Below are 41256 nucleotides of genomic sequence, written 5' to 3' on the forward strand. Positions count from 1 at the left end.
TGCCAGGTTTTTACCCACCAGATAGCCGAAGGTCATGGCGGGCCCGAGGGTGATCCCTCCGCTGGGGTAATAGCCGCGCATCACGCTCGACATGTCGTTGCCGATGGCGTACAGACCCGGTATCGGCTGCTGCTGTTCATCCAGCACCCGGGCGTGTTCGTCGGTTTGCAATCCGCTGAAGGTGCCCAGCGAGCCGGGCAGAATGCGCACCGCGTAGAACGGCCCTTCGCGCAGCGGTCCGAGCGTCACCTGATGGTCACCCTGGGCGCGGTTATAGGCTGATGCCCCGCGGTGAAAATCGACGTCTTCGCCAGTGCTGGCGAAGTGGTTAAAGCGTTGAACGGTTTCCGCCAGCGCATTGGCGTCGATAGCGCACTGCTTCGCCAGCTCCGCCAGGGTGTTTCCTCGCTGCAGATAGCCGGTACGCAGCCAGGCGGTGGGGGTGAACGGGAACGGTCTGGCGTGGCCCAGGCCGTAGCGACGCAGCGCGCGACGATCGGCCAGCAGCCAGGCCTGCGGCGTGTCGCCCGCGGGTGTGGCCGCCAGCAGGGCGGCGATAAAGTCATGATAAGAGTCGGCCTCGTTAACAAAACGTTTGCCGTTGGGCAGGACGGCGATCACCCCGGGTTTGGCGCGCTCCACCAGATGAGGAAACATTAGCTGCTGGCCGCTGGCCAGAGTGACGCGGGACACCGGCGCCCAGGCCAGCGGGTGGCGCAGGGAAGTGTCGAACTGGCCGCCGACGGATTCGCCAAGCCTGATCCCCTCGCCCTGATTGTCCGGCGGTGCGGCGGAGAAATGGCCGTAACCCTCCGCAGCGTGAGGCACCACCTGCGCCAGCCGCTGGCGATCGTGGGGAAAACCGCCGCAGGCCAGCACCACGGCGCCAGCTTCGACGTGAATCTCCCCGCCGTCGCTGCGCAACACCGCGCCGGACACGCCCGGCGGACCCTGCAGCAGCCGGACCACCGGGGCATTGAGCTGAAAACGCACGCCGGCGTCGAGGGCGGATCGCAGCAGACGGGCGACCAGCGCATTGCCATTGACCAGATGCTGCCCCCGTCCGGCGCGTAGCCGCTGCCAGCCGTGGCGCAGCAGGCGGCGGGCAGCATACAGCGCGGAGCGCGGCGAGCGGGTGGCATTGAAAAAATGCGCCATATCCGCGCCGCCGGCGATGCCCATCCCGCCCAGGCTAATGGTTTCCAGCGGCGGACGCAGGCGATGGAGCCAGTCGCCGAGCAGGCGGCCATCGTAGGGTTGCGCGGTGACCGACCGCCCACCGTTCGCCGCACCCGGCGACGGGTGAAAGTCCGGCATGGCGCTGCCCGAGAGAAACTGCACCGCCGTCCGCTGATGGAAAAATTCCACCATCTCCGGCCCGTAACGCAGGAAGGTTTGCAGACGAATATCGGCGGCTTCGCCCCCCATCTCATGCTGCAGATAGGTCAGCGGCGCGTCGGCTGCTTCGTCGATGCCCTCCGCCCGCGCCAGCGGGTTGCGGGGGATCCACAGCCAGCCGCCGGACCAGGCGCTGGTTCCGCCGAGCACTGACGCTTTCTCCGCCACCATGACGCTGGCGCCGTGCATCGCCGCAGTCACCGCGGCAGAGAGCCCCGCGGCGCCGGAGCCGACCACCAGCACATCCACCTTCACAGGCCCGCTCATGTTGGACTCCTTACTGCAGAGGTGAAAAAGCGGTGGGGCGCATCAGCACCGACTCGAGGCGTTCCACGGCGGCCAGTTCGCGATTTTTACGCGAGAAGGTCTGCCAGCGTTCGTCCTGGGCCATCCGCGCGCGGCGCACCAGACGATCGTCCAGGCTTTCATAAGCCCAGATGTGCACTACCTGATTGACCACGCCGATCTCGGTAAAAAAGAAGCCGATTAGCTGGCCGAGATGGTCGGTTTGCACCGCCAGGGCATCGCTTTGGTACAGCGCCAGCCAGTCGGCCATTTTCAGCGGATTGATGGTGTACGTGCGTTTTTCGTAGATCATGATGTTTTCCTGATTAGTGGGTGGAGTGTTGTGCCAGATGGCAGGCGGCGAGATAGCCAAACGTCAGCCCCGGGCCGAGGGTGATGCCGGGGCCCGGATAGGTGCCGGCCATCAGCGAATCCATGTCGTTTCCCACCGCGTACAGCCCCGGGATGAGGTGTCCTTCGGTATTGACGACCTGGGCATCGGCGGTGGTGACCAGGCCCCGTGAGGTCCCCAGATCGCCGGTATAAAGTTTGATGGCATAGAACGGCGCGCTGAGCAGGGGGGCATTACAGGCGTCAGGCTGATGGCCCGGATCGCCCATCGCCCGGTTATAGCTGTTGCCGCCTTTAGCAAATTCCCGATCCACGCCCTGCGCGGCGTCGCGGTTGTAGCGGGCTACCGTCTCGCTCAGGGTTTGGGCATCCAGACCAAGCTGTTGCGCCAGCGCGGCCAGGGTATCGGCTTTGTGCAGATAGCCGGCGGCGACCAGGGCGTCATTATTGACCGGCGCCGGGCGTGCCAGCCCGAGGCCATAACGCTTCATCGCCTGGGCGTCGCAGAGTAAAAAACAGGGGGCATTTTCCGCTGCATCCTGCATTGCGCTGGCGAAATGGTGATAGGAGCTGGACTCGTTGACGAAGCGTACCGCCCGCTGATTGACGGCAATCACGCCCGGTTTTGCGCGATCGGTTACCAGATGGGGGAAGCGCTCCTCGCTGCCGTCGGCCCGGGTCAGCACCGATACCGGCGCCCAGAAAAAGTTGGAGGCCCGATCGGCTCCCTCGCGAGCGTTAAGCGCCGCCGCGAGATGCAGCGCGGCGCCATCGTTGGCCGGCGGCGACATGGTGAAGTGTTCGCGGGTATGTGGCCGATAGCGCGCCGCCAGCGCGCCCGCGGCGAAGCCGCCTGCGGCCAGCACCACCCCGCGCCGGGCGTGCAGCGTCTCTTTTTGCCCCTGATACTCAATCTCCACCCCGCGGACCGCGCCTTGCGCTTCGCACAGCGTCAGAACATTGACATTCAGCCGCAGGCTCATGCCTTTACGCAGCGCCGTAGTCGCCATGCGGGCAATCAGCGCATTGCCCATCGCCAGGCGGGTGCCACGAGGGTACTTCACCCGGTCGCGGGCATAGCGCAGCAGCAGCCGGGTGCAATGGGCCAGGGAGCGCAGCGAGCGGCGCATGTCGAGAAAATGTTGAATATCGACGCGGTTGACCATCATCCCGCCAAACAGCAGCATCCCCGGCGGCGGTGAACGCAGGTCGCGAAACGCGTCCCCCAGTTCACGGCCGTCATACTCCATCACCTCCAGCGCACGACCTACGTCGACTGCGCCGGGTTCATCCGGATAGTAATCGGGCGAGAGCGGACGCAGGCTGTACTTTACTGCCCCCTCACGCTCGAGAAAGGCCAGCGCTTCCCGCCCGGCGCTGACAAACGCTTCGGCAAGATCTTCGCGGTACTGGCCCTCGCCGATAATGGTTCGCAGGTAGGTTTTCATCGCCTCGGCGCTACCGCTTTTGCCCTCGGCGCGCGCCTGGTCGGTATCGTGCAGCCACACGGCGCCGCCGGAGATGGCCGAGGTGCCGCCGAACTGGCCGGCTTTCTCCAGCATCAGCACCGACAGCCCTTTACAGCAGGCGGTGACCGCGGCGGCAAAACCGGCCGCGCCGCTGCCGATGACGATCACATCCCAGCTCTTCATGCCGCCGCTCCCTGCGCCTGCGGGATGGCGCCGATAAACTGGCCCATCAGCCTCATCTGCGCCAGCGCCATTTCCGGCCCGGTCTGTACTTTGCAACCACGTGCGGCGGCGAAAGTGAGCAACGGCGTCATCACCGGGGCGGTGACAACGTCGGCCACATGAGTGGTGCTGTCGAGCGTATCCAGAAGCGCCTGCGGTAGAGGCAGCTCATCAAATCCGGCCATGCCGGCCGGTGAGCCATTAACCAGTAGATCGAGGCCGTAAAGGGTGTCTGGCAGCGCGCTCAGTTGCACCGCCGGAAAGGCCTCAGCCAGAAGGTCATGCAGGCGCTGCCGGGTGGCCGGGGTTTGATCGTGCAGGGCCAGCCGACGGATCCCCGCCTCGCACAGTCCCCAGGCGATGGCGCTGCCGACGCCGCCGCAACCGGAGAGCAGCGCCTGCTTACCTGCCGGCTGAAAACCCTGCGCCTCGGCGGCGAGCTGAAAGCCGACGCCGTCCAGCATATCGCCCTGCAGGCGGCCATCCGCCAGCTTGCGGATCACATTGACGGCGTTGAGTCGGCGGGCGCGCGGCGTGAGGTCGTCGACCAGCGCGGCGGCGCGTTGTTTATGCGGCACCGTCACCAGCACGCCGGTCATGTTCTGCCAGCCGCGCAGGGCGTTGAGGTAGGCGGCCACCGCGTCCGGGACGATATCCACCGGGATCATGACGCTGTCCATGTGCTGTTCGGCAAAGTAGCGGTTGAAGTTATCCGGTGATTTCACCTGGGCGATCGGATGACCAATCACGGCGACAACCTGGGTAGTTCCACTGACCATTTCAAACCTCATTTGTTAAATGAATGTTGTGAAAGTATTTCAGTGGAAGCTGGGAGCGACAACGCAGAATTCGGACATGTCGGTTGTTAATCGCACGAACGCTGCGATAATCGCAGGAAATCGATAATGATGTTGCAAAAATGTGAGCGAATATGCAAAACACCATTCATCCACGCGATCTGATCGTCGGTTTACAAAAAGGGCTGGCGCTAATTCAGCTTTTTTCCAAAACCTGCCCAAAGCTCACCGTCGCCCAGACGGCGAAAATGAGCGGCCTGACGCAAAGCGCCGCGCGACGTTTTCTGCTGACGCTCCTGCATGAGCGCTATCTGCAAACCGACGGGCGCTATTACTGGCTTACCCCAAAGACGCTGCGGCTTGGCCAGGCCTATGTCGATTCGGCGCAGTTTCCTCGCATGGTACGGCCGATTGTCGAATACATCGCCAGCCGGACCGAAGAGCACGCCTCGGTGGGGGTGGTGGATGAAGATGAACTGGTCTATATCGCCCGCAGTCGGCATACGCCGTTCAACTCTACGTCGGTGCGGCTTGGGGAGCGGGTGCCCATTTTCTGTACCGCCGGGGGGCGACTGTGGCTGGCTTCGCTGCCGGAAGCAGAGTGTGAGACCGTCCTGCAGCGCATAACCCGGGAACAACGTACCCCCTATACGGTGACCGATATCGCGTCGCTGATGGAGAAAATCGCCCAGGTACGGCGCCAGGGATACGCCACCATTGAGCAGGAGTTTGAGATTGGCATGCTGGTGCTGGCGGTGCCGTTAACCGACAGGGAAGGGACCTGGTGGGGGGCGCTGAGTCTGACCAGTCATCAATCGCGCACTTCGCTGGAAGCGTTATGCCGCGATCACCTCGATCTGCTCTACAGCGCGCAGGCGATGCTGGTGGGTTAAACAGGGCAGCCAGTGGCGCTGCCCTAAGATAGACGTCGCTTAGGCCGACGCTTTGGTCAGAAAGGTGTTCCAGTCGCTGGCCGCGTTATTCACGAAAGTATTCCAGCTGTTGCCGGCGGTGTTAACAAAGCTTCCCCAGTTTTCCTTTCCGGCGGTCACAAAGGTTTCCCAGTTTGACTGTCCGGTCAGGAAGGAACCAAACGCCATCGCGCTGTCGCCGACGAAGGAGGCAAATGCGGTGCCGGAGGTCAGAACAAAAGAGGTGAAGCCGACGCCAGAGTTGGCGACAAAGCTGGCGAAGCCGCTGGCTGCGCTGAACAGATTAAAGCCACCGGAGATATACTCCATTTCGTTCAGTGTTAACTCTTTCATTGCAATTCCTTGTAGTGATTATTTCCCAAAGGGGCAAGAGCCCCGGCGAAAGGTAGCATCGCAGGACCGTGCGGCGCGAGTGATGCCCGATGCGTACTGGCTCAATTTTTCCTCATTTTTTGATATGAAAGATAGTGGGAAAGCGACGGGGGNGGGGAGGGAAGTATGAAATGAGAAAGAAAGCGATGATGAAACAGGAAAGAAAAAGCCCCGTAAATACGGGGCTTTAGATCGTACGGGAGTGCGTAATTATCTCACGTAAGCCAGCAGACTATGTGAATCCGGCACCATAAAGTCAACGGACATCATCACGGACAGCGCGGTGATGGCGACGATAGAAAAGACGAACAGCTTACGCGCCCAGACTTTATCATCGGCCACTTTATAGCCACGCAGCGCCATGCCCAGCCACCAGACGCTGACCGCTGCCGCCACGACCAGGTATTTATACCCGGCGTAGCCGCCCAGCGAGAGCATCAAGGTTGCCACGGCAAAGGCGACGATGTACAGCGTAATATGGTTTTTGGCGACCGAAATGCCTTTCACCACCGGCAGCACCGGAATATTCGCCGCCTGATAATCCTTAAAGCGGAAAATCGCGATGGCGTAGGAGTGAGGCATCTGCCACAGGCTAAAGATAGCCAGCAGGATCGCCGCACCGCTGTCGAAATCACCGGTGACCGCGCAGTAGCCAATCACCGGCGGCGCAGCGCCGGAGAGTGAGCCAATCAGCGTGCCGTAGACGGAGTGGCGTTTCATGTACAGGCTGTAGACGCCGACATAAACCACGAACCCCATCACCCCCAGCCAGCAGGCCAGCGGGTTAGCGCCGAACCACAGCAGCATGAAGCCAGCAATACCCAGCAAGGTGGCGTACACCAGCGAAGCTTCTGGCGAGATCAGCCCTTTGACCAGCACCCGGTTTTTCGTCCGTTCCATCTTACGATCGATGTCCCGGTCGATGTAGTTGTTGAATACACAACCCGAGGCGACCACCAGGGATACTCCAAGGAGCGTCCAGACGAACAGCGGATAGTCGATGTGGCCTTTGGAGGCCAGCAGGAAACCGCCGATCACGGAGATCAGGTTGCCAAAAATAATGCCTGGTTTCGTTACTTGCAGGTATTGCTTAAACATACTCGCCGCTCTTAGTGCATCATCATGTTGTAGTTCAGGTTCCACATAATCCAGATGGAGCCGACAACCACGATCGCAATGATGATTACGGTGAAGATAAATGCGGTCAGGTTCCAACCTTCATCGGACTTGCTGTTCATATGCAGGAAGTACACGAGGTGTACCACGATCTGCACCACAGCGGTCACCAGAATGGTGCCAAGGATAACCGCATGCGAGGCGGAGCCACTCATCACCATGGCGAACGGAATGACCGTCAGGATGATGGACAGGATAAATCCTGTCATGTAGCTCTTCACGCTGCCGTGAGAAGCGCCGCTATGATCGGTAGAATGACTCATTACATCGCCCCCATCAGATAGACAACCGAGAACACGCAGATCCACACGACGTCCAGGAAGTGCCAGAACAGGCTCAGGCACAGGATACGCGTGCGGTTAGTGCTGGTCAGGCCACGACGTGAAACCTGGAACATCAGCACCGCCATCCAGATAAGACCGGAGGTCACGTGCAGACCGTGGGTGCCGACCAGCGCGAAGAACGCGGACAGGAAGCCACTACGATCCGGACCAAAGCCTTCCATGATCAGGTGATGGAATTCATAAATTTCCATCCCGATAAATCCGGCGCCAAACAACCAGGTCAACGCCAGCCAGGAAACCACCTGGCTTTTGTTGTTTTTGTACATGGCGATAGCCGCCATGCCGTAGGTGATGGAGCTGAACAGCAGCAGTGCGGTTTCAACCAGAACGAACGGCAGTTCAAAAATATCTTTGCCCGTCGGTCCGCCGGCCGTGCCGTTCACCAGAACGGCATAGGTAGCAAACAGCGTAGCGAAGATAATGCAGTCGCTCATCAGGTAGATCCAGAAACCGAATACCTTCATCGGTCCTGTATCATGGTGCCCGTGTTCATGCGCGTGGGCAGTATGCGCAAGAGTATCAGTTGCCATTTTTCAGCCCTGCTTTGTTAATCTCATCGAAATGCTGTTTTTCCAGTTTTTCGACTTCTGCAACCGGTACGTAGTAATCCACGTCCTCGTCAAAGCTCTTAATAATCCAGGTCGCTACGATGCCGATGAAGCTGGCGATCGCCATCCACCAGATATGCCAGATCATGGCGAAACCAAATACCGTAGCGAAGGCGGCAATCACGATGCCGGCGCCGCTGTTTTTCGGCATATGAATTTCTTCATAGTGAGCAGGCTGTTTGTACGCTTCACCTTTCTCTTTCATTTCCCAGAAGGCATCACGTTCGTGAACCTGAGGAACGATAGCGAAGTTGTAGAACGGCGGTGGAGAAGAGGTTGCCCACTCCAGCGTACGGCCACCCCACGGGTCACCGGTCAGGTCGCGGTTCTGATCGCGGTCGCGAATAGACACGTAGAACTGAATCAGCTGGCACAGAATACCGCAGGCGATCAGCGCCGCACCGCAAGCTGCAATAACCAGCATCGGGTGGAACTGCGGATCGATCTGCTGGCTCAGACGACGGGTCATACCCATGAAGCCCAGCACGTACAGCGGCATAAACGCCACGAAGAAGCCGATGATCCAGAACCAGAAAGCGCGTTTGCCCCAGGTTTCGTTCAGGGTGAAGCCAAAGGCTTTCGGCCACCAGTAGGTCAGACCTGCGAAGCAACCGAACACTACGCCGCCGATGATAACGTTATGGAAGTGCGCAATCAGGAACAGGCTGTTGTGCAGAACGAAGTCCGCGCCCGGTACCGCCAGCAGCACGCCGGTCATCCCACCTACGGAGAAGGTCACGATAAAGCCGATAGTCCACATCATCGCCGAGTTGAAGACGATGCGACCCTGATACATGGTGAACAGCCAGTTGAAGATCTTAACCCCGGTCGGGATCGCGATAATCATGGTAGTAATACCGAAGAAGGCGTTTACGTTCGCGCCAGCACCCATGGTGAAGAAGTGGTGCAGCCAAACGATGAACGACAGAACGGTAATACAGACGGTTGCCCATACCAGAGAGGTGTAACCGAACAGACGCTTACGCGAGAAGGTCGCGGCGATTTCGGAGAAGACCCCGAACACCGGCAGAACCAGGATGTACACTTCCGGGTGACCCCAGGCCCAAATCAGGTTGATGTACATCATCATGTTGCCACCCATATCGTTGGTAAAGAAATGGGTGCCCAGGTAACGATCCAGGGTCAGCAGCGCGATGGTGACGGTCAGAATTGGGAACGAGGCGATAATCAGGATGTTAGCGCACAGAGATGCCCAGGAGAATACCGGCATCTTGAACATGGTCATGCCCGGGGCGCGCATCTTGATAATGGTCACGAAGAAGTTAATACCGGTCAGGGTAGTACCGATACCGGAGAGCTGCAGCGCCCAAATCCAGTAATCAACCCCTACGCCAGGACTGTACTCAATTCCCGACAGCGGCGGATAGGCCAGCCAACCGGTCTGCGCGAACTCACCAACGCCCAGAGACAGGTTAACCAGAATCACGCCCACAACGGTGAACCAGAAGCTCAGGTTGTTGAGGAACGGGAAGGCTACGTCGCGCGCGCCGAGCTGAAGCGGAACCACCAGGTTCATCAGACCGATAACAAACGGCATCGCCACGAAGAAGATCATGATAACGCCGTGGGCGGTAAAGATCTGATCGTAGTGATGAGGCGGCAGGAAGCCGGCTTCCCCGGCCGAAGCCAGCACCTGCTGGCTACGCATCATGATGGCGTCAGCAAAGCCACGCAGCAGCATGACGATTGCCACGATAACGTACATGATACCGAGACGTTTGTGGTCGACAGAAGTCAGCCACTCGTTCCATAGGTAGGACCACTTACCGAAGTAAGTGATGGCTGCCAGAAGCGCCAGTCCCCCAATGATAATCGCAGCCACCGTTACCACGATAATAGGTTCGTGGTAGGGCACTGCATCCAGTGTAAGTTTTCCGAACATCGTTTTCTTCCTCGGCCCCTTAGTGAGCGGTTTCCGCGTGGCTCATGTCCATGCCTTCCATCCCGTCGTGAGCAGCGTGCTCGCCTTCAGGTTTAGACATGTTCATGCTCTCGTGAGACATGAATTTGTTCACAACATCTTTGAACAGATCCGGTTTCACGTTAGAGAAATATTCCACTTTGTTGTATTCGCTAGGCACAGCCACTTTCTCGAACGCGGCCATGGAGTCCATGGAGTTCGGAGACTGTTTGGCTTTTGCAACCCACTGATCGAAAGTCGCCCGATCCGGGGTGGCAATCGCTTTGAACTTCATACCTGAGAAGCCCGGGCCACTGTAGCTAGCGGAGATACCGTCATAAGTACCAGCTTCGTCAGCAATGAGGTGCAGCTGAGTCTGCATACCGGCCATTGCATAAATCTGGCTACCTAAGCGCGGAATAAAGAACGAGTTCATCACCGAGTTAGAGGTCACTTTGAAGTGTACCGGTACGTTCGCCGGGAAGGCGATTTCGTTAACGGTAGCAATACCCTGTTCCGGATAGATAAAGAACCATTTCCAGTCCATCGATACGACTTCGATGGTGATTGGCTTCTCGTCATGGACAAGCGGTTTGCTTGGCTCCAGTGCGTGAGTGGTTTTCCAGGTCAGAACGGCCAGGAACAGGATGATCAGAATAGGTACCGTCCAGACCACAGCTTCCACTTTGTTGGAGTGTGACCAGTTCGGGCTATACTTCGCATCTTTATTGCTCGCGCGATACTTCCAGGCAAATCCTACTGCCATCAAGACGGCGGGAATAACGACAATCATCATCAGGCCGAAGGCCGTCAGAATCAAAGAGCGTTGCTCCAGTCCAATCTGTCCTTTTGGGTCAAGGAGTGCAGAATCACAACCACTGAGTAATACAGTACCTGCGATTAATGACATCCATCCCAAACTTTTATTGTATTTCCTGAGTCTCATTGAACGACCTCAATTCCACGGGATCTGGTGGCGTTTAAAGTGTATGGGCATTTTACGGTAAGGTTGCATTACTGTAAACATGATTGGATCTCTGTCAGTTCTGTGTTAGCGGCTTCTGCTTGGTTTGTCACATATGTAACGTAGTGTTACTTAATCGCTTGCAAAGCCTGATTTTCGCGGGATTGATAACGAAAGGGATAAGAAAAGGAGTGCTTAGCGGCTAATGGGCATAACCACCCACAAATTAGAACAATTGTTTAACATTTAATTATCAAATAAAAGACATTGTGAAAACGAAAAATAAAATCCCCGGAGCTGAATCGGTTAAATTATTTAAAGAGTCGAACGAAAACTGTCAATAATTTCCAGAAATCAAAAACGCACAAAACAACAAATAGCGCGGCGGACAATATAAAAGCGTTAATAAGCCGTTATAATTACGTTTCGTAATTACAACGGCTAATAATGATGCTGGATCCTTAAATCAGGCGGGTTTTACGCAGCGCCAGATAGTCAAGCAGGCCGCCGAACAAAATCCCGCCGACGGCGGTGAGCGCGGCAACCTCCAGCAGGCCGGACAGGAAGGAGAACGACGTATAATCCAGCGCGTTGAGGATCAGCAGCGCCAGCCACACCGCGAGCAGCAGGCAGCCCAGTGTCAGGATCCCCAGCGCCAGCGCATAGGCCTGCGGGAACTCGCTACGCGGCATAAAGCTTGCGGTGCGTTGGGTATGCTCAAGCGTTTGCCGGCACAGCAGCAATAGGGCAATCCCCGGCACCGCCGCAACGACAGAGAAGAGATAGAAGGTCGACCAGCCGTGAGCCTCGACAAACCAGCCGGCAATCGGCCCAACGTATACGCGACCGACCGCAGAGAGCGCCGAGAGCAGTGCGAACTGGGTGGCGGAGAAAGACTTATTACATAACGTCATCAGCAGCGCGACAAATGCCGCCGTCCCCATTCCCCCGCACAGGTTTTCAAAGAATACCGCGGTCGCCATGGAATAGAGGTGCTTATCGGTAATCGACAGCAGCCAGTAGCCGGCGTTAGAGACCCCCTGCAGCAAACCGAAAATGAGCAGTGCCCGAAACAGCGTCAGCCGCTGCATCAGGACGCCGCCGTACAGGGCGCCGAGAATGGTGGCGAACAGGCCTAAGGTTTTGTTCACCATTCCCACTTCGCCAGCGTCAAATCCCACGCCGCGGATCAGGAAGGTGGTGGTCAGGCTCATGGCAAACGCATCGCCAAGCTTATAAAGGACGATGAGCAGCAGAATCAGCCAGGCGTTGTTGCGGCCGAAAAAATCGCGCAGCGGTTCGGCTACCGCCTGCTCGAGCGATCTGGGAACCGGGATAACGTCGCTCGGTTCGGGCGCCAGCAGCGTGGCGATAATGCAGGGCACCAGCAGCGCCGCCATCAGCCAGTACATCCCCTGCCAGCCGAGATAGCGGTCGGCAAGCCACAGGGCCAGTCCACCGGAGACCAGCATCCCCAGGCGATAGCCCAGCACGCTGATCGCGGCGCCGGCTCCACGCTCTTCTGCTGGCAACACGTCGGTTTTCCAGGCGTCGAACACAATATCCTGCGACGCCGAGCAGAAGGCGATCACCACCGCCAGCGCCGCCATCCAGCGTAATTGGGTGACCGGCTCAAGAAAGCCCATCGCCGCGATCGCCAGCAGGAGTAATACCTGGGTGGTCAACAGCCAACCGCGACGACGCCCAAGAAACGGCGGCGTGTAGCGGTCCATCAGCGGGGACCAGAGGAATTTAAAGACATAGGCCTGGCCGACGAGCGAGAAAAAACCGATCGTTTTCAGATCGATATTTTCCACCGTCATCCAGGCCTGCAGGGTACCGGAGGTGAGAGCCAGCGGCAGACCGGAGGCGAAGCCAAGGATCAGCAAAATGGCTGATTTCGGCTGCTGAAAAATGCGTAAGTAATGACTGGACATAGCATAAAGCACGAACCCGGCGGAGGCCGGGTTCGCGATAGCATTAACGCGCGTTTTGCTTGATGAAATCGTGGATGCTGGTGTCCTGCGCCATATCGGCGATGGTATCGGTCAGGACGCTGTTGACGGCATCAGCGATGTTTTTGTTCGAGGCCTGGAAGGCGCCTTCAACGGAGTAGCTGGCGCGGTAGTTTTTGGTCATTTTCGTGCCGTTTGCCGCGGTGGCGATGATGGCGATATCGGCTTTGGTGGCGATGTTATAGCGCACGTTACCCTGAGAGACGTCAGCATAGAGTTTGTTGACGATGATCTGCAGATCGACCGCGCCGTTCGGGCCAATCATGTAGCCGCGAGACGTCATCTGTTTCTCCAGCACTTCCTGCAGCAGGAAGCGCAGATCGCGGGAGGCGGTGAGAGTGACCAGCTGATTGTCACGCGTCACTTTCGCCAGCGCCTGGTCCGGACGCTGATCGGCGCCGTTGATGCTGACGGTCACGCCCATCAGGCTTGGATCCTGCTGCGGCAGCGTGATTTTCGGCGATACTTCAATGGTGGTCGGCGGCGTGGCGCATCCTGCCAGCATAAACATGGCGACCAACGGGAAAAGAATCTTCTTAAGCATGTTCAGGTCTCAACGCATGGTGTTGTTATAAGGAAAATTACCGCCATCATAGCATTGCCAACGGCAAGGGGAAGTGGCAACGCGTGTAAATCCATCGTGCTGGCGGTTTTCTGAGCGTCCCGCCACGGTTAATGGCTCGTTCCCCGACGGATCTGGCGACCAGAGCCAGTAAACGTGATACTTTTGAATGAAAATATCAGAACAATGCTAATTTTTTGTTGTTTTCTCCTAATGGAAGCGGTAAAAGCGGCTAACATTTAAATGGAGTGGCGGCATCTCAGCGTTGTCGGAGGAGAAAATTCATGATGATACGTGAACAGATCGAAGCAAAACTTAGAGCAGCGTTCGACCCGATGTATCTCGAAGTCGTGGATGAAAGTTATCGTCACAACGTCCCTGCGGGCTCTGAAAGTCATTTTAAAGTGGTGTTAGTGAGCGATCGCTTCACTGGCGAGCGTTTCCTCAATCGCCACCGTATGATCTACGGCACGCTAACCGAGGAGCTGTCGAATACGGTGCATGCCCTGGCGCTGCACACCTACACGATTAAAGAATGGGAAGCATTACAGGATACGGTATTTGCTTCGCCGCCGTGCCGCGGCGCAGGGAGTATCGCTTAGAAATCCCATTTGCAACCGCTGGCGCTTTTCCAGTATGTTGCTTGCAGATTTAGCAAAAACGGCCTACGGGCCGTTTTGTTTTGCCTGGAAAATGCGCAAAGTCAGCGCTTTTGCGGGCAAATTTGAGCGGGAAATGTGAAAAATGCCGCAGCACCAGGCGACAACCGTTCTCGACTCACAAAAGTGATGCCGCTATAATGCCGCGTCTTATATATGAATGTCTTCGGGATGATTCTGACGACAGGGAATGTGTTTCTGATTTGAAGAGGGCATCCCGGTTCTGCGAAGCCACCTACACGCGCTTCCAGAGTTGACCGAGCACTGTGATTTTTTTGAGGTAACAAGATGCAAGTTTCAGTTGAAACCACTCAGGGCCTTGGGCGCCGTGTAACGATTACTATCGCCGCTGACAGCATCGAGAATGCTGTCAAAAGCGAGCTGGTCAACGTAGCGAAAAAAGTTCGCATTGACGGCTTCCGTAAAGGCAAAGTGCCGATGAATATTGTTGCTCAGCGCTATGGCGCTTCCGTTCGCCAGGACGTGCTGGGCGACCTGATGAGCCGTCATTTCGTTGACGCGATCATCAAAGAAAAAATCAATCCGGCCGGCGCGCCGAACTACGTTCCGGGCGAATACAAACTGGGCGAAGACTTCACCTACGCGGTAGAGTTCGAAGTGTATCCGGAAGTTGAACTGCAGGGTCTGGACGCGATCGAAGTTGAAAAACCGGTTGTTGAAGTCACCGACGCTGACGTTGATACCATGCTGGAAACTCTGCGCAAGCAGCAGGCGACCTGGAAAGAAAAAGAAGGCGCGGTTGACGCTGAAGATCGCGTAACCATCGACTTCACCGGTTCTGTTGACGGCGAAGAGTTCGAAGGCGGCAAAGCCTCTGACTTCGTACTGGCGATGGGCCAGGGTCGCATGATCCCGGGCTTCGAAGACGGTATCAAAGGCCACAAAGCGGGTGAAGAGTTCACCATCGACGTGACCTTCCCGGAAGAGTACCACGCAGAAAACCTGAAAGGTAAAGCGGCTAAGTTCGTTATCAACCTGAAGAAAGTCGAAGAGCGTGAACTGCCTGAGCTGACCGAAGAGTTCATCAAACGTTTCGGCGTGGAAGATGGTTCCGTCGCTGGCCTGCGCGCTGAAGTGCGTAAAAATATGGAACGCGAGCTGAAAGGCGCTGTGCGTAACCGCGTGAAGTCTCAGGCTATCGAAGGTCTGGTTAAAGCCAACGAGATCGACGTTCCGGCTGCCCTGATCGACAGCGAAATCGACGTGCTGCGTCGTCAGGCTGCTCAGCGTTTCGGCGGCAACGAGAAACAGGCTCTGGAACTGCCGCGCGAGCTGTTCGAAGAGCAGGCTAAACGTCGCGTCGTTGTTGGTCTGCTGCTGGGCGAAGTGATCCGCACCAACGAGCTGAAAGCTGACGAAGAGCGCGTAAAAGCCCTGATCGAAGAGATGGCTTCTGCGTACGAAGATCCGTCTGAAGTCGTTGAGTTCTACAGCAAGAACAAAGAGCTGATGGATAATATGCGCAACGTGGCGCTGGAAGAGCAGGCTGTTGAAGCCGTGCTGGCGAAAGCCAAAGTGTCTGAAAAAGCCACTTCCTTCAACGAACTGATGAACCAGCAGGCGTAATTTCGCCGCTATCGTTTAAGGTTCGAGCAAAAACCCGTTGCCGAAAGGCGGCGGGTTTTTTTTTAAGATAATGATAGCCACAGGCACGGTGCGAAAACGCATTAACCATGATAGCGTTACAGCAAAAGCTTGTTATGCTTGAAATATGGCAACACCATCCCCATTACCNNNGAGGCAACTGCATCCGCAATCGCACGCGTATTGAAGAGGCGGTGACGCATTCAGCGGATAGAAACTGTGGCTGATAATCCGTCCGTAAGGTTACAATCAGTGCAGCAGGTATTTTAAAATTACTCCAGGAGACGGAAATGTCATACAGTGGCGAACGAGACAACTTTGCACCCCATATGGCCCTGGTGCCGATGGTCATTGAACAGACCTCACGCGGTGAACGTTCTTTTGATATCTACTCCCGTCTGCTTAAGGAACGCGTCATTTTTCTGACCGGCCAGGTCGAAGACCACATGGCAAACCTGATCGTGGCGCAGATGCTGTTTCTGGAAGCGGAAAACCCGGAAAAAGACATTTACCTGTACATTAACTCTCCGGGCGGGGTAATCACCGCCGGGATGTCGATTTATGACACCATGCAGTTCATCAAGCCGGATGTCAGCACCATCTGTATGGGGCAGGCCGCTTCTATGGGCGCGTTCCTGCTGACCGCCGGGGCGAAAGGCAAGCGCTTCTGCCTGCCGAACTCCCGCGTGATGATCCACCAGCCGCTGGGCGGCTATCAGGGACAGGCGACGGATATTGAGATCCACGCCCGTGAAATCCTGAAGGTGAAAGGACGCATGAATGAGCTGATGGCGCATCATACCGGCCAGTCTCTTGAGCAGATTGAGCGTGACACCGAGCGTGACCGCTTCCTGTCTGCTGCGGAAGCCGTGGAGTACGGGCTGGTCGACTCTATTTTGACCCATCGTAATTGATGCCCAAGGCGCAAGGGTGCCGCTTTACGCTTCATCCTTCTCGCCACGTCTGTGCGAGCGGTTGGCTTTTATTCGGCCGCTTGTCTGGCAGGCTTGCGGCCGGTGGCTTCGCTACCGGCTCGATGTAGCGCGAAGGATTTTGTGTATATACTAATGAAGGGCGGCACAACGCTATATGGCGGCTTGCGCCTGAGAATGGCATTTGCGTCGTCGTGTGCGGCACAAAGAACTTAAAAAGAGGTTTGGACTCATGACAGATAAACGCAAAGATGGATCGGGCAAATTGTTGTATTGCTCTTTTTGCGGCAAAAGCCAGCATGAAGTGCGTAAGCTGATCGCCGGGCCATCCGTGTATATCTGCGACGAATGCGTTGATTTATGTAACGACATCATTCGCGAAGAGATTAAAGAAGTGGCGCCGCACCGCGAGCGCAGCGCGCTGCCGACGCCGCACGAGATTCGCCACCACCTTGATGACTACGTCATCGGTCAGGAACAGGCGAAGAAGGTGTTGGCGGTCGCGGTATACAACCACTACAAGCGTCTGCGCAATGGCGATACCAGCAATGGCGTAGAGCTGGGTAAAAGCAACATCCTGCTGATCGGGCCGACCGGTTCCGGTAAAACGCTGCTGGCGGAAACGCTGGCGCGCCTGCTGGATGTGCCGTTTACCATGGCGGACGCCACTACCCTGACCGAAGCCGGTTATGTGGGTGAGGACGTCGAAAATATCATTCAGAAACTGCTGCAGAAGTGCGATTACGACGTGCAGAAAGCGCAGCGCGGCATCGTTTATATCGACGAAATCGACAAAATTTCGCGTAAATCCGATAACCCGTCGATTACGCGCGACGTCTCAGGCGAAGGCGTGCAGCAGGCGCTGCTGAAGCTTATCGAAGGGACCGTTGCCGCCGTTCCGCCGCAGGGCGGGCGTAAACATCCGCAGCAGGAGTTCCTGCAGGTTGATACCTCCAAGATCCTGTTTATCTGCGGCGGCGCGTTCGCTGGCCTGGACAAAGTGATTTCCCACCGTGTGGAAACCGGCTCCGGCATTGGTTTTGGCGCGACGGTAAAAGCGAAGTCCGACAAAGCGAGCGAAGGGGAACTGCTGGCTCAGGTCGAGCCGGAAGATCTGATCAAGTTTGGTCTGATCCCGGAGTTCATCGGCCGTCTGCCGGTAGTGGCGACCCTGAACGAGCTGAGCGAAGAAGCCCTGATCCAGATCCTGAAAGAGCCGAAAAACGCCCTGACCAAGCAGTATCAGGCGCTGTTTAGCCTTGAAGGCGCAGAGCTCGAATTCCGCGACGAAGCGCTGGACGCTATCGCCAAGAAAGCGATGGCGCGTAAAACCGGCGCCCGTGGCCTGCGCTCAATTGTGGAAGCGGCGCTGCTGGATACCATGTATGACCTGCCTTCGATGGAAGATGTCGAAAAAGTGGTCATTGATGAGTCGGTTATCGCCGGTCAGAGCAAACCGCTGCTGATCTACGGCAAACCGGAAGCTCAGCAGGCATCTGGTGAATAATTAACCATTTCACTCAAGCAGTTAACAAAAAGGGGGGATTTTATCTCCCCTTTTATTTTTCCTGCATTCCCGCCGTTGAATGTGGGGAATACATCCCCATATACTGGATTACATATTAACGACGATGCAGTGGAGTGTGGCGTCGTCGGCTACCTGGCGGACTTTAAACTAAGAGAGAGCTCTATGAATCCTGAGCGTTCTGAACGCATTGAAATCCCCGTATTGCCATTGCGCGATGTGGTGGTTTATCCGCACATGGTCATACCCCTGTTCGTAGGGCGGGAAAAATCTATCCGTTGCCTCGAAGCGGCCATGGACCATGATAAAAAAATCATGCTGGTTGCGCAGAAAGAAGCGTCGACGGATGAGCCGGGTGTAAACGATCTTTTCACCGTTGGAACCGTGGCGTCTATTTTGCAGATGCTGAAGCTGCCGGACGGCACCGTGAAGGTGCTGGTCGAAGGGCTGCAGCGTGCTCGCATTTCTGCGCTGTCTGATAATGGCGAGCATTTCTCGGCGAAAGCGGAGTATCTCGACTCGCCGGCGATTGACGAACGCGAGCAGGAAGTGCTGGTTCGCACCGCTATCAGCCAGTTTGAAGGCTATATCAAGCTGAACAAGAAGATCCCACCGGAAGTGCTGACGTCGCTGAACAGCATCGACGATCCGGCGCGCCTGGCGGATACCATCGCGGCGCACATGCCGCTGAAGCTGGCTGACAAGCAGTCTGTGCTTGAGATGTCCGACGTTAACGAACGTCTGGAATATCTGATGGCGATGATGGAATCGGAAATCGATCTGCTGCAGGTTGAGAAGCGCATTCGCAACCGCGTCAAAAAGCAGATGGAGAAATCCCAGCGCGAGTACTATCTGAACGAGCAAATGAAAGCGATTCAGAAAGAACTCGGCGAGATGGACGACGCCCCGGACGAAAACGAAGCGCTGAAGCGTAAGATCGACGCGGCGAAAATGCCGAAAGAGGCGAAAGAAAAAACCGAAGCGGAACTGCAGAAGCTGAAGATGATGTCGCCGATGTCAGCGGAAGCGACAGTCGTGCGTGGCTACATCGACTGGATGGTGCAGGTGCCGTGGAATGCGCGCAGTAAGGTCAAAAAAGACCTGCGTCAGGCCCAGGAGATCCTCGATACCGATCACTATGGCCTGGAGCGCGTGAAGGATCGCATCCTTGAATATCTCGCGGTGCAGAGCCGGGTGAACAAAATCAAGGGGCCAATCCTTTGTCTGGTGGGACCGCCGGGGGTAGGTAAAACCTCGCTGGGTCAATCCATCGCCAAAGCGACCGGACGGAAATACGTTCGTATGGCGCTTGGCGGCGTGCGCGATGAAGCGGAAATCCGCGGTCATCGTCGGACCTACATTGGCTCGATGCCGGGCAAACTGATCCAGAAAATGGCGAAAGTGGGGGTCAAAAACCCGCTGTTCCTGTTGGACGAGATCGACAAAATGTCTTCCGACATGCGCGGTGACCCGGCTTCCGCGTTGCTTGAGGTGCTGGATCCGGAACAGAACGTGGCCTTTAACGACCACTACCTGGAAGTGGATTACGATCTCAGCGACGTGATGTTCGTGGCGACTTCCAACTCCATGAACATTCCGGCGCCGCTGTTGGACCGTATGGAAGTGATTCGTCTCTCCGGCTATACCGAAGATGAAAAACTGAACATCGCCAAACGTCATCTGCTGCCGAAGCAGATCGAACGTAACGCGCTGAAGAAAGGCGAGCTGACCGTCGACGATAGCGCCATTATCGGCATTATTCGTTACTACACGCGGGAAGCGGGGGTACGTAGCCTGGAGCGTGAAATCTCCAAGCTGTGCCGCAAGGCCGTTAAGCAACTGCTGCTGGATAAATCGCTGAAACACATCGAAATTAACGGTGAGAATCTGCATGATTATCTCGGCGTACAGCGCTTCGACTATGGCCGCGCCGATAGTGAGAACCGCGTCGGTCAGGTGACCGGTCTGGCGTGGACGGAAGTGGGCGGCGATCTGCTGACCATCGAAACCGCCTGCGTGCCGGGCAAAGGCAAGCTGACCTACACCGGCTCGCTGGGCGAGGTGATGCAGGAGTCGATTCAGGCTGCGCTGACGGTGGTACGTTCGCGGGCTGACAAGCTGGGCATTAACGCCGACTTCTACGAGAAGCGTGACATTCACGTGCACGTGCCGGAAGGGGCGACGCCTAAGGATGGTCCGAGCGCGGGTATTGCCATGTGCACGGCGCTGGTCTCCTGCCTGACCGGTAACCCGGTACGCGCTGATGTGGCGATGACCGGTGAAATCACTCTGCGTGGTCAGGTGCTGCCGATCGGCGGTCTGAAGGAAAAACTGCTGGCGGCGCATCGCGGCGGCATTAAGACTGTTCTGATTCCTGATGAGAACAAACGCGACCTTGAAGAAATTCCGGATAACGTTATCGCCGATTTGGATATCCATCCGGTGAAACGAATCGAGGAAGTTCTGACACTTGCGCTGCAGAACGAACCGTTCGGCATGCAGGTTGTGACCGCGAAATAGTGATTCTGCGCAAATTGCGCTAATAAAAATAGGGCTGGTAAGTCATTTCGGACTTGCCAGCCTTTTTTTGTGTAGCTAACTTAGATCGCTGGCAGGGGGGTCATCGACAACTGCTGTTGTAAGGGCATGACAGTCCTGATATAACTGCTGCGCGGTCGCACTATGAAGGACTCAGGTGCGATATAAATTATAAAGAGAGGAAGAGAACAGTGAATAAATCTCAACTGATTGACAAAATTGCTGCGGGTGCGGACATTTCTAAAGCTGCAGCTGGACGTGCGTTAGATGCTTTAATCGCTTCTGTTACTGAATCTCTGCAGGCTGGGGATGACGTTGCGCTGGTAGGTTTTGGTACCTTTGCTGTTAAAGAACGTGCCGCCCGTACTGGTCGCAACCCGCAAACAGGTAAAGAAATTACTATCGCTGCCGCAAAAGTGCCGGGCTTCCGTGCTGGTAAAGCGCTGAAAGACGCGGTGAACTGATCGGCTTTCCCGTCAGGGAATGTGACGAAGTACAAGGGCGCATCGTGAGATGTGCCTTTTTTATTGCCTTTTCAGACCACTTTATGTGTGTTTATCGCCACTTGTGGGCTGACAATCACCCTGTTTTCTTGTCAAAATACGTCCTCACGCGCGGCGGCCATCACGTGCTATGCTGCGCGAGCTAAAGTCATCTACAGCGGAGCGTTGTTACACCATGATGGACAACCTACGCACGGCCGCCAACAGCGTCGTGCTCAAGATTATTTTCGGTATCATTATCGTCTCGTTCATTTTGACCGGGGTGAGTGGTTACCTGATTGGCGGTGGCAAAAACTATGCCGCAAAAGTGAATGGCCAGGAGATTGGCCGTGGGCAGTTTGAAAACGCCGTCGCCAGCGAACGTAACCGTATGCAGCAGCAGCTTGGCGATCAATTCTCCGAGCTGGCGGCGAACGAAAACTACATGAAAACCATGCGCCAGCAGGTGCTGAACCGCCTGATCGATGAGTCGCTTCTGGATCAGTATGCCCGCGAGCTGGGCCTCAGCATCAGCGATGAGCAGGTGAAGCAGGCGATCTTCCAGACCCAGGCGTTCCAGACGAACGGTAAGTTCGACAACCAGCGTTTCAGCGGTATTGTCGCCCAGATGGGGATGACCACCGATCAGTACGCCCAGGCGCTGCGTAACCAGCTGACCACGCAGCAGCTGATTAACGCCATTGCGGGTACCGACTTCATGCTGCCGGGCGAGTCCGATCAGCTGGCGGCGCTGGTATCTCAACAGCGGGTGGTCCGCGAAGCGACCATCAACGTAAATGCCCTGGCGGCAAAACAGACCGCCAGCGATGAGGAAATCAACGCCTTCTGGCAGCAGAATCAGGCCCGTTTTATGGCGCCGGAGCAGTTCCGCGTCAGCTACATCAAAATGGATGCCGCCAGCATGCAGGAGAGCGCCTCTGACGAAGAGATTCAGTCATGGTACGACCAGCACAAGGATCAGTTCACTCAGCCGCAGCGCAACCGCTACAGCGTGATTCAGACCAAAACTGAAGCCGATGCGAAAGCGGTACTGGCCGAGCTGCAAAAAGGAGCGGACTTCGCCACGCTGGCGAAAGAAAAATCGACCGATATTATCTCTGCCCGCAACGGTGGCGATATGGGGTGGATGGAAGATGCCTCTACCGTGCCTGAGTTGAAAGATGCCGGGCTGAAAGAGAAAGGCCAGCTGTCTGGCGTGATCAAATCCTCGGTTGGCTTTTTGGTAGCTCGTCTGGACGACGTCCAGCCGGCGCAGGTGAAGCCGCTGGCTGACGTGCGTAATGACATTGCGGCGAAAGTGAAGCAGGAAAAAGCGTTGGATGCTTACTACGCGCTGCAGCAGAAGGTGAGCGATGCGGCCAGCAACGATAATGAATCGCTGGCGAGCGCAGCGCAGGTCGCCGGGATGAAGGTCGTAGAAACCGGCTGGTTTGGCCGCGATAACCTGCCGGAGGAGCTGAACTTTAAACCGGTCGCTGACGCTATTTTTAACGGCGGTCTGGTGGGTGAGAACGGCGCGCCGGGCAGCAACTCCGATATCATTACCGTTGACGGCGATCGCGCTTTTGTTCTGCGCATTAGCGAACACAAAGCCGAGGCGGTGAAGCCGCTTGCCGAAGTGAAGGCACAGGTTAGCGATATCGTTAAGCACAATAAAGCGGAACAGCAGGCGAAACTGGAGGCCGACAAGCTGCTGGCGGCGCTGAAAGACGGCAAAGGCGATGAAGCGATGAAGGCGGCTGGCCTGAGCTTTGGCGCGCCGCAGACGCTTTCTCGTACCGGCCAGGATCCGCTGAGCCAGCTGGCATTTACCCTGCCGCTGCCGCAGCAGGGTAAACCGGTCTACGGCGTGGGCAGCAATATGCAAGGCGATGTGGTGCTGGTAGCGCTGGATGAGGTGAAAGCCGGCAGCATGCCGGAAGAGCAGAAGAAGGCCATGGTTCAGGGGATCACCCAGAACAATGCCCAAATCGCTTTCGAAGCGCTGATGAGCAACCTGCGCAAGGCGGCGAAAATTAAGCTCGGCGACAGCATCGACCAGCAGCAGTAATTTCGCGTCGTCTCGCAAAAATGAGCAACACGATGTAATCCTCAAGGGCCGCTTTCGCGGCCCTTTCCATTTCTGTGATTTGCCTTTTGTCGACCATCCGCACTGACGCTATCGTGACCTTGCTGTCTACACACAAGGAGATATCAGCATGAAATATGGAATAAAAGCACTGATGGCCGCGGGCGTTCTGGTTTTTGCGGTAGGGGTACAGGGGGCGCTGGCGGCACCCGCCAGCGGCAAAGCGGCGGTGAATAAAGAAAATGTGCAGGCTTCCTCTTCGGCGAAGGCGGAAGCGGTGCCCGGCGAGTCTGACATCGGGGCGACAAAGGTCAGCATTAACCGCGCCAGCGCCGAACAGCTGGCGCAGGCGTTGAATGGCGTAGGATTGAAAAAAGCCCAGGCTATTGTCAGCTACCGCGAAGAGTACGGGCCGTTCAAAACCCTCGATGATCTGAAGCAGGTCCCGGGAATGGGGAGCGCGTTGGTGGAGCGCAATTTAGCCCATCTGACGCTGTAAATTTTATGCCAGACCTTGCACAGCGGTGATTTTTTGCCAGGATAAAGAGGTTGCATCAAGTGGTGTGACCTCTTACCTCATAAACAACAATAACAGAAAGGCATTAGTGCTATGCAGACACAAATTAAAGTTCGCGGCTATCATCTGGACGTCTACCAGCATGTGAACAACGCTCGCTACCTGGAGTTCCTTGAGGAAGCCCGCTGGGACGGCCTGGAAAACAGCCCCGCGTTTCAGTGGATGATGGAGAAAAACATCGCCTTCGTGGTGGTGAATATCAATATTAACTATCGTCGTCCGGCGGTACTGGGCGATGTGCTGACGGTGAGCAGCAAACTGGAGCAACTCAACGGCAAAAGCGGCACCCTAAGCCAGGTGGTCACCCTCAACCCCAATGGCGAAGTAGTGGCCGATGCGCTGATTACCTTCGTTTGTATCGATTTGAAAACCCAGAAGGCGCTGCCGCTGGAAGGGGAATTGCGTGCGAAACTTGACCAGATGAACCTGCGCTGACAACCGTCGTGCGAGTGGCTGGCCCACGGCAGGTGATGAACCCGTAGCCCCGGTAAGCATCGCGCCACCGGGGAATTTGAGTCAAAGCTCCGGTAAATCGATCCCCGGAGATTATGCCTGCGCCAGTCCGGTTTTTTGCTGCATAACCGCCATTACCCCGACCTTGTCCGCCAGATACTGGTTGAGTCCGTTTGCGCGCAGGTTACAGGCGGCGCACTGGCCGCAGCCATCGCCCTTAATGCCGTTGTAGCAGGTGAGGGTTTCCCGGCGCACCAGATCCAGCTGACCCCAGTAGTCGGCGAGCGCCCAGGTCTCGGCTTTATTCAGCCACATCAGCGGTGTCTCAAAGCGAATGTCTTTCGCCATCCCCAGGCTGACGGCGTGGTGCAGCGCTTTGACAAACTCATCGCGGCAGTCCGGGTAGCCAGAGAAGTCGGTCTCGCACACGCCGGTGATGATGGCTTCGGCTTTTACCTGATAGGCGTAGATTGCCGTCAGGGTTAAAAACAGAATATTACGCCCGGGGACAAAGGTGTTGGGAATGCCCTCGGCATCAGGCTGATAGTCCGGTACCGGAATGTTATCGCGGGTCAGGCTGCTGACTGCCAGTTCGTTGAGCAGAGTGACGTCCAGCACTTTATGCGCGACGGCGCCCAGTTTCAGGGCGAGTTCGCGCGCAACGTCGATTTCCGCGCGGTGGCGTTGGCCATAATCAAAAGTGACGCAATGCACTTCATCATACTGTTGCAGAGCCTGCACCAGACAGGTGGTTGAATCTTGTCCTCCGCTGAAGACAACTACGGCGCGTTTCATGGCAATTCCTGACTAAATGAATAAAGGCGATATGGTAGCGCCAGACGCCCTCCATCACCAGCTCTCTCACGTCGACGAGGCCGGCAGCCAGGCGCTGGCGAAGTCGAACCAGCCCCGGGCGTTGAGGCGCAGACCATTGACCCCCGGTGGCGCGCTGATCCGATAGTTATACTTGAACAGCGGCGTCATGATGGCGTCTTCCATCAGGCTGTTAAATACGTTGCGCAGCGCATCGTTGCGGCTGCGAGCGTCGGGCTGAGACTGCACCGCGTCTAATGTCGCCTGCAGATGAGCATATTGCGCCCCGGTCAGCAAATTAGGCCACAGCATATCGCAGCGCAGCCACTGTTCCAGGGCGTACTCCGGCGCTTCGCCGATCAGACGGTCGCCCATCATCAGGTCGGCCTGCCCCAGATCCTGGCAGCCTTCCCAGTTTTTAGCGTCGTGGAACAGGAGCGTCAGCTCGCAGCCCAGCAGAGCCAGACGTTGCCTCAGCTGTTCGGCCATCGCATGTAGCTCGACCGGCAGATGATAGAGCAGGGTGAGCCTGGCCGGCAGCGGTACCGCGTTGTTTGCCGGTCCCTGCGGGATGGACCATCCCGGCAGCACCTCATGGCTTGGCGTAATCAGATCCTCCTCCAGCGGCAGCGTATCCAGTAGCGACGAGTGATGGATTATCGACACCAGCCGCTGGGCCTGCGCTTTGCTAAGCCGAGGGCTGTGGCGCAGGGTCAAATAGCAGAAGCCAAGGCTGATACGGTTGCTGACCTGACGCAGATTATGCAGCTCTTCGCGATCGCCGATGGTGATCTGCACCGGATGGCGGCAGCTGGTGCCGAGATCGCGGTCAAAGAGCTGAGGAGTGATCCAGTACTCCACCGCCTGGATCAGCGGATGCTGCAGGTGGTAGCGGGGATGGTTTTCCAGGCGGACGAGTTCCGGACTAAACCGCTTCAGGCGGAACGGTCCGCAGCCAATGGCCGGATCGTCGGGATGCGCCAGCACGCTGCAGTAGCTGGCGAGGCGGAACGGCAGCCAGTAGTCAGGGCGATGCAGGGTTATTGTTAAACACTGGGCATGGGTGACATCGATACGGCTGATGCTGGCGAAGAGGGTCCGCAAGGCGGGCAGCTCAAGCAGCAGCAGTAACCGCTGTCGCAACTGCGCGGTTTCCACCGTATCGCCATTGTGCCAGCACAGCGTGGAGCGGATATAAAAATGCCAGCGCAGGCCGTCCGGGGAGACCTGCCAGTGGTGCGCCAGATCGCCGATCGGCATATTGTCGCCTTTGTCGAAGCGCGTCAGCCCGGCATAGATTTGTCCGGCCAGATGCTGCTCGGCGCGGCCGGGGAGAAAGCCGGGACGCAGCGGCTCCAGCGGGCGATAGTAAGGAATACGCAGCGTGGGGGTATTGTTTTGCCACTGACCGCCGAGGAAGGGATGGAGCAGGGCTTTCAGCTCCACCGGGGCAAGCTGCGCCAGCTCCAGCGCGGTTTGTTGCTGACCGTTGTTCAGCGCCTGCTCCATCATCTCGTTGCGCAGACTTTCCGGGGTTTTGTGAAATAAGAGCTGTCCGCGTTTGCCGCGCCCGGAGCTGGCCTGCCAGCTTAGCCACCCGGCCTCCTGCGCCTGACGCAGCAGAGTACGGACGTGGCGCTCGCTGCAAAAACAGCGCTCCGCCAGTTCGCCGACGGTGACCTGCTGCGGCGCCCCGGCTGAGGGTTGCCATAGGCGCTGGTATTGATTTAAACGGTGTAAGAGTCGCATGGGGGCCGTCGTCCACCGGGCCGCTGTAAACCCGGAACAATTAATAATATCTATTCACTATTACTTCCGTATATCCCAGGTGATACTGCAACACAAGCGAAGCCCATCACACATCGGGGAATATACCATGGCAAAACTGGCGGCATTTGATATGGACGGCACCCTGCTGATGCCGGACCATCGTCTTGGAGAAAAGACGCTTTCCGCGCTGAAACGGCTGCGTGAGCGCGATATCACCTTGACCTTCGCCACCGGCCGCCATGTGCTGGAGATGCACCATGTGATTGGCGAATTTTCCCTTGATGCATTTCTGATCACCGGCAACGGGACGCGCATCCATTCGCTGGAAGGGGAGGAGCTTTATCGCCAGGATCTCGCTCCCGAGGCGGCGGAAGCGGTGCTGCACGGCAAATGGGATACCCAGGCCAGCATGCACGTCTTTAACGATGGCGGCTGGTTTACCGGCCAGGCAAGGCCTGAATTGTTGCAAGCGCATGTATTCAGCGGCTTTCACTATCAACTGTGCGATCTGAAGCGCATGTCGGCGCAGCATGTCACCAAGATCTGTTTCTGCGGCGATCATGACGATTTGCGCCGTCTGCGGATCCAGCTGAATGAGACGCTGGGCGATCGCGCATTTCTCTGCTTCTCGGCAATGGACTGCCTGGAGGTGCTGCCGGTTGGCTGCAATAAAGGCGCGGCGCTGGCGGTGCTCAGCCAGCATTTAGGCTTCACCCTGCAGGAGTGCATGGCCTTCGGCGATGCGATGAACGACCGCGAGATGCTGGGCAGCGTTGGGCGGGGGTTCATCATGGGCAACGCGATGCCGCAGCTGAAAGCCGAGCTGCCGCATCTGCCGGTAATTGGCGACTGCCGGAATCAGGCAGTCTCCCATTTTTTAACTCATTGGCTGGATAATCCTGATCTTCCTTATTCCCCCGAATAGAGAGACCCTTCCAGCAAGCCAGATAGGCTTCTATCTGGCTTTTTTTATCGCCTTTCGACCAGACCGGCGATCTCCGCCTGCCAGGGCGCAATATCGCCGATATTGTCCGCCACCCACTGCGGGTTGTAATAGCTTTCCAGGTAACGCTCGCCGCTGTCGCACAGGAGTGTCACTATCGAGCCGGTGCGACCTTCTTCGCGCATCCGCGCGGCCAGCTGCAATACGCCCCACATATTGGTGCCGGTCGAGGCGCCGACCTTGCGCCCAAGCTGCGTTTCCAGCCACAGGGCGGTGGCTACGCTCGCCGCATCCGGCACGCGCAGCATCTCATCGACAACGTCGGGAATAAACGACGGCTCGACGCGCGGCCGTCCGATGCCTTCAATTTTGCTGCCGACCGGGCTGCGTAGGCTGGCGTCGCGGGTCTGCCAGTAATCGAGGAACACCGAATTCTGCGGATCAACGACCATCAGCTGCGTCTCGTAGCCCTGGCTGCGAATATAGCGGCCAATGGTCGCTGAGGTGCCGCCGGTGCCGGCGCTCATGACGATCCATGACGGCTGCGGGTGCGGCTCATGGCTCATCTGGCGGAAAATACTGTCGGCGATATTGTTGTTGCCGCGCCAGTCGGTGGCCCGCTCGGCGAAGGTAAACTGATCCATATAATGGCCGTTCAGCTCGCGGGCCAGCGTTTCGGAAGCCGCGTAGATTTCGCCGGCGCTCTGCACAAAATGGCAGCGTCCGCCGTAGAACTCGATCTGTTCGATTTTGCGCTTGGCGGTGCAGGAAGGCATCACAGCGATAAACGGCAGCCCCAGCAGGCGGGCGAAATAGGCCTCCGAAACGGCGGTTGACCCTGAGGAGGACTCTATAATTGGCGTGCCTTCTTTGATCCAGCCGTTGCACAAGCCATAGNGAAACAGCGACCGCGCCAGGCGATGCTTCAGGCTGCCGGTGGGGTGGGTGCTTTCATCTTTCAGATACAGGTGGATGCCCGGAAAAGCGGGCAGCGGCAGACGGATCAGGTGCGTGTCGGCGGAGCGCTGATAGTCAGCGTTGATTTCGCTAATGGCATGTTTAACCCAGGCGCTATTCATCGTAATTTCCTGTTTGTCATTTTGTGCCTAGCTTAGCGGAAAGCGCAGGAAAAATTGTTGCCATTTAACCTGTGGATTACCATTATGAGAGCAAAATTTTCTCTGAGGATGCCCAATGCTAGATAAAATTGACCGTAAGCTGCTGGCGCTACTGCAGGAAGATTGCACCCTCTCTTTGCAGGCGCTGGCCGATGCCGTTAATCTGACCACCACGCCCTGCTGGAAACGCCTGAAACGGCTCGAAGACGAGGGCATTCTCCGCGGGCGCGTCGCCCTGTTGGACGCGGAAAAGGTGGGGCTGGGGCTGACGGCGTTCGTCCTGATCAAGACTCAGCATCATAGCAGCGACTGGTACTGTCAGTTCGTGAGCGAAGTGACGCAGATGGCGGAAGTGCTCGGCTTCTGGCGGATGGCGGGGGAGTATGACTACCTGCTACGGGTGCAGGTGGCTGATATGAAACGCTATGACGACTTTTATAAACGTTTAGTGAACAGTGTGCCTGGTCTGTCGGATGTCACTTCGAGTTTTGCCATGGAACAGATAAAATATACCACCGCCTTGCCTGTCGAATAACGGTATTGCGCCGTAACCCATTACAAAATCAGGATTTTATTGCTTGCGATTATTTGCTCAACTCAGCTGGTACTTCCGCCGGGAGTGGCGCCGCTATCTTGGCGCAATTGCCCTGCTGGTCATTATTGCCGTCCTGCAGCTTATTCCGCCGAAGGTGGTGGGCATTGTGGTCGACGGCGTGACGCAACAGCATTACACCGCGGAGAAGGTGTGGATGTGGATCGGCGCGCTGGTGCTGATCGCGGTGATGGTCTACCTGCTGCGCTATGTCTGGCGCGTGCTGTTGTTCGGCGCTTCTTACCAGTTGGCGGTTGAGCTGCGGGAAGATTTTTACCGGCAACTGAGCCGCCAGCATCCGGCGTTCTATTTGCGCCATCGCACCGGGGATCTTATCGCCCGCGCCACCAATGACGTGGACCGGGTGGTGTTTGCCGCTGGCGAAGGAGTATTAACCCTCGTGGATTCCTTGGTGATGGGCTGTGCGGTATTGATTGTAATGTCGACGCAGATTAGCTGGCAGCTTACTCTGCTGGCGCTGCTGCCGATGCCGCTGATGGCCCTGGCGATCAAACGCAACGGCGATGCGCTTCACGAACGTTTTCGCGTTGCTCAGGCGGCCTTTTCCAGCCTCAACGATCGCACGCAGGAGAGCCTGACCAGCATCCGCATGATTAAGGCGTTTGGGCTGGAGGATCGCCAGTCGGCGCAGTTTGCTGCCGATGCTGCCGATACCGGCGCGAAAAACATGCGCGTGGCACGCATTGACGCCCGCTTCGACCCCACCATCTATATCGCCATCGGGGCCGCTAACCTGCTGGCCATCGGCGGCGGCAGCTGGATGGTGATCCACGGCAGCCTGACCCTGGGCCAGCTGACCAGCTTCGTGATGTATCTTGGCCTGATGATCTGGCCGATGCTGGCGCTGGCGTGGATGTTTAACATCGTGGAGCGCGGTAGCGCGGCCTATGGTCGTATCCGCACGATGCTTGAAGAGGCGCCGGCGGTGGATGACGGGAGCGAGGCGGTGCCGGCAGGCCGCGGCGTCCTGCAGGTTGCTATCCGCGATTTCATCTATCCGCAGGCGAGCAAACCTTCGCTGGAGCATGTAAATTTTACTCTCCAGCCGGGGCAAATGCTGGGCATCTGCGGGCCGACGGGCGCCGGCAAAAGCACCATTCTGGCGCTGCTGCAGCGCCATTTTGACGTCACTCACGGCGAGATCCGCTTTCACGATCTGCCGCTGCCGATTCTGCAGCTCGACAGCTGGCGCGCCCGGTTGGCGGTGGTCAATCAGACGCCATTTTTATTCTCCGATACCGTCGCCAATAATATCGCGCTGGGAAAACCGGACGCGACGCAGGCGCAGATTGAGCGGGTTGCTCAACTGGCCAGCGTGCATGACGACATTCTGCGTCTGCCTCAGGGCTACGAGACCGAAGTGGGCGAGCGCGGCGTGATGCTCTCCGGCGGCCAGAAACAGCGCATCTCTATTGCTCGCGCCCTGCTGCTGGAGGCCGAAATTTTGATCCTCGACGATGCCTTATCGGCGGTGGATGGCCGCACCGAGCACCAGATCCTGCATAACCTGCGCCAGTGGGGGGAGGGGCGGACGGTCATTATCAGCGCCCACCGCCTGTCGGCGCTCACCGAGGCCAGTGAAATTTTGGTACTGCAGCATGGGCATATTGCCCAGCGCGGCCGCCACGAGGCGCTGGCCGTGCAGCCCGGCTGGTACCGCGACATGTATCGATATCAGCAGCTGGAGGCCGCGCTCGACGAGGTTCCGCAGACGCAAGAGGAGGCCCTGGATGCGTAGCTTTACCGAACTCTGGCCGACGCTTAAACGCCTGCTGGCCTATGGTTCACCGTGGCGCAAGCCGTTGGCCATCGCGGTGGCGATGATGTGGATTGCGGCGGCGGCGGAAGTGAGCGGCCCGCTGCTTATCAGCTATTTCATCGACAACATGGTGGCGAAACATACGCTGCCGCTGAAGCTGGTGGCCGGCCTGGCGGTAGCCTATATCGGCCTGCAGCTGCTGGCGGCGCTCCTGCACTATAACCAGTCGCTGCTGTTTAACCGCGCCGCGGTCGGCGTCGTCCAGCAGTTGCGCAGCGACGTGATGGATGCCGCCCTGCATCAGCCGCTCAGCGAGTTTGATACCCAGCCGGTTGGGCAGCTTATCTCACGGGTAACCAACGATACGGAAGTCATTCGCGATCTGTACGTGACGGTGGTGGCTACGGTACTGCGCAGCGCCGCGCTGATCGGCGCGATGCTGGTGGCGATGTTTAGCCTCGACTGGCGGATGGCGCTGGTGGCGATCGCGATTTTCCCGGCGGTGCTGATCGTGATGATTATCTATCAGCGCTATAGCACGCCGATCGTGCGGCGGGTGCGCGCCTGGCTTGCCGACATCAACGATGGCTTCAACGAAGTGATCAACGGCATGGGCGTCATCCAGCAGTTCCGCCAGCAGGCGCGCTTTGGCGAACGGATGCGCGAGGCCAGCTATGCCCACTATCTGGCGCGGATGCAGACGCTGCGCCTGGACGGTTTTCTGCTGCGCCCGCTGCTGAGCCTTTTTTCCTCGCTGGTGCTGTGCGGGCTGCTGATGCTGTTCGGCTTTAGCGCGGTGGGCACGATCGAGGTTGGGGTCCTGTACGCGTTTATCAGCTATCTTGGACGCCTTAACGAGCCGCTTATCGAGCTGACCACCCAGCAGTCGATGCTGCAGCAGGCGGTGGTCGCCGGCGAGCGCGTTTTCGAGCTGATGGATCGCCCGCGCCAGGCGTGGGGTACGGATGACGCGCCGCTGAGCAGCGGTCGGGTGGAAATTGACCATCTCTCCTTTGCTTACCGGGGGGACCGTCTGGTTCTCCAGGATATCACGCTGGATATTCCCTCCCGCAGCTTCGTGGCGCTGGTCGGACATACCGGCAGCGGAAAGAGTACCCTCGCCAGTCTGATGATGGGCTATTACCCGTTAACCCACGGCGAGATCCGCATCGATGGTCGACCGCTCGCATCCCTCAGCCACAGCGCGTTGCGTCGGGGCATCGCGATGGTGCAACAGGATCCCGTAGTGCTGGCGGATACCTTCTACGCCAACGTCGCGCTGGGCCGGGACATCAGTGAGGCGCAGGTTTGGGAAGCGCTGGAGGCGGTGCAGCTGGCGGCGGTGGCGCGCAGCATGAGCGATGGGCTGTACACCCAACTGGGCGAGCAGGGCAATAATCTCTCCGTCGGGCAGAAGCAGCTGCTGGCGCTGGCGCGCGTGCTGGTGGACACCCCGCAGGTACTGATTTTGGATGAGGCGACGGCAAACATCGACTCCGGTACCGAGCAGGCGATCCAGCAGGCGCTGGCGAAGGTCCGCCAGCATACCACCCTCGTGGTTATTGCCCATCGGCTGTCGACCATTGTGGAGGCCGATACCATCCTGGTTCTGCATCGAGGTCAGGCTGTCGAGCGGGGCACCCATCAGCAGCTGCTGGCGGCGAAAGGCCGCTACTGGCAGATGTATCAGCTGCAGCTGGCCGGCGAAGAGCTGGCGGCCAGCGCCAGAGAGGAGTCGCTCAGCGCCTGATGCACCACTAGCAGGCAGGGAACGCTGGGCGGCCTGCGATGGTGCAAAAACGTTACATCAAATGCACTGTTGTGGTGCATTTTTGCGCGCCAGGCGCCGTTGCGCAGGATATTGCCTGACCTGTCCCCTGTTTTTTGCCATCAAAGGGCCGCTTTACGGCCTTTTTTCATTTCTGGCATAGCCCTTGCTTTATATCCATCGTGTTAGCTGCGGCCATTACCGAATACTGACTGGAGGGGACTTATGAAGCTGGTTACCGTGGTAATCAAACCATTCAAACTGGAAGACGTGCGTGAAGCTTTGTCTTCCATCGGCATTCAGGGCCTTACGGTCACTGAAGTCAAAGGATTTGGCCGTCAGAAAGGTCACGCGGAGCTCTACCGCGGCGCCGAGTATAGCGTCAACTTTCTGCCAAAAGTGAAGATTGATGTGGCGATTGCCGACGATCAGCTGGATGAAGTCATCGATGTCATCAGCAAAGCGGCTTACACCGGAAAAATTGGCGACGGCAAAATTTTCGTCGCTGAATTGCAGCGCGTCATTCGCATCCGTACCGGCGAAGCTGACGAAGCGGCACTGTAATTTCCAGACCACACAGTGATGGGGAACGAAACAATGAAAATGGCAACAATGAAATCGGGTCTGGGGGCATTAGCCCTTCTGCCGGGGCTGGCGATGGCCGCGCCTGCGGTGGCGGACAAAGCCGATAACGCGTTTATGATGATTTGCACCGCGCTGGTTCTGTTTATGACTATCCCGGGGATTGCGCTGTTTTACGGCGGCCTGATCCGCGGTAAGAACGTTCTGTCCATGCTGACTCAGGTGATTGTCACCTTTGGCCTGGTCTGCGTATTGTGGGTGATTTATGGCTATACCCTGGCCTTCGGCACCGGCGGCAGCTTCTTCGGCAGCTTTGACTGGGTGATGCTGAAAAATATTGAGCTGAAAGCGCTGATGGGCACCTTCTATCAGTATATCCACGTGGCCTTCCAGGGCTCGTTCGCCTGCATCACCGTCGGGCTGATTGTCGGGGCGCTGGCGGAACGTATTCGTTTCTCCGCGGTACTGATCTTCGTGGTGGTGTGGATGACACTCTCCTACGTGCCGATTGCGCATATGGTTTGGGGCGGCGGTCTGCTGGCGACCCATGGCGCGCTGGACTTCGCCGGCGGCACCGTTGTGCACATCAACGCCGCGGTCGCCGGGCTGGTGGGCGCCTATATGATGGGCAAACGCGTGGGCTTCGGCAAAGAAGCGTTCAAACCGCATAACCTGCCGATGGTGTTCACTGGCACCGCTATCCTCTACGTGGGCTGGTTCGGCTTCAACGCCGGCTCTGCCAGCGCAGCGAATGAAATTGCGGCCCTGGCGTTCGTTAACACCGTCGTGGCGACCGCTGCGGCTATCCTGGCGTGGACCTTTGGCGAATGGGCTCTGCGCGGCAAACCTTCACTGCTGGGCGCCTGCTCCGGGGCAATTGCCGGTCTGGTTGGCGTTACGCCGGCGTGTGGTTATATCGGTGTCGGCGGGGCGCTGATCGTCGGTATCGCCTCTGGCCTGGCGGGTATCTGGGGCGTGACTGCGCTGAAACGCTGGCTGCGTGTGGATGATCCTTGCGACGTCTTCGGCGTTCACGGCGTCTGCGGCATCGTCGGCTGTATCCTGACTGGTATCTTCGCGGCGACTTCTCTGGGCGGCGTCGGTTATGCGGAAGGCGTCACCATGGGCCATCAGCTGCTGGTGCAACTGGAAAGTATCGCCATCACCGTGGTCTGGTCCGGCGTTGTGGCGTTCATCGGCTACAAAGTGGCGGATATGACCGTCGGGCTGCGCGTGCCGGAAGAGCAGGAGCGCGAAGGGCTGGACGTCAACAGCCATGGCGAAAACGCCTATAACGCCTGATAAAAAAGCCATTCTCTCCTGATAGCGAAAAGCCTCCCGTCCGGGAGGCTNNNNTATGCGTTGCGGTTGCGCATCACCCCTTCCTGAACCGTTGAGGCAACCAGCGTGCCATCCTGGGTGTAGAATTCGCCGCGAACGAAGCCGCGGGCGCTGGAGGCCGAGGTGCTTTCGACGCTATACAGCAGCCATTCATTAATATTAAACGGCCGGTGGAACCACATAGAGTGGTCGATGGTGGCGACCTGCATGCCGGGCTCAAGGAAACCAACGCCGTGCGGCTGCAGCGCCACCGGCAGGAAGTTAAAGTCTGAAGCATAGCCCAGCAGATACTGATGAATACGCAGATCGTCAGGGACGGCGCCGTTGGCGCGCAGCCAGACCTGGCGCACCGGTTCGGCGATATGGCCTTTCATTGGGTTATGAAACTCCACCGGACGGATCTCCAGCGGTTTATCGCAGAGGAATTTGTCTTTCACCTGCGGCGGCAGGAGATGCGCCAGCTTGCGAGCGATATCGGTTTCCGAAGGCAGGCCGTCAGGGGAGGGGGCGGCCGGCATTGCTTTCTGATGCTCATAGCCATTCTCTGGCGCCTGGAAGGAGGCGGTCATATAGAAAATCGGCTTCCCGTTCTGGATGGCGGCGACCCGACGGGCGCTGAAGCTGTTGCCGTCGCGCAGCACCTCCACATCGTAAACGATCGGCTTCTGGCTATCGCCGGGGCGAAGAAAGTAGCTGTGAAACGAATGAACCAGACGCTCAACGGGCACGGTCTCTTTTGCCGCATACAGCGCCTGACCCACTACCTGGCCGCCAAAAACCTGACGTAACCCCAGGTCTTCGCTCTGCCCGCGAAACAACCCTTCCTCAATTTTTTCCAGATCTAATAATGCCAGCAGGTTAGAGAGTGCCTGACTCATACTTATCCTCAATTAACAATAGCGGCGCAGCGCGCGTAATGTGGCCAAGTATAACCTGGAATCGCAAGTGGTCCGATGGGTGTAATAATCTGAATAACGACCAGTTAACAGGAACAAATCTGAGATCTGTGCCACACTTATTGACGACACGAAAGTTCCTGCCGGCGAAGCGGCGGAACATCCTCCTGGGTATTAAGGGATGATAAGGAGAACATCATGAAATTTGCCTATATGTTTAGTGCCTTAGCCGTCGCCGCGACGCTGACCGCCTGTGCTAATCACCACTCGAACAATTCTTCGACGCAGGCGGCCGCGCCCGACCCTTACGGTATCGCGACGCTGAGCGTGGCGCAGCAGCAGCCGAGCGTCACGGGGACGATTAATATCCGCCAGAGAATCGCTTTACCGCCGGATGCGGTACTGACGGTGACCCTGTCGGATGCTTCTCTGGCAGATGCGCCAGCCCGCGTATTGTCGCAAAAAGCGGTGCGTACCGAAGGCAAACAGGCGCCATTTAACTTTGCGCTGCCTTACAACCCGGCAGATATTCAACCGAACGCTCGCATTCTGCTAAGCGCGGCGATCACGGTTAACGGCCAGTTGATGTTTATTACCGATACCGTGCAGACGGTAATAAACCAGGGCGGCACTCATGCCGACCTGACGCTGGTTCCGGTCCAGCAGACCGCCGTTCCTGTCGCCCAGTAAGCTCGCTACGCCCCCGGATGGGGGCTTTTTTTTGCCTTCAATAAACCCAGCGATAATGCTGGAGATCGATATGGCCGCTGCCGGAGACCTGCACACCCTCGGCCAGCAGCGCCTGACGCTGCCGCTGTAGATCGGGGCCGGTGAGGGAGATATCGCCATGGCGATTGACCACCCGATGCCATGGCAGGGTGGACCCTTCCGGCAGGCGCTTCAATACGCCGCCCACCTGGCGCGCCGCGCGCGGTGAACCTGCCAGCCGGGCGACCTCGCCGTAGGTCGTGACATACCCTTCCGGTATCGACGCCACGATGTGCCAGACGCGTTGGGGAAATGTGTCGTGCGGAGCCATTTTCTGTCCTGTTACCGGCAAAACGTCAGCATAAGCGCTAAGCCAGGAGCTGTACAGCCGGCCTGGGTCAGGCGGCCTGTTCGACGGTGAACGTCAGAGCGAGGCCGAGGATCTGCATGCCATGGACATTGTCGGAGGCTGAGCTGGCGATGAGACTCTCAAGAAATTTCAACCGCTGCGAAGTGGCGTTGATGATCAGCCTCGCGCGCAGGCCCGGCATGGTTAACGACGAGATAGGGTACACCACCCGACCGCTGATATAGACCGGTAGCTTGCGTAGCTCCACCTGGCGCAGCACGCCGACGGTGGAATAGAGCAGCGCCAGCGGCGTAACCGCCCGCACCGGCGCGGGACTGATGGTCGCGAAGTCGAGCATTTTTTCAGGACGCAGGTAGTTTACGCCCTGAAAGGCGATGGTCATCCCTTCAATAGCAGGTAAAGGCAGAGTGATGGTCTGTGGTGATGAGTCAGTCATTCGATTACCGTCGAGACAATGTACTGGTGATAAAAGAGGACGAAGAGGATAAGTATGGTGGATAACCCGGATGTGTGCTGAGCGCGGGCTCGCAATCTCACAGGCTGACCGTGAGTGGCTGGTTTTATTCGCGTTATTGCGCAATAAACCAGCAGGCGGACGGTGTGAGCTTGCAATTCCCCAGGTCAGCAGGGATAATGCGCCAGCGCGTTAGGCAACTAACGCTCTCAATGGGGGCTCTGTTGGTTCTCCCGCAACGCTACTCTGTTTACCAGGTCAGGTCCGGAAGGAAGCAGCCAGAGCAGACGACGTGTGTGCCGGGATGTAGCTGGCAGGGCCCCCACCCATTTCTCCCGCCTGGTGTTTCCCTTGTATTTGTCCGGTTTTTACTCCTGCAATAATTAATTTCTGATAAAGATCGCATATTAGTTTTTGTTGTTAAAACCCCCTGCTTTTATTCCATAATATTTACTTGTCATAAATCTGAAATACTACTGAAATATTAATGTCATTTGCATGTCATAAATAAAGCGCATCTTACTGATGGGAATTTGTTGCCAGGCTCATGCTGTAAAATATATCTCTGGATCAGCATGTTAACTTCGTGTATTAATTATGATGATTTTATTGCACGGGAAGCGTAGCTATGACCACAGTGGTTTTGAATGTAAAAATTGACGCAGAGCTAAAAGAAAAGTTGCGTCATTATGCGGAAGTTAATAACGAGAACCTGGGAACGGCAACGGAAAAGCTGCTGCAGCTGGCTTTTCAGCTGGAGGAGTCAGCAGGTGAGGCGGGGGTGACGGAAGAGGACATTGACAGCCAGCATACCGAAGAGGAAGCGACGCCACTTACCCCTAAAGAAATCAAAGCATTAAGAAAACTTCTGAAGAAGAAAAAATGAAACAACAATTCTCTACAGCCAGCAACTATAGCGAAGCTTGCGATATGTTGCGCTCAGGATACGTAAAACACGTCCGCCTGAACTGGAATATCGGTAGTGATGAGTTCTTTCGCATTGCTTCCGACTGGTGTGACACCGGCGCTAAAATCAAAAAAGATGAAGATGGCTTTATTATTTCCCTGAAAGGGTTTCCTATTCCGCGCCAGCATTAATGAAATTGCCTTCTTTCTGTCATTGGGTTGCCATAACCAGAGGGCAGGATAGCCAGGCAATTTTATAAAAACATCTNATATACCTCATGGATGAAGGTCATTTGACGGGCTGAAGTCAGCCCGTCGCTATTTTCTTATATTATTTTTCGCAAACGTGTATTTTCCTTCTGTTCAGCAAGGCTTTGCCACAGCGGTTGTAGCGTGGAGAAGGCCCGGCGCAATGCTTCATCCGGCAGCGTAAACGGCAGACGTAAATAGCGATCGAACGCCCCTTCCAGCCCAAACCGCGTACCGGTGCCGATATGGATCCCCTGGCTTTCCGCACGCGCAGAGAACAGGGTGGCCAGCATGTCAGGAAGTTCCACCCAAAAAGAGAGCCCACCTTCCGGTGGCGAAAACCGCCAGCGGGGAAAATATTCCGCCATCAGCGTTTCGCACATGTCCCGGCGCGCCTTGAGCATATCCCGCCGCGGCGGCAGCAGTGTGGCGGCATTTTCCAGTAGCCAGCAGCAGGCCAGTTGCTCCAGCAGCGGCGTACCCAAATCCAGCGAATCGCGGGCCTGAATAAGCGAGGCGATGGTCCGCGCGCTGGCGCGGATCCAGCCGATACGTAGTCCCCCCCAGAAGCTTTTCCCGGCCGAACCAATGGTGAGCACCGCGGCATCGGGATTGAAGCTGGCCAGCGGTGGGGGCGGCGGCGCGTTATACCAAAGGTCGGCCATGGTCTCGTCGATTACCAGCGTTGTTCGCGTCCTGGCGGCGATGTCCGCAACCCGCTGGCGGGTGGGGGCATCCATACAGCGTCCGGTGGGGTTGTGAAAATCCGGCATCAGCCACGCCAGCCGCGGCGCAGTCTGCGCAATAGTCGCCGCCAGTCCATCGCAGTCCCATCCCTGCTGCGGAAGCGCAACCCCGACGGGGCGGCAGGAGGCGCCCTGAATGGCGCTGATGGCCATCGGATAGGTGGGGGCGTCAATAACCACCCGATCGCCCGGCCCGGTGAACAGGCGCAGGATCAGCGCGAAGGCGCTGAGGGCGCCGTTGACCACCATCACCTCATCGGGCCGCGTCGGCAGACCGCGTTCGCTGTAGCGCCGGGCAATCGCCTCCCGCAGCACCGGCAGCCCCTGCTGGTCATAGCCAGTCTGTGCGAGATAGGGCGGCAGCAGGGTCATAGCGTGCTGGAAGGCCTGATGGACCTCCGGCCCGGCGCTGAGGGCGGCGGTAGAGAGATTAAGCGTAGATGAGATGCCGGCAGGCAGAGGAAGATCGGCGGGGCGTTCCGGCAAAACAATGCGTGACCCGCTCCCCTGGCGGCTGTAGAGAAAGCCCTCCTCCCGCAACTGGCCGAGGGCGCTGGCAATGGTGGTCCGGCTGACGTTCAGGGCCGCCGCCAGCTCGCGCTCGCCGGGCAGGCGCGTTTGCAGCGTCAGGCGACCATCAAGGATCAGCAGGCGGAGCGCTTCCGCCAGCTGGCGCCATAGCGGCGTGCGTGAGCTGGTCTCCTGCCAGTTGCCGAGCAGGCGTACCAGCGATTGGGTTCCAAAGCGTCGGGCTGACATAGCGATCCACTTTTCCAAAACTGGCCATTAATTATCAGTCCATTTTTGCTGATGATTAGGGCATTCGCAATGATGTTGAGGAAAAAATATGCTTCGTCGCCTGCTGCAGTTATATATTGGTCTGGTGCTTTACGGCGTGTCCACGGCGCTCTTCGTGCATGCCAATCTCGGCGCCGATCCGTGGGATGTTTTCCATCTCGGGGTGGCTAAACAGCTGGGTATCAGTTTCGGTACGGTGATTATCCTGACCGGCGCGGCGGTACTGCTGCTGTGGATCCCGATCCGGCAAATGCCGGGGCTCGGCACGGTGAGCAATGTCATCGTGCTGGGACTAGCGGCGGACGCCACGCTGGCCGTCCTGCCGCCGCTGGAGTCGATGGTGGCGCGCAGTGCGCTGCTGGTAGGAGCGATTGTGCTGAACGCTATCGCTACCGGAATGTATATTGGCGCGGGCTTTGGCCCCGGGCCGCGCGATGGCCTGATGACCGGTCTGCATGCTCGCACTGGTTGGTCACTGCGCGGTATCCGGACGGCGATCGAGCTTTCCGTACTGCTGATTGGCTGGCTGCTGGGGGGTAAATTTGGCGTCGGAACCGTCATCTACGCGCTGTCGATTGGGCCGCTGATCCAGCTGTGCCTGCCGTGGTTCAGCCAGCCCGTCAGCCGCAACGCGGTCAGCCCTCCCCGGGAAATAGTCTCCTGAATTAACCCATCGCCCTCTTCATCACGGAGAGGGCCTTTCATCGCTTACAGGCCGCTCAGGCCATGAAGCATCATGTAGATCCCCACCACAATAATCAGTAAGCCTGAGAACCAGGGCGCCTTGCGCGAGAGGTCGTTAAGCCACGGCCAGCGGCGGGTGGCATGTTTAAGGCTCAGGGCGGCGATGGCCCCGGAAGCCACCAGCGTCAGCGCCAGACCAACGCTAAAGCCCAGCACCAGCGTGGCGCCCAGCGAGAATTTCTTCAGCTGTAAACAGATAAGCAGCACGGTAATGGACGCCGGGCAGGGGATCAGCCCGCCGGTCAGGCCAAACAGCACGATCTGCCCGGTCGTCACCTGGCGGCCATCAAAGCGCCGGTTGATCTCCTGAGCATGGGCCCGCTGATGCGCGTCCTGCCACTCCTCCGCCACCAGCGGCGCGGCGGATGAGGACGCATGGTGATGGTCATGGTGGTGATCATG

At 57.5% G+C, this 41256-nt stretch carries 39 protein-coding genes, 1 other RNA gene and 1 pseudogene (1 of these 41 running past the window's edge); 21 read left to right on the forward strand and 20 right to left on the reverse strand.

Annotation, left to right across the window (positions count from 1 at the left end; translation table 11 throughout):
- From VZP09_RS01940 to VZP09_RS01955, 4 genes and pseudogenes are all read right to left on the reverse strand, one after another.
- Positions 1-1665: pseudogene (locus VZP09_RS01940) on the reverse strand (FAD-dependent oxidoreductase) (it extends 32 nt beyond the left edge of the window).
- A 10-nt stretch (positions 1666-1675) separates the two neighbouring features.
- Positions 1676-1996, reverse strand: a complete 321-nt coding sequence (locus VZP09_RS01945; RefSeq protein ID WP_002891541.1) for an NIPSNAP family protein — start codon at positions 1994-1996, stop codon at positions 1676-1678.
- Between the two features lie 13 nt (positions 1997-2009).
- A complete protein-coding gene (locus VZP09_RS01950) occupies positions 2010-3686 on the reverse strand; it encodes an FAD-dependent oxidoreductase (RefSeq protein WP_021312307.1) in 1677 nt (558 codons plus the stop codon).
- Positions 3683-4504, reverse strand: a complete 822-nt coding sequence (locus VZP09_RS01955; protein WP_004178747.1) for a shikimate dehydrogenase family protein — start codon at positions 4502-4504, stop codon at positions 3683-3685. Before VZP09_RS01955 ends, VZP09_RS01950 begins: the two co-directional genes overlap by 4 nt.
- A gap of 152 nt (positions 4505-4656) precedes the next feature.
- Here VZP09_RS01955 and VZP09_RS01960 point away from each other — a divergent pair, with 152 nt between their 5' ends.
- Positions 4657-5415 carry an IclR family transcriptional regulator domain-containing protein gene (locus tag VZP09_RS01960; RefSeq protein WP_002891624.1) on the forward strand — a complete coding sequence of 253 codons (759 nt, stop codon included), beginning with the start codon at positions 4657-4659 and terminating at the stop codon, positions 5413-5415.
- A gap of 39 nt (positions 5416-5454) precedes the next feature.
- Here the strand turns inward: VZP09_RS01960 and VZP09_RS01965 are convergent, their stop codons facing one another.
- From VZP09_RS01965 to VZP09_RS02000, 8 genes are all read right to left on the reverse strand, one after another.
- The gene (locus VZP09_RS01965) at positions 5455-5787 is read right to left on the reverse strand and encodes a hypothetical protein (RefSeq protein ID WP_032438719.1); all 333 of its coding nucleotides are present in this window, start codon (positions 5785-5787) and stop codon (positions 5455-5457) included.
- Between the two features lie 249 nt (positions 5788-6036).
- A complete protein-coding gene (gene cyoE, locus VZP09_RS01970; RefSeq protein WP_002891629.1) occupies positions 6037-6924 on the reverse strand; it encodes a heme o synthase in 888 nt (295 codons plus the stop codon).
- Between the two features lie 11 nt (positions 6925-6935).
- Complete coding sequence (locus VZP09_RS01975) at positions 6936-7265, reverse strand: cytochrome o ubiquinol oxidase subunit IV (protein ID WP_002891634.1); 330 nt, start codon at positions 7263-7265, stop codon at positions 6936-6938.
- Positions 7265-7876: a cytochrome o ubiquinol oxidase subunit III gene (locus VZP09_RS01980; RefSeq protein WP_002891635.1), complete on the reverse strand. Its 612-nt coding sequence runs from the start codon at positions 7874-7876 to the stop codon at positions 7265-7267. The genes VZP09_RS01975 and VZP09_RS01980 overlap by 1 nt, the downstream gene beginning before the upstream one ends.
- Positions 7866-9857: a cytochrome o ubiquinol oxidase subunit I gene (gene cyoB / locus VZP09_RS01985; RefSeq protein ID WP_002891638.1), complete on the reverse strand. Its 1992-nt coding sequence runs from the start codon at positions 9855-9857 to the stop codon at positions 7866-7868. Before cyoB ends, VZP09_RS01980 begins: the two co-directional genes overlap by 11 nt.
- A gap of 19 nt (positions 9858-9876) precedes the next feature.
- Complete coding sequence (gene cyoA, locus VZP09_RS01990; RefSeq protein ID WP_002891641.1) at positions 9877-10821, reverse strand: cytochrome o ubiquinol oxidase subunit II; 945 nt, start codon at positions 10819-10821, stop codon at positions 9877-9879.
- A gap of 479 nt (positions 10822-11300) precedes the next feature.
- Positions 11301-12776 (reverse strand): muropeptide MFS transporter AmpG, encoded by a 1476-nt coding sequence (ampG, locus tag VZP09_RS01995; RefSeq protein WP_004178749.1) that lies wholly within the window; start codon positions 12774-12776, stop codon positions 11301-11303.
- A 43-nt stretch (positions 12777-12819) separates the two neighbouring features.
- On the reverse strand, positions 12820-13398 hold the full coding sequence (locus VZP09_RS02000; protein ID WP_002891647.1) for a lipoprotein: 579 nt from the start codon (positions 13396-13398) through the stop codon (positions 12820-12822).
- Positions 13399-13700: 302 nt separating this feature from the next.
- On the opposite strand from VZP09_RS02000, the gene bolA reads away from it, so the two are divergent.
- The 9 genes from bolA (at position 13701) to VZP09_RS02045 (ending at position 24258) form a co-directional block, all read left to right on the forward strand.
- On the forward strand, positions 13701-14018 hold the full coding sequence (gene bolA, locus VZP09_RS02005; RefSeq protein ID WP_002891649.1) for a transcriptional regulator BolA: 318 nt from the start codon (positions 13701-13703) through the stop codon (positions 14016-14018).
- A 345-nt stretch (positions 14019-14363) separates the two neighbouring features.
- Positions 14364-15662, forward strand: a complete 1299-nt coding sequence (gene tig / locus VZP09_RS02010) for a trigger factor (RefSeq protein WP_004147333.1) — start codon at positions 14364-14366, stop codon at positions 15660-15662.
- A gap of 308 nt (positions 15663-15970) precedes the next feature.
- Positions 15971-16594, forward strand: a complete 624-nt coding sequence (gene clpP / locus VZP09_RS02015; RefSeq protein WP_002891804.1) for an ATP-dependent Clp endopeptidase proteolytic subunit ClpP — start codon at positions 15971-15973, stop codon at positions 16592-16594.
- Positions 16595-16844: 250 nt separating this feature from the next.
- A complete protein-coding gene (gene clpX / locus VZP09_RS02020) occupies positions 16845-18119 on the forward strand; it encodes an ATP-dependent protease ATP-binding subunit ClpX (RefSeq protein ID WP_002891807.1) in 1275 nt (424 codons plus the stop codon).
- Between the two features lie 183 nt (positions 18120-18302).
- Entirely contained in the window at positions 18303-20657 is a 2355-nt protein-coding gene (lon, locus tag VZP09_RS02025; RefSeq protein ID WP_004151336.1) for an endopeptidase La, read from the forward strand.
- 209 nt (positions 20658-20866) lie between these two features.
- Positions 20867-21139, forward strand: a complete 273-nt coding sequence (hupB, locus tag VZP09_RS02030) for a nucleoid-associated protein HU-beta (protein ID WP_002444653.1) — start codon at positions 20867-20869, stop codon at positions 21137-21139.
- Positions 21140-21353: 214 nt separating this feature from the next.
- Positions 21354-23228, forward strand: coding sequence for a peptidylprolyl isomerase (ppiD, locus tag VZP09_RS02035; RefSeq protein WP_023284735.1), 1875 nt, complete (start codon positions 21354-21356; stop codon positions 23226-23228).
- A 148-nt stretch (positions 23229-23376) separates the two neighbouring features.
- On the forward strand, positions 23377-23745 hold the full coding sequence (locus VZP09_RS02040) for a helix-hairpin-helix domain-containing protein (RefSeq protein WP_002891859.1): 369 nt from the start codon (positions 23377-23379) through the stop codon (positions 23743-23745).
- Positions 23746-23856: 111 nt separating this feature from the next.
- Positions 23857-24258 (forward strand): YbgC/FadM family acyl-CoA thioesterase, encoded by a 402-nt coding sequence (locus VZP09_RS02045; RefSeq protein WP_002891860.1) that lies wholly within the window; start codon positions 23857-23859, stop codon positions 24256-24258.
- A gap of 111 nt (positions 24259-24369) precedes the next feature.
- Here VZP09_RS02045 and queC read toward each other — a convergent pair whose 3' ends face one another.
- Both queC and VZP09_RS02055 read right to left on the reverse strand, forming a co-directional pair.
- The gene (queC, locus tag VZP09_RS02050; RefSeq protein WP_002891863.1) at positions 24370-25071 is read right to left on the reverse strand and encodes a 7-cyano-7-deazaguanine synthase QueC; all 702 of its coding nucleotides are present in this window, start codon (positions 25069-25071) and stop codon (positions 24370-24372) included.
- A gap of 66 nt (positions 25072-25137) precedes the next feature.
- On the reverse strand, positions 25138-26838 hold the full coding sequence (locus VZP09_RS02055) for an SgrR family transcriptional regulator (protein WP_032414591.1): 1701 nt from the start codon (positions 26836-26838) through the stop codon (positions 25138-25140).
- A 127-nt stretch (positions 26839-26965) separates the two neighbouring features.
- Here VZP09_RS02055 and cof point away from each other — a divergent pair, with 127 nt between their 5' ends.
- A complete protein-coding gene (gene cof / locus VZP09_RS02060) occupies positions 26966-27784 on the forward strand; it encodes an HMP-PP phosphatase (protein WP_004151335.1) in 819 nt (272 codons plus the stop codon).
- Positions 27785-27828: 44 nt separating this feature from the next.
- Here the strand turns inward: cof and VZP09_RS02065 are convergent, their stop codons facing one another.
- Positions 27829-28881: a PLP-dependent cysteine synthase family protein gene (locus tag VZP09_RS02065; RefSeq protein ID WP_328794863.1), complete on the reverse strand. Its 1053-nt coding sequence runs from the start codon at positions 28879-28881 to the stop codon at positions 27829-27831.
- Between the two features lie 115 nt (positions 28882-28996).
- On the opposite strand from VZP09_RS02065, the gene VZP09_RS02070 reads away from it, so the two are divergent.
- From VZP09_RS02070 to amtB, 5 genes are all read left to right on the forward strand, one after another.
- Complete coding sequence (locus VZP09_RS02070; RefSeq protein WP_002891873.1) at positions 28997-29455, forward strand: Lrp/AsnC family transcriptional regulator; 459 nt, start codon at positions 28997-28999, stop codon at positions 29453-29455.
- A 43-nt stretch (positions 29456-29498) separates the two neighbouring features.
- Complete coding sequence (locus VZP09_RS02075) at positions 29499-31271, forward strand: SmdA family multidrug ABC transporter permease/ATP-binding protein (protein WP_021312301.1); 1773 nt, start codon at positions 29499-29501, stop codon at positions 31269-31271.
- Positions 31264-33042 carry a SmdB family multidrug efflux ABC transporter permease/ATP-binding protein gene (locus VZP09_RS02080; protein WP_002891880.1) on the forward strand — a complete coding sequence of 593 codons (1779 nt, stop codon included), beginning with the start codon at positions 31264-31266 and terminating at the stop codon, positions 33040-33042. The genes VZP09_RS02075 and VZP09_RS02080 overlap by 8 nt, the downstream gene beginning before the upstream one ends.
- 243 nt (positions 33043-33285) lie before the next feature.
- Positions 33286-33624, forward strand: a complete 339-nt coding sequence (gene glnK / locus VZP09_RS02085; RefSeq protein WP_002891893.1) for a P-II family nitrogen regulator — start codon at positions 33286-33288, stop codon at positions 33622-33624.
- 33 nt (positions 33625-33657) lie between these two features.
- The gene (gene amtB / locus VZP09_RS02090) at positions 33658-34944 is read left to right on the forward strand and encodes an ammonium transporter AmtB (protein WP_004152876.1); all 1287 of its coding nucleotides are present in this window, start codon (positions 33658-33660) and stop codon (positions 34942-34944) included.
- Here amtB and tesB read toward each other — a convergent pair.
- Positions 34932-35861, reverse strand: coding sequence for an acyl-CoA thioesterase II (gene tesB / locus VZP09_RS02095; RefSeq protein WP_328794864.1), 930 nt, complete (start codon positions 35859-35861; stop codon positions 34932-34934). The genes amtB and tesB overlap by 13 nt on opposite strands.
- 216 nt (positions 35862-36077) lie before the next feature.
- On the opposite strand from tesB, the gene VZP09_RS02100 reads away from it, so the two are divergent.
- Complete coding sequence (locus tag VZP09_RS02100) at positions 36078-36569, forward strand: YbaY family lipoprotein (RefSeq protein ID WP_002891903.1); 492 nt, start codon at positions 36078-36080, stop codon at positions 36567-36569.
- Positions 36570-36606: 37 nt separating this feature from the next.
- On the opposite strand, the gene VZP09_RS02105 is transcribed toward VZP09_RS02100, so the two are convergent.
- Entirely contained in the window at positions 36607-36918 is a 312-nt protein-coding gene (locus tag VZP09_RS02105; RefSeq protein WP_004142687.1) for an MGMT family protein, read from the reverse strand.
- Between the two features lie 67 nt (positions 36919-36985).
- Complete coding sequence (locus VZP09_RS02110; RefSeq protein ID WP_004178755.1) at positions 36986-37393, reverse strand: dTDP-glucose pyrophosphorylase; 408 nt, start codon at positions 37391-37393, stop codon at positions 36986-36988.
- Positions 37394-37633: 240 nt separating this feature from the next.
- Here VZP09_RS02110 and ffs point away from each other — a divergent pair.
- The 3 genes from ffs (at position 37634) to VZP09_RS02125 (ending at position 38509) form a co-directional block, all read left to right on the forward strand.
- An RNA gene (gene ffs, locus VZP09_RS02115) (signal recognition particle sRNA small type) lies at positions 37634-37730 on the forward strand.
- Between the two features lie 309 nt (positions 37731-38039).
- A complete protein-coding gene (locus VZP09_RS02120; RefSeq protein ID WP_002891977.1) occupies positions 38040-38297 on the forward strand; it encodes a hypothetical protein in 258 nt (85 codons plus the stop codon).
- Complete coding sequence (locus VZP09_RS02125) at positions 38294-38509, forward strand: hypothetical protein (RefSeq protein WP_004142688.1); 216 nt, start codon at positions 38294-38296, stop codon at positions 38507-38509. Before VZP09_RS02120 ends, VZP09_RS02125 begins: the two co-directional genes overlap by 4 nt.
- Positions 38510-38643: 134 nt before the next feature.
- On the opposite strand, the gene yczR is transcribed toward VZP09_RS02125, so the two are convergent.
- The gene (gene yczR, locus VZP09_RS02130) at positions 38644-40071 is read right to left on the reverse strand and encodes a MocR-like transcription factor YczR (RefSeq protein WP_004191652.1); all 1428 of its coding nucleotides are present in this window, start codon (positions 40069-40071) and stop codon (positions 38644-38646) included.
- 88 nt (positions 40072-40159) lie between these two features.
- Between yczR and yczE the strand changes: the two genes are divergently transcribed.
- Complete coding sequence (gene yczE, locus VZP09_RS02135; RefSeq protein ID WP_004177248.1) at positions 40160-40774, forward strand: membrane protein YczE; 615 nt, start codon at positions 40160-40162, stop codon at positions 40772-40774.
- A 44-nt stretch (positions 40775-40818) separates the two neighbouring features.
- Here the strand turns inward: yczE and VZP09_RS02140 are convergent.
- A partial coding sequence (locus tag VZP09_RS02140; RefSeq protein WP_328794865.1) for a nickel/cobalt efflux transporter occupies positions 40819-41256 on the reverse strand: 438 nt, incomplete at its 5' end.

Source organism: Klebsiella sp. EMBS2024 (genome assembly GCF_036233805.1).
GTDB classification, from domain to species: domain Bacteria; phylum Pseudomonadota; class Gammaproteobacteria; order Enterobacterales; family Enterobacteriaceae; genus Klebsiella; species Klebsiella pneumoniae.

Excerpts from the sequence above, each read along its gene's own strand:
- VZP09_RS01945 (WP_002891541.1), bottom strand. The coding sequence starts at position 1,996 with ATGATCTACGAAAAACGCACGTACACCATCAATCCGCTGAAAATGGCC.
- VZP09_RS01950 (WP_021312307.1), bottom strand. The coding sequence starts at position 3,686 with ATGAAGAGCTGGGATGTGATCGTCATCGGCAGCGGCGCGGCCGGTTTT.
- VZP09_RS01955 (WP_004178747.1), bottom strand. The coding sequence starts at position 4,504 with ATGGTCAGTGGAACTACCCAGGTTGTCGCCGTGATTGGTCATCCGATC.
- VZP09_RS01960 (WP_002891624.1), top strand. The coding sequence starts at position 4,657 with ATGCAAAACACCATTCATCCACGCGATCTGATCGTCGGTTTACAAAAA.
- VZP09_RS01965 (WP_032438719.1), bottom strand. The coding sequence starts at position 5,787 with ATGAAAGAGTTAACACTGAACGAAATGGAGTATATCTCCGGTGGCTTT.
- cyoE (WP_002891629.1), bottom strand. The coding sequence starts at position 6,924 with ATGTTTAAGCAATACCTGCAAGTAACGAAACCAGGCATTATTTTTGGC.
- VZP09_RS01975 (WP_002891634.1), bottom strand. The coding sequence starts at position 7,265 with ATGAGTCATTCTACCGATCATAGCGGCGCTTCTCACGGCAGCGTGAAG.
- VZP09_RS01980 (WP_002891635.1), bottom strand. The coding sequence starts at position 7,876 with ATGGCAACTGATACTCTTGCGCATACTGCCCACGCGCATGAACACGGG.
- cyoB (WP_002891638.1), bottom strand. The coding sequence starts at position 9,857 with ATGTTCGGAAAACTTACACTGGATGCAGTGCCCTACCACGAACCTATT.
- cyoA (WP_002891641.1), bottom strand. The coding sequence starts at position 10,821 with ATGAGACTCAGGAAATACAATAAAAGTTTGGGATGGATGTCATTAATC.
- ampG (WP_004178749.1), bottom strand. The coding sequence starts at position 12,776 with ATGTCCAGTCATTACTTACGCATTTTTCAGCAGCCGAAATCAGCCATT.
- VZP09_RS02000 (WP_002891647.1), bottom strand. The coding sequence starts at position 13,398 with ATGCTTAAGAAGATTCTTTTCCCGTTGGTCGCCATGTTTATGCTGGCA.
- bolA (WP_002891649.1), top strand. The coding sequence starts at position 13,701 with ATGATGATACGTGAACAGATCGAAGCAAAACTTAGAGCAGCGTTCGAC.
- tig (WP_004147333.1), top strand. The coding sequence starts at position 14,364 with ATGCAAGTTTCAGTTGAAACCACTCAGGGCCTTGGGCGCCGTGTAACG.
- clpP (WP_002891804.1), top strand. The coding sequence starts at position 15,971 with ATGTCATACAGTGGCGAACGAGACAACTTTGCACCCCATATGGCCCTG.
- clpX (WP_002891807.1), top strand. The coding sequence starts at position 16,845 with ATGACAGATAAACGCAAAGATGGATCGGGCAAATTGTTGTATTGCTCT.
- lon (WP_004151336.1), top strand. The coding sequence starts at position 18,303 with ATGAATCCTGAGCGTTCTGAACGCATTGAAATCCCCGTATTGCCATTG.
- ppiD (WP_023284735.1), top strand. The coding sequence starts at position 21,354 with ATGATGGACAACCTACGCACGGCCGCCAACAGCGTCGTGCTCAAGATT.
- VZP09_RS02040 (WP_002891859.1), top strand. The coding sequence starts at position 23,377 with ATGAAATATGGAATAAAAGCACTGATGGCCGCGGGCGTTCTGGTTTTT.
- VZP09_RS02045 (WP_002891860.1), top strand. The coding sequence starts at position 23,857 with ATGCAGACACAAATTAAAGTTCGCGGCTATCATCTGGACGTCTACCAG.
- queC (WP_002891863.1), bottom strand. The coding sequence starts at position 25,071 with ATGAAACGCGCCGTAGTTGTCTTCAGCGGAGGACAAGATTCAACCACC.
- VZP09_RS02055 (WP_032414591.1), bottom strand. The coding sequence starts at position 26,838 with ATGCGACTCTTACACCGTTTAAATCAATACCAGCGCCTATGGCAACCC.
- cof (WP_004151335.1), top strand. The coding sequence starts at position 26,966 with ATGGCAAAACTGGCGGCATTTGATATGGACGGCACCCTGCTGATGCCG.
- VZP09_RS02070 (WP_002891873.1), top strand. The coding sequence starts at position 28,997 with ATGCTAGATAAAATTGACCGTAAGCTGCTGGCGCTACTGCAGGAAGAT.
- VZP09_RS02080 (WP_002891880.1), top strand. The coding sequence starts at position 31,264 with ATGCGTAGCTTTACCGAACTCTGGCCGACGCTTAAACGCCTGCTGGCC.
- glnK (WP_002891893.1), top strand. The coding sequence starts at position 33,286 with ATGAAGCTGGTTACCGTGGTAATCAAACCATTCAAACTGGAAGACGTG.
- amtB (WP_004152876.1), top strand. The coding sequence starts at position 33,658 with ATGAAAATGGCAACAATGAAATCGGGTCTGGGGGCATTAGCCCTTCTG.
- VZP09_RS02100 (WP_002891903.1), top strand. The coding sequence starts at position 36,078 with ATGAAATTTGCCTATATGTTTAGTGCCTTAGCCGTCGCCGCGACGCTG.
- VZP09_RS02105 (WP_004142687.1), bottom strand. The coding sequence starts at position 36,918 with ATGGCTCCGCACGACACATTTCCCCAACGCGTCTGGCACATCGTGGCG.
- VZP09_RS02110 (WP_004178755.1), bottom strand. The coding sequence starts at position 37,393 with ATGACTGACTCATCACCACAGACCATCACTCTGCCTTTACCTGCTATT.
- VZP09_RS02120 (WP_002891977.1), top strand. The coding sequence starts at position 38,040 with ATGACCACAGTGGTTTTGAATGTAAAAATTGACGCAGAGCTAAAAGAA.
- VZP09_RS02125 (WP_004142688.1), top strand. The coding sequence starts at position 38,294 with ATGAAACAACAATTCTCTACAGCCAGCAACTATAGCGAAGCTTGCGAT.
- yczR (WP_004191652.1), bottom strand. The coding sequence starts at position 40,071 with ATGTCAGCCCGACGCTTTGGAACCCAATCGCTGGTACGCCTGCTCGGC.
- yczE (WP_004177248.1), top strand. The coding sequence starts at position 40,160 with ATGCTTCGTCGCCTGCTGCAGTTATATATTGGTCTGGTGCTTTACGGC.